Source organism: Hyphobacterium sp., assembly GCF_965229905.1.
Classification (GTDB): Bacteria; Pseudomonadota; Alphaproteobacteria; order Caulobacterales; family Maricaulaceae; genus Hyphobacterium.
On record NZ_OZ245930.1, the window covers coordinates 340019 to 396560 of the forward strand.

Annotated in this window: 52 protein-coding genes and 2 tRNA genes (1 of these 54 only partly in view); 13 read left to right on the forward strand and 41 right to left on the reverse strand. The window is 62.2% G+C overall.

All coding sequences use genetic code 11. The features are described from left to right. Window positions 1-802 carry the 5' portion of an NADP-dependent isocitrate dehydrogenase gene (locus ACO08C_RS01755; protein ID WP_421788749.1) on the reverse strand. Its footprint begins 572 nt before the window's first position, so the window shows 802 of its 1374 coding nt (coding positions 1-802); it begins with the start codon at window positions 800-802; the stop codon falls past the left edge of the window. Window positions 803-1010: 208 nt separating this feature from the next. Between ACO08C_RS01755 and ACO08C_RS01760 the strand changes: the two genes are divergently transcribed. Next, window positions 1011-1880 (forward strand): LysR substrate-binding domain-containing protein, encoded by an 870-nt coding sequence (locus tag ACO08C_RS01760; protein ID WP_421787000.1) that lies wholly within the window; start codon window positions 1011-1013, stop codon window positions 1878-1880. On the opposite strand, the gene ACO08C_RS01765 is transcribed toward ACO08C_RS01760, so the two are convergent. From ACO08C_RS01765 to ACO08C_RS01775, 3 genes are read right to left on the reverse strand one after another with little or no spacing between them, the layout of a single operon-like run. Beyond that, window positions 1877-2344, reverse strand: coding sequence for an SRPBCC domain-containing protein (locus tag ACO08C_RS01765; protein ID WP_421787002.1), 468 nt, complete (start codon window positions 2342-2344; stop codon window positions 1877-1879). The two genes, ACO08C_RS01760 and ACO08C_RS01765, sit on opposite strands and share 4 nt — an antisense overlap. Before the next feature lie 4 nt (window positions 2345-2348). After that, complete coding sequence (locus tag ACO08C_RS01770) at window positions 2349-2705, reverse strand: DUF1428 domain-containing protein (protein ID WP_421787003.1); 357 nt, start codon at window positions 2703-2705, stop codon at window positions 2349-2351. Window positions 2706-2726: 21 nt separating this feature from the next. After that, the gene (locus ACO08C_RS01775; RefSeq protein ID WP_421787004.1) at window positions 2727-3206 is read right to left on the reverse strand and encodes a VOC family protein; all 480 of its coding nucleotides are present in this window, start codon (window positions 3204-3206) and stop codon (window positions 2727-2729) included. A 185-nt stretch (window positions 3207-3391) separates the two neighbouring features. Between ACO08C_RS01775 and ACO08C_RS01780 the strand changes: the two genes are divergently transcribed. Next, window positions 3392-3685 carry a GIY-YIG nuclease family protein gene (locus ACO08C_RS01780; protein WP_421787005.1) on the forward strand — a complete coding sequence of 98 codons (294 nt, stop codon included), beginning with the start codon at window positions 3392-3394 and terminating at the stop codon, window positions 3683-3685. A gap of 959 nt (window positions 3686-4644) precedes the next feature. Here the strand turns inward: ACO08C_RS01780 and ACO08C_RS01785 are convergent. Next, a complete protein-coding gene (locus tag ACO08C_RS01785) occupies window positions 4645-4845 on the reverse strand; it encodes a SlyX family protein (protein ID WP_421787006.1) in 201 nt (66 codons plus the stop codon). Between the two features lie 4 nt (window positions 4846-4849). After that, complete coding sequence (gene guaA / locus ACO08C_RS01790) at window positions 4850-6430, reverse strand: glutamine-hydrolyzing GMP synthase (protein ID WP_421787008.1); 1581 nt, start codon at window positions 6428-6430, stop codon at window positions 4850-4852. A gap of 512 nt (window positions 6431-6942) precedes the next feature. Between guaA and ACO08C_RS01795 the strand changes: the two genes are divergently transcribed. Next, window positions 6943-7632 carry a hypothetical protein gene (locus ACO08C_RS01795; protein WP_421787010.1) on the forward strand — a complete coding sequence of 230 codons (690 nt, stop codon included), beginning with the start codon at window positions 6943-6945 and terminating at the stop codon, window positions 7630-7632. A gap of 70 nt (window positions 7633-7702) precedes the next feature. On the opposite strand, the gene ACO08C_RS01800 is transcribed toward ACO08C_RS01795, so the two are convergent. The 4 genes from ACO08C_RS01800 to guaB form a co-directional block, all read right to left on the reverse strand. After that, entirely contained in the window at window positions 7703-8347 is a 645-nt protein-coding gene (locus tag ACO08C_RS01800) for a hypothetical protein (RefSeq protein WP_421787012.1), read from the reverse strand. 20 nt (window positions 8348-8367) lie between these two features. Continuing rightward, window positions 8368-9450, reverse strand: coding sequence for an acyltransferase family protein (locus tag ACO08C_RS01805; RefSeq protein WP_421787014.1), 1083 nt, complete (start codon window positions 9448-9450; stop codon window positions 8368-8370). A 63-nt stretch (window positions 9451-9513) separates the two neighbouring features. Then, window positions 9514-10821, reverse strand: coding sequence for an RsmB/NOP family class I SAM-dependent RNA methyltransferase (locus ACO08C_RS01810; protein WP_421787016.1), 1308 nt, complete (start codon window positions 10819-10821; stop codon window positions 9514-9516). A gap of 116 nt (window positions 10822-10937) precedes the next feature. Continuing rightward, complete coding sequence (gene guaB / locus ACO08C_RS01815) at window positions 10938-12407, reverse strand: IMP dehydrogenase (RefSeq protein WP_421787018.1); 1470 nt, start codon at window positions 12405-12407, stop codon at window positions 10938-10940. A 148-nt stretch (window positions 12408-12555) separates the two neighbouring features. On the opposite strand from guaB, the gene ACO08C_RS01820 reads away from it, so the two are divergent. Continuing rightward, window positions 12556-14304 (forward strand): caspase family protein, encoded by a 1749-nt coding sequence (locus ACO08C_RS01820; RefSeq protein ID WP_421787019.1) that lies wholly within the window; start codon window positions 12556-12558, stop codon window positions 14302-14304. Window positions 14305-14309: 5 nt separating this feature from the next. Here ACO08C_RS01820 and ACO08C_RS01825 read toward each other — a convergent pair whose 3' ends face one another. The 4 genes from ACO08C_RS01825 to ACO08C_RS01840 are packed head-to-tail and all read right to left on the reverse strand — an operon-like array spanning window position 14310 to window position 17413. Further along, on the reverse strand, window positions 14310-15125 hold the full coding sequence (locus ACO08C_RS01825) for a Coq4 family protein (RefSeq protein WP_421787020.1): 816 nt from the start codon (window positions 15123-15125) through the stop codon (window positions 14310-14312). Between the two features lie 50 nt (window positions 15126-15175). Continuing rightward, entirely contained in the window at window positions 15176-16627 is a 1452-nt protein-coding gene (locus ACO08C_RS01830; protein ID WP_421787022.1) for a pyridoxal phosphate-dependent decarboxylase family protein, read from the reverse strand. Continuing rightward, window positions 16624-17046 carry a MarR family winged helix-turn-helix transcriptional regulator gene (locus ACO08C_RS01835; protein ID WP_421787024.1) on the reverse strand — a complete coding sequence of 141 codons (423 nt, stop codon included), beginning with the start codon at window positions 17044-17046 and terminating at the stop codon, window positions 16624-16626. Before ACO08C_RS01835 ends, ACO08C_RS01830 begins: the two co-directional genes overlap by 4 nt. Window positions 17047-17086: 40 nt before the next feature. Then, window positions 17087-17413, reverse strand: a complete 327-nt coding sequence (locus ACO08C_RS01840) for a hypothetical protein (protein ID WP_421787026.1) — start codon at window positions 17411-17413, stop codon at window positions 17087-17089. A 1209-nt stretch (window positions 17414-18622) separates the two neighbouring features. On the opposite strand from ACO08C_RS01840, the gene ACO08C_RS01845 reads away from it, so the two are divergent. Continuing rightward, the gene (locus tag ACO08C_RS01845; RefSeq protein WP_421787028.1) at window positions 18623-19486 is read left to right on the forward strand and encodes a hypothetical protein; all 864 of its coding nucleotides are present in this window, start codon (window positions 18623-18625) and stop codon (window positions 19484-19486) included. 713 nt (window positions 19487-20199) lie between these two features. On the opposite strand, the gene ACO08C_RS01850 is transcribed toward ACO08C_RS01845, so the two are convergent. Continuing rightward, complete coding sequence (locus ACO08C_RS01850) at window positions 20200-20943, reverse strand: RlmE family RNA methyltransferase (protein ID WP_421787029.1); 744 nt, start codon at window positions 20941-20943, stop codon at window positions 20200-20202. Continuing rightward, complete coding sequence (locus ACO08C_RS01855; protein WP_421787030.1) at window positions 20940-22055, reverse strand: Ppx/GppA phosphatase family protein; 1116 nt, start codon at window positions 22053-22055, stop codon at window positions 20940-20942. The genes ACO08C_RS01850 and ACO08C_RS01855 overlap by 4 nt, the downstream gene beginning before the upstream one ends. Before the next feature lie 154 nt (window positions 22056-22209). On the opposite strand from ACO08C_RS01855, the gene hspQ reads away from it, so the two are divergent. Next, complete coding sequence (hspQ, locus tag ACO08C_RS01860; protein ID WP_421787032.1) at window positions 22210-22548, forward strand: heat shock protein HspQ; 339 nt, start codon at window positions 22210-22212, stop codon at window positions 22546-22548. Here the strand turns inward: hspQ and ACO08C_RS01865 are convergent. The 8 genes from ACO08C_RS01865 to ACO08C_RS01900 all read right to left on the reverse strand — a co-directional run bounded on the left by ACO08C_RS01865 (window position 22535) and on the right by ACO08C_RS01900 (window position 28977). After that, window positions 22535-23557, reverse strand: a complete 1023-nt coding sequence (locus ACO08C_RS01865) for a fumarylacetoacetate hydrolase family protein (RefSeq protein ID WP_421787034.1) — start codon at window positions 23555-23557, stop codon at window positions 22535-22537. The genes hspQ and ACO08C_RS01865 overlap by 14 nt on opposite strands. A 74-nt stretch (window positions 23558-23631) precedes the next feature. Continuing rightward, the gene (locus ACO08C_RS01870) at window positions 23632-23943 is read right to left on the reverse strand and encodes a P-II family nitrogen regulator (protein WP_421787036.1); all 312 of its coding nucleotides are present in this window, start codon (window positions 23941-23943) and stop codon (window positions 23632-23634) included. 4 nt (window positions 23944-23947) lie between these two features. Further along, window positions 23948-24925, reverse strand: a complete 978-nt coding sequence (locus tag ACO08C_RS01875) for a sodium-dependent bicarbonate transport family permease (protein WP_421787038.1) — start codon at window positions 24923-24925, stop codon at window positions 23948-23950. 42 nt (window positions 24926-24967) lie between these two features. After that, window positions 24968-25624 (reverse strand): carbonic anhydrase, encoded by a 657-nt coding sequence (locus ACO08C_RS01880; RefSeq protein ID WP_421787039.1) that lies wholly within the window; start codon window positions 25622-25624, stop codon window positions 24968-24970. A 76-nt stretch (window positions 25625-25700) separates the two neighbouring features. Then, window positions 25701-26849 (reverse strand): homogentisate 1,2-dioxygenase, encoded by a 1149-nt coding sequence (locus ACO08C_RS01885; RefSeq protein ID WP_421787040.1) that lies wholly within the window; start codon window positions 26847-26849, stop codon window positions 25701-25703. 62 nt (window positions 26850-26911) lie between these two features. Beyond that, window positions 26912-27322, reverse strand: a complete 411-nt coding sequence (locus ACO08C_RS01890; RefSeq protein WP_421787042.1) for a hypothetical protein — start codon at window positions 27320-27322, stop codon at window positions 26912-26914. Next, window positions 27306-28397: an isoaspartyl peptidase/L-asparaginase family protein gene (locus tag ACO08C_RS01895; RefSeq protein WP_421787044.1), complete on the reverse strand. Its 1092-nt coding sequence runs from the start codon at window positions 28395-28397 to the stop codon at window positions 27306-27308. Before ACO08C_RS01895 ends, ACO08C_RS01890 begins: the two co-directional genes overlap by 17 nt. A gap of 118 nt (window positions 28398-28515) precedes the next feature. Continuing rightward, window positions 28516-28977 carry a toll/interleukin-1 receptor domain-containing protein gene (locus ACO08C_RS01900; protein WP_421787046.1) on the reverse strand — a complete coding sequence of 154 codons (462 nt, stop codon included), beginning with the start codon at window positions 28975-28977 and terminating at the stop codon, window positions 28516-28518. An 81-nt stretch (window positions 28978-29058) separates the two neighbouring features. Between ACO08C_RS01900 and ACO08C_RS01905 the strand changes: the two genes are divergently transcribed. Next, window positions 29059-31305 (forward strand): ATP-binding protein, encoded by a 2247-nt coding sequence (locus ACO08C_RS01905; RefSeq protein WP_421787047.1) that lies wholly within the window; start codon window positions 29059-29061, stop codon window positions 31303-31305. A 342-nt stretch (window positions 31306-31647) separates the two neighbouring features. Here ACO08C_RS01905 and ACO08C_RS01910 read toward each other — a convergent pair whose 3' ends face one another. From ACO08C_RS01910 to ACO08C_RS01925, 4 genes are read right to left on the reverse strand one after another with little or no spacing between them, the layout of a single operon-like run. Further along, window positions 31648-32622, reverse strand: coding sequence for an NADPH:quinone oxidoreductase family protein (locus ACO08C_RS01910; protein ID WP_421787049.1), 975 nt, complete (start codon window positions 32620-32622; stop codon window positions 31648-31650). Beyond that, a complete protein-coding gene (locus tag ACO08C_RS01915) occupies window positions 32622-33950 on the reverse strand; it encodes a TAXI family TRAP transporter solute-binding subunit (RefSeq protein WP_421787051.1) in 1329 nt (442 codons plus the stop codon). The genes ACO08C_RS01910 and ACO08C_RS01915 overlap by 1 nt, the downstream gene beginning before the upstream one ends. After that, window positions 33947-35284 (reverse strand): hypothetical protein, encoded by a 1338-nt coding sequence (locus ACO08C_RS01920; protein WP_421787053.1) that lies wholly within the window; start codon window positions 35282-35284, stop codon window positions 33947-33949. Before ACO08C_RS01920 ends, ACO08C_RS01915 begins: the two co-directional genes overlap by 4 nt. Then, on the reverse strand, window positions 35244-36689 hold the full coding sequence (locus tag ACO08C_RS01925; RefSeq protein ID WP_421787054.1) for an MBOAT family O-acyltransferase: 1446 nt from the start codon (window positions 36687-36689) through the stop codon (window positions 35244-35246). The genes ACO08C_RS01920 and ACO08C_RS01925 overlap by 41 nt, the downstream gene beginning before the upstream one ends. A 137-nt stretch (window positions 36690-36826) precedes the next feature. On the opposite strand from ACO08C_RS01925, the gene ACO08C_RS01930 reads away from it, so the two are divergent. Next, window positions 36827-37387, forward strand: coding sequence for a DUF5655 domain-containing protein (locus tag ACO08C_RS01930; protein ID WP_421787056.1), 561 nt, complete (start codon window positions 36827-36829; stop codon window positions 37385-37387). Between the two features lie 30 nt (window positions 37388-37417). On the opposite strand, the gene ACO08C_RS01935 is transcribed toward ACO08C_RS01930, so the two are convergent. The 10 genes from ACO08C_RS01935 to murA all read right to left on the reverse strand — a co-directional run bounded on the left by ACO08C_RS01935 (window position 37418) and on the right by murA (window position 47755). After that, the gene (locus ACO08C_RS01935) at window positions 37418-40006 is read right to left on the reverse strand and encodes an EAL domain-containing protein (protein WP_421787058.1); all 2589 of its coding nucleotides are present in this window, start codon (window positions 40004-40006) and stop codon (window positions 37418-37420) included. Between the two features lie 152 nt (window positions 40007-40158). After that, the gene (locus ACO08C_RS01940; protein WP_421787060.1) at window positions 40159-43095 is read right to left on the reverse strand and encodes a S8 family peptidase; all 2937 of its coding nucleotides are present in this window, start codon (window positions 43093-43095) and stop codon (window positions 40159-40161) included. Between the two features lie 140 nt (window positions 43096-43235). Then, window positions 43236-43311, reverse strand: a tRNA-Phe gene (locus ACO08C_RS01945). Between the two features lie 90 nt (window positions 43312-43401). Then, a complete protein-coding gene (locus tag ACO08C_RS01950; RefSeq protein WP_421787061.1) occupies window positions 43402-43575 on the reverse strand; it encodes a DNA gyrase inhibitor YacG in 174 nt (57 codons plus the stop codon). Next, on the reverse strand, window positions 43572-44645 hold the full coding sequence (locus tag ACO08C_RS01955) for a ribonuclease E/G (RefSeq protein WP_421787063.1): 1074 nt from the start codon (window positions 44643-44645) through the stop codon (window positions 43572-43574). Before ACO08C_RS01955 ends, ACO08C_RS01950 begins: the two co-directional genes overlap by 4 nt. Further along, the gene (locus tag ACO08C_RS01960; protein ID WP_421787065.1) at window positions 44642-45226 is read right to left on the reverse strand and encodes a Maf family protein; all 585 of its coding nucleotides are present in this window, start codon (window positions 45224-45226) and stop codon (window positions 44642-44644) included. The genes ACO08C_RS01955 and ACO08C_RS01960 overlap by 4 nt, the downstream gene beginning before the upstream one ends. Window positions 45227-45244: 18 nt before the next feature. Further along, window positions 45245-45463, reverse strand: coding sequence for a translation initiation factor IF-1 (gene infA / locus ACO08C_RS01965; protein WP_019961978.1), 219 nt, complete (start codon window positions 45461-45463; stop codon window positions 45245-45247). Between the two features lie 111 nt (window positions 45464-45574). Then, window positions 45575-46048 (reverse strand): UPF0262 family protein, encoded by a 474-nt coding sequence (locus ACO08C_RS01970; RefSeq protein WP_421787068.1) that lies wholly within the window; start codon window positions 46046-46048, stop codon window positions 45575-45577. Further along, window positions 46045-46485, reverse strand: a complete 441-nt coding sequence (locus ACO08C_RS01975) for a DUF2948 family protein (protein ID WP_421787069.1) — start codon at window positions 46483-46485, stop codon at window positions 46045-46047. Before ACO08C_RS01975 ends, ACO08C_RS01970 begins: the two co-directional genes overlap by 4 nt. Window positions 46486-46495: 10 nt before the next feature. After that, window positions 46496-47755: a UDP-N-acetylglucosamine 1-carboxyvinyltransferase gene (murA, locus tag ACO08C_RS01980; RefSeq protein WP_421787071.1), complete on the reverse strand. Its 1260-nt coding sequence runs from the start codon at window positions 47753-47755 to the stop codon at window positions 46496-46498. A 283-nt stretch (window positions 47756-48038) separates the two neighbouring features. Between murA and ACO08C_RS01985 the strand changes: the two genes are divergently transcribed. Next, window positions 48039-48113: transfer RNA gene (locus tag ACO08C_RS01985), tRNA-Thr, on the forward strand. Window positions 48114-48120: 7 nt separating this feature from the next. Then, window positions 48121-49134 (forward strand): alpha/beta fold hydrolase, encoded by a 1014-nt coding sequence (locus tag ACO08C_RS01990; protein ID WP_421787072.1) that lies wholly within the window; start codon window positions 48121-48123, stop codon window positions 49132-49134. Between the two features lie 63 nt (window positions 49135-49197). On the opposite strand, the gene ACO08C_RS01995 is transcribed toward ACO08C_RS01990, so the two are convergent. Next, window positions 49198-50838 (reverse strand): DUF2793 domain-containing protein, encoded by a 1641-nt coding sequence (locus ACO08C_RS01995; protein WP_421787074.1) that lies wholly within the window; start codon window positions 50836-50838, stop codon window positions 49198-49200. Between the two features lie 141 nt (window positions 50839-50979). Here ACO08C_RS01995 and ACO08C_RS02000 point away from each other — a divergent pair, with 141 nt between their 5' ends. The 3 genes from ACO08C_RS02000 to ACO08C_RS02010 are packed head-to-tail and all read left to right on the forward strand — an operon-like array spanning window position 50980 to window position 54937. After that, window positions 50980-52329 (forward strand): methylmalonyl-CoA mutase family protein, encoded by a 1350-nt coding sequence (locus tag ACO08C_RS02000; RefSeq protein ID WP_421787076.1) that lies wholly within the window; start codon window positions 50980-50982, stop codon window positions 52327-52329. Beyond that, window positions 52326-54467 (forward strand): methylmalonyl-CoA mutase, encoded by a 2142-nt coding sequence (gene scpA / locus ACO08C_RS02005; protein ID WP_421787078.1) that lies wholly within the window; start codon window positions 52326-52328, stop codon window positions 54465-54467. The genes ACO08C_RS02000 and scpA overlap by 4 nt, the downstream gene beginning before the upstream one ends. A 2-nt stretch (window positions 54468-54469) precedes the next feature. Further along, window positions 54470-54937, forward strand: a complete 468-nt coding sequence (locus ACO08C_RS02010; RefSeq protein ID WP_421787079.1) for a CC0125/CC1285 family lipoprotein — start codon at window positions 54470-54472, stop codon at window positions 54935-54937. Here the strand turns inward: ACO08C_RS02010 and ACO08C_RS02015 are convergent. Both ACO08C_RS02015 and ACO08C_RS02020 read right to left on the reverse strand, forming a co-directional pair. Then, window positions 54934-55500, reverse strand: coding sequence for a hypothetical protein (locus ACO08C_RS02015; RefSeq protein WP_421787081.1), 567 nt, complete (start codon window positions 55498-55500; stop codon window positions 54934-54936). The two genes, ACO08C_RS02010 and ACO08C_RS02015, sit on opposite strands and share 4 nt — an antisense overlap. After that, window positions 55501-56538: a hypothetical protein gene (locus tag ACO08C_RS02020; RefSeq protein ID WP_421787082.1), complete on the reverse strand. Its 1038-nt coding sequence runs from the start codon at window positions 56536-56538 to the stop codon at window positions 55501-55503. Window positions 56539-56542: the final 4 nt, after the last annotated feature.

A 56542-nucleotide genomic window follows, 5' to 3' on the forward strand; every position in this document is an offset into this window, starting at 1 on the left:
TGACGCCGGCGAGAATCAGGCCGGACGGGTTGGCGATGTTCTGACCGGCAATGTCCGGTGCCGAACCGTGGATCGCCTCGAACATGGCGCAGCTCTCGCCGACATTGGCCGAGGCACCCATGCCGACAGATCCGGCAATCTCGGCAGCGACGTCGGAAATGATGTCGCCATAGAGATTGGGCGTGACGATGACGTCAAAGCGTTCCGGCTGGTCGGCCAGTCGCGCCGTGCCGATATCGATGATGTAGTGCTCGGCCTCGATGTCCGGATATTCGGCCGCGACCTCGTCGAAAACCTTCCGGAACAGACCGTCGGTCAGCTTCATGATGTTGTCCTTGACCATGCAGGTCACCTTGCTGCGGCCATAGGCACGCGCATATTCGAAGGCGTAGCGGACAATCTTCTCGCAGCCGGGCCGGGTGATCAGCTTCAGGCACTGATAGACTTCATCGGTCTGGCGGTGCTCGATACCGGCATAGAGGTCTTCCTCATTCTCGCGCACGATGACGACATCCATGCCCGGATGGCGCGTCGCGATGAAGGGCGCATAGGCCGTGCACGGACGCACATTGGCGAACAGGCCCAGCGTCTTGCGCACGGTGACATTGAGGCTCTTATAACCGCCGCCCTGCGGCGTGGTGATCGGCGCCTTGAAGAAGACGCGGGTGCGCCGCAGGCTGTCCCAGGCGTCCGGCGTGATGCCGGCGCTGATCCCGGAAGTGTAGACCTTCTCGCCAATGTCGATCGGCTCGATCTCGAATTGCGCGCCACCGGCGACCAGCACGTCGAGCGCGGCGCGCATGATTTCCGGGCCGATGCCGTCGCCAAACGCAACCGTGACGCGCGGGCTCGGCGCGGCTTGCAGCTGACCGGTGAATTCCTGTGTCTTTGTGGGCGCGTTCATCGCCGCCTCCTGTCCTGACGTTTCGGGGATGTGAAGCGCGATATAGGGAGGCTTGATGCATTATGGAAATTGATAGTCGCAAACTTTGTCATTACAAACGTCAATCATGCCTCACGCCGTTCATCCCGACCTCCTGCGCGCCTTCGTGGCGGTCGTTGACCATCAGGGTTTCAGCGCTGCTGCAAAGCGGCTCGGCCGTGGCCAGTCGGCTGTGTCTTTGCAGATCAAGCGGCTGGAAGAGCGGCTCGGCGTCCAATTGCTGGATCGCAGCCCGCATCTCGTCCGGCCGACCAATGAAGGCGAGGCGCTCCTCGAACAGGCGCGGAAAATCCTCGCCCTGCATGACGATCTGGCCAACCGGTTCGACCGGCAGGAGCTGACCGGCGTCGTGCGGCTGGGTGCGCCGGAGGATTTCGCCACCTCGCACCTGCCCGGCGTATTGTCGCGCTTTGCCCAGAGCCATCCGGGCGTCGTGCTCGAAGTGATCTGCGAACTGACGCTCGATCTGATCAAGCGCTTCGATGCCGGCGGGCTCGACCTGGCGCTGGTCAAGCGCGAGCCGGGCAGCGGTGTGGCCGGCCGGCGCGTCTGGCGCGAACCGCTGGTCTGGGTCGGCGCGGGCGAAAGCGTGGCGCAGAGCCAGATGCTGCCGCTCGTCGTGTCGCCTGCCCCCTGCGTCTATCGCGGCCGCGCGACACAGGCGCTTGATCGCGCCGGACGGCGCTGGCGGATCGCCTATACCTGCACCTCGCTGGCCGGCACCCACGCCGCCGTACGGGCGGGCCTCGGCGTCAGCGTCTTGCCCAAGGAAATGGTGCCGTCAGACCTGACCCTGCTGGACAGCGAGGAAAGCGGATTGCCCGACCTTCACGATACGGAGATGGCGCTAATCGAGGCGCCGTCTTTGCCGCGCGCGGCCGAAAGGCTGCGGGAAGTCATCATCCGGGAGTTGGAGCACGGACCGACGGACAGCTAGCGCGCCAGATAAGCCTCCAGCTTGTCCAGTGTCTGCCGCCAGCCCTCGGGCGCGCCCGCAATGGCGGCCTCCGCTTCCGGAGTGTACAGCGTGTATTCCTGCGTCACCGCGATCCGTGTGCCCTCACCGTCCGGATCGAAGCGGGCCGTTGTCAGCGCGGAGAAGAAGCGCTGGCCGGGCGCGATATCGATATGGCTTTCCGTGACAATCAAGGAAGGCGCGACAATCTCCCGGTAGATACCCTCCGAGACGTGATCCGTCCCGTCCGGCCCGCGCATGCAGACGCGTGATTGGCCGCCCTCGCGGAAATCGATCTCGGCCTCGGGAATGGTGAACTGGTCCGGGCAGAACCAGTGGCGGACGTGCTTCGCCTCGCTCCAGGCCTCGAACACGGTGTTGACGGGCGCGTTGACGACCCGCGCGATGTCGAGCGCCTGCTTTGCCCTCACCCCTTGTGCCGTCATGGCGTCAGCCTTCCACCATCATCTCGAATCCGCCGAGGATCATGCGCTTGCCGTCGAACGGCATCTTGTCCGGGCCGAGGTCTTTCAGGCGCTCATCCTCCATGAAGGCCGGATAGGCAGCGTCGCGCGTCGCCTTGTCGGGCCAGACGATCCAGGAAAACACCACGGTCTCGTCCTTCTTGGCCTTCACCGCCATCGGAAAGGAGGTGACCTCGCCGTCCGGGACGTCATCGCCCCAGCACTCGACAATCTGGGTGGCGCCGAAATCCTTGAACACCGGCACCATCATCTCGGCCACCTTGCGGTAGGCCGCCTTGTTCGCAGTCGGCACCGCGATCACGAAACCGTCGACATAGGGCATGTCGTCCTCCCCTTTTTGGGCTTATCCGCCGAACGCCGCCTTTTCGACGTCGGCGATCTCGATTTTTGTCATCGTCATCATCGCCTGCATGGCGCGCGCAGCGACGCCGGCATCTTCATGCGCCAACAGGTCAAGCAGGCGTTTGGGATAAATCTGCCAGCGCAGGCCGAACCGGTCCTTGCACCAGCCGCACTCGATCGGCGCGCCGCCATCGGCGGTCAGCGCGTCCCAGTATCTGTCCGCCTCTTCCTGCGTGTCGGTCGCCAGCGTGAAAGACACCGCCTCGGTGAAGGGGTTGTCCATGCCGCCATTGAGCCCCGAGAACGCCTGACCATTGAGCGTGAACTCGACGACCATCACCGCGCCCTCATCGCTGCCGGGATTTTCGACCGGCGCGCGCACAATGCGGATGATTTCGCTGTCGGGGAATAGCTGTGTGTAATAGTTCGCGGCGTCTTCCGCCTGGCCGTTGAACCACAAACAGGGCGCAATCGGGTTCATCGTCAATTCCTCCCCCGTCCGGCGCGGAGTATCGGCGCGGTGACGGTCGGCGGCAAGGGGGAGATCGATGTGGCCCTTTCCGCGTCATCCCTGCGAAAGCAGAGATGCCGGGATTATTCAGACCTCATGGTGAGGCGCCCGATCACCGGGATGACAAGCCACATACAGCAACCTATAATTGATTCATGAAAATCCCCTGCGTCTACATTCTCGCGAGCCGCCGGAACGGCACGCTCTACATCGGGATCACGACCAATCTGGCAGCGCGCATTCACGCCCATCGCGAGGGCCGTGCGTCGAAATTTACGCGAAAATACAACGTCACACGCCTGGTTCATTTCGAGTTGTTCGAGGAAATCACCGAAGCCATTGCGCGGGAAAAACGCCTGAAGAAATGGAAACGGGCGTGGAAAATCCATTTGATCGAGCAATTCAATCCCGATTGGCGCGATGTGACCGCAGACATTCCCTACAATTGAGAACCCACGTCATCCCTGCGAAAGCAGGGACCCAGAACGTCAGTGACGCTTTAGAGACCGGCGCGCAATCTGCGCAGCGGTGAGGAAGGCGGCTAGCTGGCGCAAGGCGTGCCCATGGAGATGGCGCAACTGGGTCCCTGCTTTCGCAGGGATGACGTGGTTATTCAGACCTCATGGTGAGGTGCTTTCCGCAAGGAATGCCTCAAACCACGCAGGGCCTTCCCCGCCTTACATTCCATGCCGGCCAGTCTTTCGCGCCGCCCGGTTTTCAGCTCGAGGGTAAAACCGCGCAGCGGCGCGTCCGCGCCCTTGACCTGAAAACCGGGCGCCGAAAAAATCCTGGCAAGGATTGCAAGACGAAATGTGTTTGATTTCTCCCCCTGCTTGCGGGGGGAGTGTCGCGCCTGGCCCCCTGACAGTGGGGCAAGCCAGCGTCGAACCCCGCACTGCAGGGCCTTCCCCTCCCCTTGATGGGGAGGGAAGACGGCGAAGCCGTCAGGGTGGGGTGATTGGCAAACCGTAGCGCTGAAACCCCCACCCCTACCCCTCCCCACAAGGGGGAGGGGAAACATCGCGCCAACGACCTACCCGTCTCGCCTCCCTCCGGCTTGACCGGAGGGCCTCATGCCGTTGGAGATCCTCCAATCCTTCGAGGCTCGCTGACGCGAGCACCTCAGGATGAGGTGGTTGGCTGCTCTGCATCGACCAGCAAAGCGATTTCTCCCCCCGTTTACGGGGGGAGTGTCGCGAAGCGACGAGGGGGGCATGGCAAGTGCGATTCGCCCCCTCCACCACTCCGTGGTCCCCCTCCCCCGCAAGCGGGGGAGGAAGCTGTGACATGCGGCGTGACGATCAAAAGAGAACCCGCCTCCCTCCGGCTTGACCGGAGGGCCTCAGCCCATTCGAGATCCTCCGGTCAAGCCGGAGGAAGACGGAAATTTTGGATATGAAAGCCGATTTCAATAATGCGGCGGTTTCTCGTTTCCCGGCGCGGGCAGGCCGGATTCCAGCTCGGCGATGCGGTCGTCCGAAGCTTCGAGCCGCGTCTTCAGCCGCTCGATCTCGCGCTGCTGGTGCATCATCACCTCGGAGAGCTCGTCAATCGTCCGCTGCTGCTCGGCGGCGAGCATTTCCAGGGCGTCGAGGCGGGAGGTGGTCACTCCCCTACTCCCACTCAATCGTGCCCGGCGGCTTGCTCGTCACGTCATAGACGACGCGGTTGACGCCGCGTACCTCGTTGATGATGCGGGTCGCGGTGCGGCCGAGGAAGTCGTGGTCGAAGGGGAAATAGTCCGCCGTCATGCCGTCCACCGAGGTGACGGCGCGTAGCGCCAGGACATGGTCATAGGTGCGGGCATCGCCCATCACGCCGACGGTCTGCACCGGTAAGAGCACGGCGAAAGCCTGCCAGATCGTGTCGTAGAGCCCTGCCTTGCGGATTTCCTCGATATAGATCGCGTCGGCCTTGCGCAGGATATCAGCCTTCTCCTTGGAGACCGCGCCGGGGATGCGGATGCCGAGGCCCGGCCCCGGGAAGGGATGGCGGCCCACGAACGCTTCGGGCAGGCCGAGCTCGCGGCCGAGCGCCCTCACCTCGTCCTTGAAGAGTTCGCGCAGCGGCTCGACGAGCTTCATCTTCATGCGCTCGGGCAGGCCGCCGACATTGTGATGGGATTTGATCGTCACCGACGGCCCGCCATCGAAGGACACGCTCTCGATGACATCGGGATAGAGCGTGCCCTGGGCGAGGAAATCGGCGCCGCCGGCTTCCTTCGCGTGCTTCTCGAACACGTCGATGAAGAGCTTGCCGATGATCTTGCGTTTTTTCTCCGGGTCGGTGACGCCCTCAAGCTCACCCAGGAAGAGGTCTTCCTCGTCGGCATGGACAAGCGGGATGTTGAATGTGTCGCGGAACAGGCCGACGACCTCCTCCGCCTCGCGATGGCGCATCAGGCCGGTATCGACGAAGACGCAGGTCAGCTGGTCGCCGATCGCTTCATGGATCAGCTTGGCCGCTACCGCGCTGTCGACGCCGCCGGAGAGGCCGCAGATCACGCGGCCAGAGCCGACCTGGTCGCGGATTTTGGCCATCGCCTCCTCGCGGAAGGCGGCCATCGTCCAGTCGCCGGTCAGTCCGGCGATGTGGTGGGTAAAGTTGCGCAATAGCAGCGCGCCGCGCGGTGTGTGCACGACTTCCGGGTGGAATTGCACGCCGTAGAATTGCCTTCCCTCGTCGGCGATTGCCGCAAAGGGCGCATTGCGCGTCGCCGCGATGACGTGGAAGCCCTCGGGCAAGGCCGCAACGCGGTCGCCATGGCTCATCCAGACGCGCTCTTCATGGCCGATCCCGCCGAACCCGGCGAACAGCGGGCTCTCGGCGACGAGCTGGATGTCGGCGCGGCCAAACTCGCGCTCATCGCTCTCCTCGACCGAGCCGCCGAGCTGGGCGACCATGGTCTGCTCGCCATAGCAGATGCCGAGCACCGGCACGCCGAGCTCGAACACCGTGTCGTCGGCGCGCGGGGAATTGTCCCAATGCGTGGAGTGCGGCGAGCCGGAGAGGATGACGGCGCGCGGCTCAAACTCGCGGATGAAATCGCCGGTCGCACGGTTGTAGGGATGGACCTCGCAATAGACGCCGCTTTCGCGCAGGCGCCGGGCGATGAGCTGGGTCACCTGGGAGCCGAAATCGACGACCAGGACACGTTCGTGATGCTTTGGAAGATCTTGGGAGAGGTCCGTCATGGCGAGCGGATAGCGCGGTTTAGCGGGAAACGCGAGTCTGGTGATTCAGAAATCCGGCCCCTTTTCATTTCGGGACGCGGGGCGGGCACGTCTTGAGGCCCAACCGCAACTTCATTCGTCATCCCGGGGCGCGCCGAAGGCGTGTCGGGAGCATCATTCGCAACCCATTTCGTCATCCCTGCGAAAGCAGGGACCCAGTTGCGCCCTTGAAATCGGCACGCCCTGAGCCAACCAGCCGCCAGCGTCATTGCCGCGCAGATTGCGCGCCTGAATTTACAGGCGTCGCCGCTGCTCTGGGTCCCCGCTTTCGCGGGGATGACGTTCTTCATTGGTCAGCCATCAAAAACCGCCCTGGCCCTCTCTTCCCTTATCTCCCGTTTGCCGAAAAAAACGCTCCGTCGTGCCGAACACGAAGTTGCCGCGACACGGAATACAGCGTTTGCGAATCGTGAGGCGTCGGCTGCATAAATCGAGTAATTTTTTGAGTAGATTTACAACAGAGGGATTCTCAAATGCGGAAAAAAGAGGCGCGCCATACTAATACAAATTCGGCCAAAAACACCTTATCAGACGGAAGAAGAGGGTTAATTAATAGCGCTATATATGAATGCATCACAATTATTAACTTAATAAGACGTTTTGAATACGTTTCAAAAAGCGAAATAATGTCGAATTATAGCGAAGCCGATTCTCGTCGATTCAAGGATTTTTTGGATAATCATCCACAAAAACAACCTGGAATTTTGAAAACATCCCAAATTTTCGAGTATAAAAAATTGTTTCCAAGTGATGTCTTAGAACCAGCCGAACTGAGTTTATCTCAAAGCTATCTCAAATCTCTTGCGCTGGTAATTTTCTGCCAAATATTTCATTCTGGATACGGAGATGATAAATACACTAGAAAGAACGACAGAAATAAGAACCGTTCAGAAATGAACAAGATCATCCAAGAAGGCCTCTCGCGAGAACACGCTGATAATTTTTCAGCCTTTGTTGATCGCGCTCTACAACTCCGCGATACGATGATAGCTCACGCCGACGGAAAGGCTTTTCAGTATAAGGTTGTGAATCCAGCTGTTGCCAGTCATCGAATGATGATTGCTGCGGTCGACGAAATAGATATTGACGAATTTTCAAGCTACCTAGATGCGATAAGGGTCGGCTATGCCAATACATATCGCAGTTCAACTGATACAGATTGAAATTCACCTTCCCTGTGAACGGGGGAGGAAATTCATTGCATTCCCGCTTTCGCGGGGATGACGTGGAAGTTTACTCCAACACCGCCCCTACCCGCTCCGCCGCGCCATCGAAGAATGGCGCGCCATACGCTGCCGCGTGATCACCATCGAAATTGTCCATGCCGGGCTTGGTGAGGCAGCCCTTGGGCGCGACATAGCTGTCGATGCGGCGTTCGGGCTTCTCCGACCAGCCCAGATTGAAGGCGCCGAGTTGCGGGTAAAACCACAGGCGCGAATAGGGCAGATGATCGTGGATGAACCAGGCCATGCCGCGCCAGTCCGCCCCGGCCTCGATCTCGTCCGCCCAGCGATTGATGACAATGGTCGCCATGGCACCGAGCGCGCCATCCGCGTCGCGATAATCGAAGATGTGGCGGCCGTGATTGGCGGCGTTGGCGGCGCAGTTGAGGCCGTGCTTGTTGCCGTAGGCATTGACCTCGGGCGCGCGGTAGGCCGAGCGGATTGAGATTTTGCCGAAGGCCGCGGTCAGCGGTTCGAGCAGGTGCATGCACAGGCCGCGGGCCGCTTCGATGGCGAGATCGGGATGATGCGGCAGATTGGGAATGCCGTGATAGTTGGCAATCTCGGAATAGAGAAAATCGCGGAAGAAGAAATTCGGCGACAGGCGCACCCGGCCCAGCTTTTCCAGCGCGGCGTAGGAGAGGCGTTTTTCCATGGCCGCAGATTGCGCCGAAATTACGGTTTGGCCAGCCGTGAAGCCGTCGCCTCGGACCCGGTGTTTTTGCCGGGCCATGGCACGGTGGCAGGTGTTTCCCGCCTCGCGCGCGCGTCGAGGCCCAGTGCGATGCGCGCCGGCCAGTGACCCAGCCGGAGCACCACCAGATGAAAGACGATCGGGCATACAATGCCGGCGGTCACGCCCATCGCCAGGCCGACATAGGCGGGAGGACGGCCCGCCGAGGCATACAGCCATTGCAGGGCTTCGACGACGAAGAGGTGATAAAGAAAGATGGTGAAGGAGAAGCGGCCGATCCGGGCCAGTGGATCAAAACGCAGCGTCACAACCAACAGCGAACCGCCAAGCACGGTGCCAAGCGCGAGGGCGATGGCGGTCCGCCGCGGTATGTCGCGATGCGGATCGGCGAACACGTCCAGCGCGTAAAGTGTCATCAGGATCAGCGCGCCGCCCAGCAGGACGGCGATCAGGGTGCGCGGTACCGCCGGGCGCATCCGGTTGAGCGCCAGGCCGAAGGCGAAAAACGGCAGCAGGTAGAGCATGCGATCGAATGAGAGCCATTCGATTCCCCGCCCGAAGGGCGACAGGAAGGCGATGGCGGAAACGATGAAAAGGGCGGCAGCGACCGCAAACGGCGCGCGCGGAAAAAGCGTGTCGGCCATGGCCAGGATCAGAAAGATCAGGAACAAGGCCTGCAGAAACCAGAATTGCGCGTAGGGCAGGAGATAAGCTTCATTGATGCCGGTTAGCGGCAGCGCATGAGGTCCGCCCAGCACGATGTTGACCGCCAGGAAGGCCGTCGCGGCAAACAGGTAGGGCAGGCCGAGCCGGCCCAGCTTGCCGCCGAGAAAGGCCAGGCGCTGACCGGGTTCGACAGGCCGGTAGCCATAGACAAAGCCCGAAAGCATCGCGAAGAGCGGCATACGCAGATGGAAAAACAGGGCGGCGAAGACCGCGAGCGGATGATCGTCCGCGACGCGCAGGCCGTGTTCCGGTGCCTCGCCAATGGTGTGCAGCGCGACCAACAGCAGGCAGGCCAGCCCGCGCAGCGTGTCGACGCCCTGATGGCGATGCTGGGACATGGGTGTGCCGCGCCGGGACGCGCCTCTGTTGAACAGGCGGTCCTCAGCAAAAGACGGGCCAAATCAGGCGCGCTGCATCACCGCAATGAAAAAGCCGTCCGTGGCGCTGCGGCGCGGCGAGAGCTGCAACGCGCCACCGTGTGCTTCACAAGCCTTTAGCGTTTCCACAGCGCCGTCCGCGAGCCCGCCGGAGCGCTTTAATTCCTCGAGTGTTTCGAGCTGATTGAAGCCGCGGTCGCGCGCCAGAAAGGCTTCGACGCGGTCGCTGTTTTCTTCCGGCAAGATCGAGCAGGTCACATAGACGAGCCGCCCGCCCGGCTTGACGTATTTCGCAGCGGTATCAAGCACTTCGTCCTGTTCCTGAAGGCGTTGATTCAGGGCTTTTTCGCTGACGCGCCATTTCGCATCTGGCCGCCGCCGCCAGGTGCCCGTCCCGGTGCACGGCGCATCGACGAAAACGACATCCATCTTGCCTTCCAGCTCGGCGAGCTCCTCCTCCGGCCCGTCATGGACCTGCACGTTCCGGACGCCCGCCCGTTGCAAGCGCGGCCAGATGGCGCGCAGGCGGCGCCAGTCAATGTCCCAGGCATGGATCTGGCCGGTATTGCCCGTCATCGCGGCGAGTTCCAGCGTCTTTCCGCCCGCCCCGGCGCACAGGTCGAGCACCTGGTCGCCCGGCTTTACCCCGGCGGCGAGCCCGGCGATCTGGCTGCCCTCGTCCTGCACCTCGACCCATCCCTTGCCATAGGCAGGGATCGAGTCGGCCGGCGCCGACTTGCCGGTCGGATCGGTCTGCGGGATGCGGATGCAGGAGCGGGCCAGTGCGCCGGCACGGGCGGCCGGTATTTTCGCGATGACGGCCGCGAGAGCCTTGTCCGGATCGGATTTCAGCTCGTTGACCCGCAGATCGACCGGCGCGCGTTGTGCCATGGCCGCGCCCTCCTCGGCCGCCTGTTCGCCGAAGACCCGCAGCATGGATTCCTCCAGCCATTCCGGGAAATCGCCGCGGACATGGACCGGGGCGTCGTGAATGTCGCGCGCAAAGCCGGCGGTCTCGGCTTCGGTCGGCGGCTCCGGCGCGTGTTGATCCTCGGCAAAGGCCGCGGCGAGATTGTCAGCGGACTGGCCCCAGATGCGGCCGACCACGCCCAGTGCCAGCGCGCGCGCGCTGTCGTCCTGCATCGCATGGGCGAGCGAAAGCTTGTGGCGCAGCGCATCCATCACCAGGCCGGAAATGAAGGCGCGGTCGCCCGATCCGGCGAAGCGGTGGGCGGCGCCCCATTCCTTGACCGCCAGCTTTACCGGACGGTGCTGTGTCTCGATCGTCTCGAGGATTTCGATCGCGGCTGCGATGCGTCCGCCCAGTCTCATGGCATTTTCCTTTTCTCCCCCCGTTCACGGGGGGAGTGTCCCGTAGGGACGAGGGGGGCGATGGCCCCCTTCGTCAGCTTCGCTGCCACCTCCCCCGCAAGCGGGGGAGGAAAATTTTATGATGGCGTCGGATAATTCGGCGCCTCGCGGGTGATGGTCACGTCATGCGCGTGGCTCTCCTTGAGGCCCGCATTCGTGATCCGTACGAATTGCGCCTTGTCGCGGAATTCGGCCAGCGTTTTCGCGCCGGTATAGCCCATCGCGGCGCGCAGCCCGCCGACCATCTGGTGCAGGATCGGCCCGGTCGGGCCCTTGTAGGGCACCTGGCCTTCCACGCCTTCGGGCACCAGCTTCATCTGGTCGCCGACATCCTTCTGGAAATAGCGGTCGGCCGAGCCGCGCGCCATCGCGCCGACCGAGCCCATGCCGCGATAGGATTTGTAGGAACGGCCCTTGTAGAGGAAAACCTCACCCGGCGCGTCCTCGGTCCCGGCGAGCGCCGAGCCCATCATCACCGCATCCGCCCCAGCAGCCAGCGCCTTGGCGAAATCGCCGGAATACTTGATGCCGCCATCGGCGATGATTTTTGCGTCGGTGCCTTCGCGTGCCTTGGTGGCGTCGATGATCGCCGTGAGCTGTGGCACGCCGACGCCGGCGACAATCCGCGTGGTGCAGATCGAGCCCGGCCCGATGCCGATCTTGACGCAATCGGCGCCGGCATCGATCAGCGCTTTCGTGCCGTCATAAGTGGCGACATTGCCGGCGATGATGCGGGTGCGATTGCTCTCGCGCTTGATCCGCCGGACCTGTTCGAGCACCGAGGCGGACATGCCGTGCGCGGTATCGATCACGACGACGTCGACGCCGGCCTCGATCAGCGCCAAAGCGCGCTCGAAGCCGCTATCACCGACCGTCGTCGCCGCTGCGCAGCGCAGGCGTCCGTGACGATCCTTTGAGGCGAGCGGGTGGGTTTGTGCCTTCTCCATGTCCTTGACGGTGATCAGGCCGATGCAGTTGTGGCTGTCATCAACCACCAGCAGGCGCTCGATGCGGTGCTTGTGCAGCAGGCGGCGCGCCTCGTCCTCACCGGCGCCCTCGCGCACGGTGACAACGTCGCGGGTCATGAGATTGGCCACCTTCTCATTGGGATCGTCGGCAAAACGCACATCGCGGTTGGTGATGATGCCGATGAGCTTGCCGGGCCTGCCCTCGCCGTTTTCAACCACCGGGATGCCGGACACGCGGTGGTGCGCCATCAGCGCCTGCAGCTCGGCGAGCGTCGCTTCCGGGCCGATGGTCACCGGATTGACGACCATGCCGCTCTCGAAGCGCTTCACGCGGCGCACTTCCTCGGCCTGCTGCTCGACCGTCAGATTGCGGTGCAGAACGCCCAGCCCGCCGGCCTGCGCCATGGCGATCGCCATCGGGGCTTCGGTCACGGTGTCCATGGCGGCGGACAGGATCGGGATGTTCAGATTGACGCCGTCCGCGATAACGGTGCGCGGGTCCGCGTCGCCGGGAAGAACGTCTGATGCGCCGGGTTGCAAGAGCACATCGTCGAAGGTGAGGCCTTCGCGAATCTCCATGGGAGATCCTCCTTGCTGCTTGCGGGGGCGGAATAATGCGGAATCGCGGCGGGGGCAAGGGGGTGAGTGAACGCGGATACCATATCGATTTATGGTTGCGCGTGGCATGTTCACAGGTCATTCTGGGCGAACAGCGCCGGAGGCCATGATGACACAGACCTACCGCGTATTGGGCATTCACGGGCTCGGAAAGCAGCGGGAAGACTGGTTCGAGGAATGGAAAACCGCGATTGAATCGACGGTTCCGCCGGGCTCCGACGTCCAGTTCGTCTTTGATAGCCTGTATTATGACGACATTTATGAGGACGTGGAGCTGGACCTCGGCGAGTATCTGTCTGCCGCCGCGCGCCTGCTCGGCAGCCGCTTCCGCCGGCAACGCTTTATCGGCCGCCTCACCGAGAAAATCCGGTGGTCGGCGGGCTATGTCGTGGCGTGGCTGGAGGACAAGCCCTTCCAGGACCAGATTCGCGCGCGCGCCTTCGAGAAAATCCGCGACTTTCAACCGGACATCATCTTTGCGCACAGTCTCGGCTCGCTGGTGACCTATGAAATGCTGCTGCATCCGGAGGCGGATTCACTGGCCGGCCAGCTCGCGGAAATGCGGCTGGTGACCTTTGGCTCACAGCTCAATAATGACTTCGTCAAGCACACGCTGACGCCGGGGCGGCTGACCACGCTGCCGGTCAAGACCTGGCACAATTTTTATAATCCGAACGACCGGATCTTCACCGAGTCGATCGAGATTTATGATGCCGACAATTTCACCCAGGTCTGGACGGAATTCAGGGATAGCAAGGACGACAACCACCATTCGGCGAGCGGTTATCTCGGCGATGATTCGGCGATCGCCGAATTCTGGACGCCGCTTTACGAGGGCAAGCTGGACGCGCCGCTGCATGCGCCGCTGGCAGTATCGACACGGCGGACCCTGCGCAGCGGCCGGAAACGCCGGGCCCTACTGATCGGGATCAATGACTATCCCAATCCCGACGCCCGGTTGGACGGCTGTGTCAACGACGTCTTCCTGATGAGTTCGGTGCTGCAGGAATGCGGATTCGAAGCCGATGACATCCGCGTCTGCCTCGACCACCGGGCGACCCGCGACGGCATTCTGGATCGTATGGACTGGCTGGTCGAAGATCCGCTGCCCGGGGACGAGCGGATCTTCTATTTCAGCGGGCACGGCGCCCAGATGGCGGAATATGGGCCGCAAGGCGAACCGGATCACATGCTGGAATGCCTGGTGCCGTGGGATTTCGACTGGAGCGAAGACAGCGGCATCACCGATCGCGAGATCTCGCAATTCTATAGCCAGCTCCCCTATGATCTCAGCCTCGCCCTGATTTTCGACTGTTGCCATTCCGGCGGCCTGCACCGCGATGCGAGGGCCAAGAAACGCGGCATCTCGCCGCCCGACGATATCCGTCACCGGGCGCTGAAATGGGATCTGGAAAGCGAAATGTGGGTAGAGCGGGACTTCCAGCCGCTCAATAAGGGCTTCGCCCGCAAGCAGTCCGTGCAACAAGCCTATTTCGGCAAGAACCACGCCACAGCCCGGCTCGGCCGCGCCAGCCTTTTGCGGGGCATGGATCAAAAGGATTATGACGCGCTGCAAAAGCGCCGGGACGGACCGATCGGCCCCTATCTGCCGATGATCATCGAATCCTGCCGCGAGGAGGAATTCGCCTATGAATACCGCCATGGCGTGACCAGCTATGGCGCTTTCACCTACAGCCTCGCCAGCATATTGCGGCGCGAAGCCCGGCAGGCGGATATCTCGTTCCGGGAATTGGTCGACCTGGCGGGCCAACAAATCTCGCGCCTGGGCTATGACCAGCAACCGGCCATTCTTGGGCCGTCAGCGCAGCTGGATGCGCCGATCCCCTGGCGCACCTAACCGCGTCAGGCGCCCTGCACGGCCACGGGCATCTCGCCCTCCCAGCCCGCCAGCGTTTCGAGATAGAGCGCCGGGCGGCCAACATTCAGGCGGCGGCGCGCCGCGTCGAGCGATAGCGGCAGAAGGGCCGTCAAATCGGTGGTCGGGAAGTGCGCGGCGTCTTGCGCCAGGCGCTTGGCTTCCGTCATCATCCGGCCCACCGGCCAGGACGGGATTTCCTGGCGGATGCGCAGGCCGGCCATGCGGCCGAGCCAGACCGGTCCGCGCCCGCCGGTCTGGATGCCGGAAAACAGGAGGAGTAGCGCTTCTCCCAGCGGATCGCGGCCATAACCGGTCAGCACGTGATAAAGGTCGTGCGTCAGATTCATCATGTAGGACATGGCATAAAGATGCGGCCAGTTGTCCTTGAGTGATTGCATGCGCTCGGGCGCGTTCTGCCAATTGGCCTCGTAAACGCCTTCGGGATGAAGGTTCTCGGTGTCGAGATAATGCAGATAGGCCGCGGCAAACGTGCCCGGCCCGTGGCTTTCCAGAGTCTCGCGGTCCATCAGGATGCGGCCGATATGCTTGGGGTCGGCAATAACGCGCTGACCGTATTCGGAGGCGGCAAAGCGGGTGTAGAAACGCTCGTAGGAGCGCCCGTTCACGGCCTCGAAGAAGGCGAAGACATAGCGCGTGTCTTCGCGGTTGCGCACCAGGCCGCGGAAGGCTTTCCAGGCCGCCATTGGCCGGATCGGATAGGCCGGCGGGAAGCCGGACGGCGCCGCACTACGGCTCTGATCCACCGGAGCTGTTTCGTCCACTTTCTGGCCGTCGGGCATGGCGTCAAACCTCTCTGACGCCATAAAAGTGAACAGTGTTTACAAAAGCGTCAAGAGGCGGCGGCGAGCCCGGCTCCGATTTGGCGGATCTGCCAGATCAGCGCGTCGAGCGTGGCATTCGTTGTGCGGTGGTTGGAAATACAGACCCGGATCGCGAATTTTCCGTTGATCCTCGTATGCGACGGGAGCGCTTCGCCGCTCTCCTGCACCCGGAGCAGGATTTCAGTGTTGAGCGCATCGAGATCGGCGGCTGCTACCGTTTCCGGCACGTAGCGCAGGCACACAATGTTCAATGAAACCGGTGCCAGGAGCTCCAGATCGTCCTGTTCCGCGATGCGATCGGCGAGATAGCGGGCCTGCCGGATATTCTGGCCGATAATGCGGCCGATCCGGTTCACCCCCTGCTCTTTCATCGACATCCAGACCTTCAGCGCGCGGAAGCTGCGCGACAATTGCACCCCCTTGTCGGCGAAATAGGTTGTGCCCACGGCGGGGCCGCGCGCGGTCGCGCTCAGATACGAGGCGGATTGGGCGAAAGCGTTGTCCTGTGCGCTGGCCGAACGGGTCAGAACGCAGCCGACATCATAGGGCATATAGCCCCATTTATGCAGGTCGAAGGCGATGGAATCCGAGAGGTTCTGCGCCGCGACCAGCGGCCGCGCCTCGTCATTCCATGCGGCCAGCGAGCCGAAGGCACCATCTATGTGCAGCCACAAACCGAATTCATCGGCCAGCGACCTGAGTCCCGCGAAATCATCGATCGCCCCGGTATTCACCGTGCCGGCCGTGCCGATGAGACAAATGGGCCGGTCGCCCGCCGCGATGTCGCGTTTAATGGCGTCCCGGCAGGCCGCCAGATCGATCTCGAACCGGTCATTGACCGGGATGGCGCGGAAAGCGCTGCGGCCCATGCCCATGAGTTCGCACGCCTTGTAGATCCAGCTGTGGGTCTCGGTGCTGCCGTAAATGCGCAGGCGCGGGATATCCCTGCCCTGCAAGCCCCGTTCGCGGATATCGAAACCGCATGTTTCATGACGCGCGACCGCCAGCCCGTTGAGATTGGCCATGGTCCCGCCGGTCACCAGAAGACCTGAGGCATCGGAGGGATAGCCGACGAGCTCCGCCAGCCAGCCTATCACCTGACGCTCGACAATCGCGGCCGATTGGTCATAGCCGGCGACATGCGCATTCATGCCGGATGCCAGCATGTCGGCGAGCATGCCGGTTGCCGTGCCATTGCCCATCACCCAGCCGAAGAAGCCGGGATGCAGATTGCCGGTCGGATAAGGCAATATGTGGTTGCGGAATTGTTCGAAGACCGCGTCCAGCGCCTCGCCATGACGCGGTACGGACTCGTCGAGCGCAGCGCGGGTCGCCTCCGGCACCGTCCGCCAGGCCGGGCGCGTGTCAACGCTGGCGAGATAATCGATCATCTCGCCGAGCATTCTGTGCCCGCTGGCGCGGACCTCATCCCAGTTCTCGGGGTCCAGCGTCTCGCTCATGGCCGCGTCTCCAGCATTTCGGGAATGTCCAGCAAAAGCGCCGACATCTCCGCCCAGCGCTGCGCGCCGATGGCCGAGACCACTCTGGACTGGGCGGTTTCCCAGGCCGGCAATGCCGCGGCGATCCTCGCTTCGCCTTGTGCCGTCAGCGCCGCGACCTTCTCGCGTCCCCGGCCTCCGGCCTTGATCTCGATCGCGCCGGAGGCCTGAAGCGGCGCGATGGTCCGGTACAAGGACGTTCGCTCCATCACCAGCTCATCGGCGAGCGCGGTCAGCGGCGTGGGTCCGTTCCGCGACAGGGCGCGGAGGATGGAAAACTGAGTGATCGTCAGGCCGCTGCCCTCGAGCGCCGCTTCATAAAAGCGGAACAGGGCGCGATTGGCTTTTCGGACCGTGGTGCAGGCACAAGGTATTTCCACGCGCTGACATTATCATGTAGCTACATGATGTAAATACACATTACTTTGACGGCAGGCTCATCACATAGGCGTGGCCTTGCTGGAGAAGGTCCACGAGACGGTCCTCATCGCCCATCAGCGCTTCGGGGATGCCGACATAGTCGCGCATTGTCGCGCCATAGGAGAGGAACGGCCCGGCGCCGTGTTCCGCCATGAACGTTTGGCCATCGGCCGGCGGCAGGCGGATGCCGAGTTCGCCGTCCTTGTTCACCTGGGAGAACATGTGCCCATTGTCCGAGGTGTAGGGCATCGTCTTGCCCTTGCGCTCAATGCCCTCGCAGCGCGCCACGACACGGTCGAAAATGGCGATGGTCTCGTCGCGGGTCATGGGTGCGGTCTCCTCGATGCGAGGCTGGCATGCGGCGGATGCGGCGTCGAGGGCGTGGCGCCCTTTCCCCTGTGCACGGGGAACAATCAATCCCAACTGATTTACGTCATCCCGGCGAAAGCCGGGACCCAGTTGCGCCATTCCCATCGGCATGCCCTGAGCCAACCAGCCGGCAGCTTCGTCGCTGCGCAGATTGCGCGCCAGGACTTACGGGCGTCACCGTGGCTCTGGGTCCCAACTTTCGTTGGGATGACGGTTTTTTAGAGCATCAGGGTTTTATTCGTCCGCCTCATGATGCGGGAAAGATCACAGAACCGAAAACCATAAGCCCCCGCCTTCCTCCGGTTTAACCGGAGGATCTCGATAATCGAGCCCCGAATAAAGAGGCCCTCCGGTCAAGCCGGAGGGAGACGAAGTTTGAGTTTTCTCGAAGTGCGTTGAACATCGGGGGCGCAACTGGAAGCCGCCTTACAATCCATGCCGGCCAGTCTTTCGCACCGGGTTTTCAGCTCAAGGGTGAAACCGCCAAGCGGCGCTTGCGCGCCCTTGACCTGAAAACCCGGCGCCGAAAACAATCCCGTCAGGGAATGAAAGGACGATTTTTGATGCTCCGGCCCATTCGGGCCGTCGCTCCTCGCTTAGTCCGGGCAAGCCGGACACGCTGCGGACGCGCAGTCGCGCTTTTGGGGCGCTGGTCCTTCAAACGTTTTCTCCCCCCGTTTACGGGGGGAGTGGTCCGAAGGACCGAGGGGGGCAGGCGCTGCGCTCGCCCCCTCCGCCTCGCATTCGCTCGGCACCTCCCCCGCAGGCGGGGGAGGAAAACAACGCCTTGGTCATCCCGGATCGCTTGAGTCACGGCATGGGTCCCGGGTTCGCGCGTAACGCGCCCTGGGATGATGAGAAAAAGCTGCCAATACCCACCTCATGGTGAGGTGCTTTCCAAAAGGAAAGCCTCGAACCACGCAGGGCGGGTGGCCTCCGATCCTTCGAGGCTCGCTTCGCGAGCGCCTCAGGATGAGGTGGAGGAATGCTCCACACAAAAAAAAGCCGATCAGTTCAACCCATTTATTATCGCTGCGATGCAAGGCTGATCAGAATTGCATACATGAAACTGAATAGTGCACAGTCATCACCGCCTCAAATTATTGGCAATTTTGCTGGTGACGATATACAATCAATATTAGAAGATGATCGTCCGGGCAGTTTGAGATGGAACAACATCAAGGCGGGAACCATATACATTTACCTAGTGAGTGGTCAGATTTAAGCGTCGGTCTGAAGGACCGATTAGACCAGAAAGAGTATTTCGATATACTCCATCGATCCCCTCCAGTTGTTCATAGCGAGGGCGGACCAGAATTAGAATACTATGCCGCAGATGATGCTGGATCCAGAAAATGCACACCACTCGAATATATTAAGACCGCCTCATCTAGAAATGACAATATATATAAGTGGTCTTTTTATTTATATACTATCGCATTCGTTTTTCTTATCGCGCTGACCCCATTTTATTCCGAACTAACTCAAATTATTGCAAGCCTCTTAGATCGAATTGATCCTGTGGAAACGGGAGGCGGAAATACCCGAATGATTCGTATAGCTATACCCCTGATCACTATAATCTTTATAGGTGGTGTGGGATTACTCATTGGTCAGAAAATCGGGCTAAATTTCAAAGAAGCGGACCGCGTATGGCAATCATCACTGGCCCATCTTCTTCAGCAACAACCAACAGAAAAATTCAAAGGAATTCGGGCTTGCCTGCTCTCTTTCCGTCAGTTCATAAAGTGGCGTCGCAGCACTGGTTTCTTTTTCGGCTTGGTGATTAGCATTGTTCCAGCAGTTATAATTGGAACGCTGGGATATTCAGTGTGGCTCGGCGCGGTCGATGCGGTTGAGTCCATCTTCTTAATATTTGAAATCGTAAGCTTAATTCTTGTGTTATTTTGGTTTTGGAGAACCGTCGACCGGCAGACGCGATATCGCGATCCAACGGTACAATTGTGCGTAATGGTCGCTGAGCTTCATGCCCGCTTCGTTAATAAGACGATTACCGGAGCACTAAGGTAATAAATATCATTTTCCATTTCGATATGATTAATTAATTTTTTCGTTAAAGTGTGCGGTATTTTTGTTGCTTTATTGATAGTCCTAAATTTTTTTATATACTAGATGGAATTTCGATTTTATCTTGTCGATAATACACTCCGCTCTATATATTTTTTATCTCTATATATGCTTTGATCCGCTCAAAGTTTCGTCGCTGCGAGGAATGTGTGCCGGAACTCACGGCTTCGCCGCGGCTCTGGATCCCCGCTTTCGCGGGGATGACGTGTGAAAGACAGGCGACGGGACTCTGCGAACACATAGCGCCTTTCAAGCCCTGCCGGGATTTTTTTCGGCGCCGGGATTTTAGGTCAAGGGCGCGCACGCGCCGCTTCGCGGTTTCACCCTTGAGCTGAAAATCCGGCGCGACAGACTGGCCGGCATGGAATGTAAGGCGAGGACTGCGTGGTTTCCCCTCGCCAAATATGGCGAAGAGGGAGAATGCACTCCTAACCTCATGGTGAGGTGCCGCCGGAGGCGGCCTCGAACCACGCAGGGCTGTTGGTTTCCAACCTTTCAAGGCTCGCTCCCCCGCTTTCGCGGAGACAAGCCGCGAGCACCTTAGGATGAGGTGGGACAATGGCATCACCCGCGCTGGAAGCGCACCCATTGAATTGCCAGAATGACCAGTCTTGGTGACTTTCGGTCGGCCCGAGGACAGGTTACTGGCCGAGTCCCTACCCTCCGAACCCCTTGGCGATGAGATAGGTCTCGGCGCTTTCCGAGCGGCTGGCCGGCGGTTTCGCGTGGCGGATGGTTTCAAAGCGCGGTTTGAGCTTGGTCAGGAGCTCGTCCTCGGTGCCGCCCTGAAACACCTTGGCGACGAAGACGCCACCGGGTTTCAGCGTTTCCAGCGCAAACTCCGCGGCGAGTTCGACCAGGGCGATGATGCGCAGATGGTCGGTGGATTTGTGCCCCGTCGTCCAGGGCGCGAGATCGGAAATGACCGCATCGGCCGGCCCGCCGAGCGCGGCCTTCACCTTGTCGGGCGCGTCGTCCTCGGAAAAGTCGAGCTGCATCAGTTTCGCACCCGGAATGGGGTCGATTTCGAGGAGATCGACGCCGACCACGTCCGCGGCGCCCTTTTTCAGCGCGACCTGGACCCAGCCGCCCGGCGCGGCGCCGAGATCGACGACGCGGTCGCCTTTTTTCAGGAGGTGAAAGCGCTCATCGAGCTCGATCAGCTTGTAGGCGGCGCGCGAGCGATAGCCGTCCTGCTTGGCGCGCTGAACATAGGGATCGTTCAGCTGGCGCTGCAGCCAGCGGGTCGAGGACAGCTTGCGGCCGCGCGCCGATTTTACCTTTTCGTGCAGGGATTTGGCCGCGCGCGCATCGCCCCCCTTGGTGACCGGTCCGGAGCGGCGCCGGCGGCGGCGGCGCTCCTCACCTTTTTCCTCGCCCGGCTTGTCATCATCACTCATTCAGCTGCCCTCTGCGCTTCGGCAGACGGATTGCGGCGGCCGCCGCGGCGGCGGCGTTTTGGCCGGCGCATCAGATTGAGCAGCAAGCCTTCCCGCAGGCCACGATCGCCGACGCGGATCTTCTCGACCGGCCATTTGTCCATGACGGCTTCGAGGATGGCGCAGCCGGCGAGCACCAAATCGGCCCGGTCGCGGCCGATCACCGGGTTGGCGGCCCGGCCGTCAAGGTCCTTCGAGGCCAGATCGAGACAGGCCGCGCGGGCATCGGCCGCGGTCATCCAGCTGCCATCGACGATGGAGCGTTCATACCGCGGCAATTGCATGTGCACGCCCGCGACCGAGGTGATGGTGCCCGACGTGCCGATCATGTGGGCGCGGCCCGAGGTGAACAGGGTTTTCAGCTTGCGCGCGCCGCGCGGCGTTTTCAGCGCGGTCATCGCATACGCCTTCATCGCCTCGTACCAGTCATCGGGGTGTTCCGCTTCGGGAATGCGCTCGGACAGGGTGACGACGCCGACGGGCGCGCTGGCCCAGGTCCGGACCGGCGGACGGCCGCCGCTTTCGAACCCGCCGCGCTCGCGCCATTGCGCGAGATCGACCCAGGAGAGTTCGGTCGAACCGCCGCCGATATCGACGACCAGAGCGACATCGTATGCCTCATCCATGAGATCGAGGCAGCCGAGCACGGCGAGACGGGCCTCCTCCTCCGGCGAAATGATGTCGAAATCGAGATCGGTGCGCGCCTTGATGCGGTCCATCAGCTCGTCGCCATTTTCAGCAAGGCGGCAGGCCTGGGTAGCCACGGCGCGGTATTTGGCGACACCGCGGCGTTGCATTTTTTCCGCGCAGACCTCCAGCGCCTCGACGACGCGGTCCATGGCTTCGCCGTTCAGCCGGCCGGTCTCGGTCAAACCGCCCCCCAGTCTGACAATGCGGGAGAATGCGTCGATGATCCGGAAGCTGCGCCCGGCCCGGCGGGCGACCAGCATGCGGCAATTATTGGTGCCCAGATCAATCGCGGCGAACGCCGGACCCGGCCCTTTCTTGCCGCGCCCGGAACGATGGGTGCGTGTGACTCGCGATTGCGCGGCAGCAGGCTTGTCCTGCGCCATTTTATCCCTACCTCTCGCCGTCTCGCGCGCTGCTCCAAAAGGGCACGCCGCGTTTCGGCCCGAACTTTGCCTTCATCGGGCAGCATAGGGAGAAGTTGCGGCGCTTCAAGCGAAACCGGCCCGCCGCGATACAGTTGATAAGAAAGCGAAGTCGATGACGATCGAACGGGATGCCAGATTTGCGATTGGGGACGTTGTCCGCCACCGTCTGTTTCCGTTCCGCGGTGTGATTTTCGACGTCGATCCGGAGTTCGCCAATACCGAGGAATGGTGGCAGGCGATCCCGGCCGCGATCCGTCCGCACAAGGCGCAACCCTTCTACCATGTGCTCGCCGAAAACGAGGACAGCTTCTACACCGCCTATGTGTCAGAACAGAATCTGGTGCCGGACGCCGAGGCGGGGCCGGTGCGCCACCCGCAGACCCGCGAAATCTTTGAGCCCTTCGACGGAGAGCGCTACCGGCTGAGAGCGTCCGATCTCAAGCCGAACTAGGCGAATACCGCACCACTTTCTGGTCGATGGCGCCAAAAATGCTGTCGCCCGCCTTGTCGAACATCTCGATGCGGATCGTATCGCCCGGTGTCATGAAAGGCGTATTCGGCTGGCCGTCGTAAATCGTCTCGATCATGCGGATCTCGGCAATGCAGGAATATCCCTTGCCGCCTTCGGAGACCGGCTTTCCCGGACCGTCGTCCAGCTTGTTGGAAATCGTGCCGGAGCCGACAATTGTGCCAGCGGTCAGCGGCCGTGTCTTGGCCAGGTGGGCGACGAGTTGGGCAAAATCGAACGTCATGTCGACGCCGCACTCCGGCTCGCCGAATTTCTCGCCATTCAGATGGCTGACCAGCGGCAGATGCAGCTTGCGCCCGTCCCAGGCCTCGCCGAGCTCGTCAGGTGTCACCGCGACCGGCGCAAAGGCGGTCGGCGGCTTGGACTGGAAGAAGCCGAAGCCTTTGGCGAGTTCGGCCGGGATGAGGCCACGCAGGGACACGTCGTTGACGATCATGACCAGGCGGATCTGCTTGGCCGCTTCGTCTGCGCTCAATCCCATCGGACCGTTGCCGGTGACGACCGCGACCTCACCCTCGAAATCGCAGCCCCAGCTGTCATCGCCGAGCGGAATGTCCTCGGTCGGCGCCAGGAAGGCATCGGAGCCGCCCTGATACATCAGCGGATCGGTCCAGAAGCTCTCCGGCATTTCCGCACCGCGTGCCTTGCGCACGAGCTCGACGTGATTGACGTAAGCCGACCCGTCGGCCCACTGGAAGCTGCGCGGCAGCGGCGACAGCGCTTCAGACGTGTCGAATGCCCGGGTGTCCGCCGAGCCGTCATTCACCTTGTCGGAGAGGGCTTTCAGCGCCGGTTCCGCGCGCGCCCAATCGTCGAGCGCGGCTTGCACCGTCGGGGCGATATCCGTGGCGTCGGCATAGCGCTTCAGATCGCGGGATACGACAACCAGGCGGCCGTCCGGCTGGCCATTGCGAAGCGAGGCGAGTTTCATCGGCAAAATCTCCGGAACTGTTGATTGGCGGCCTGTCTAGCGCAGCGTGCGACCGGCGCAAGCCCTGCCGGCGGCTAGAAATGATCGGCGCGAATGACGTGAACGTCCGACACCGTGACGATACCGATCTGCGCGGAAACCAGCTTGTAAACGGCATCAAGAACGTCGGACAGAAGGCTTTCATCAAGGATGGCGAACAACACGAACATGCGCTGGCTGTCGCTGATCTCGCCCTTGCGGGACCAGCTGCCATTGCGGCCCCGTCCGGAGACGGCCGGCATGACTGTGTATCCGGGCAGTTCGAGCGTATCGAGCTTGCGCATCAGCCGTTCGAGCATCGGGGCTTCGATGACGATTTCCAGCCGTTTCTTGAGCGTGGTTTGCATGGGATCAGCCTAGAACAGTCCGGGCCGCCGCGAAATAGAGCGGGATTCCGAAGATCAGATTGAACGGAAACGTTATGCCCAGCGAAAGGGTCAGGGAGATGGCGGGCTTGGCTTTGGGAAGCGCCAGGCGCATGGCGGCCGGCACGGCGATGTAGGATGCGCTTGCCGAAAGCGTCATCAGAAGCGCCCCGGTACCGGGATCGAGACCCAGCATCCACGCGGCTGCCAAACCGACAACGGCGCCGATCAGCGGCATGTAAAGGCCGTGCAGGATGACCGGCAGACGCAACTCGCCGGTGTGACGCATTAATCCGCGGCCCGCCACCAGTCCCATATCGAGCAGGAACAGGCATAAAACCCCGCGGAAAATATCGTTGAAGAAAGGCGCAACAACTGCTTGCCCCCCCTCCCCGGTCGCCCAGCCGATAAAGAACGCCCCGACCAGGAGAATGATCGACCCGTTGACCGCGACTTCGCGGATGAGGTCGCGATTGGATTGTCCCGGTTGCTTTCCGGCGAGCATCAGGCCCGAGAAGATGGCGGGCGCTTCCATGGCAGCCGCCACGGCGACCATGAATCCGGCTGCGGCGAGGCTCATCGCCTGCCCAGCGTCGGAGGCGGCAATGAAGGTGACGATCGAGATTGAGCCATAGTGCGCCGCGATCGCGGCCGCATCGATACGGCCGGTGCGGCTGGTCGCGCGCAACAGGCCATAACTCACAAAAGGCAGCGCGAACGAAATCAGGACACCGGCGCCAATGGCCATGGCGGCATCGGAAAGGCTCGCGCCAGCCATTTCAACGCCCCCTTTGAACCCGATGGCCATGATCAGATAGATCGACAGCGACTTGGCAACCGCTTCCGGGATTGCGAGGTCCGACCGGATGAGCGAGGCAACAAGCCCCAGCGCAAAAAACAGGATGGGCGGTGAAATCAGATTGCTAAGAGCGAGATCGAACAGACCCAAGGTCACCTCCGCCATAAGATGCGCGGCTGCTAGCAAACCCGTCACGCAGCGGCAAGTCTAGGGGAGTTTGGCGCGCTCAACCCGCTGAAAGTCGCCATCGATGGTTAGCCATTCGAGTTCGCCATCGGCGATCCCGAAACGGGCCCCATGAATCCGCACCTGCCCCGCCGCGACCCGCTCCGCTACAAAGGGATAGGTCATGAGCCGTTCAATCGAGCGTTTGATGGAGCACAACTCGGTCCGTTCCGAGAGCTTCTCGATATCCGTCTCGCCCTTCAACTCGGCTTTGGCATCTTCGACGGCCTGGCCGATCGGCTCGATCCAGTGCTCGATAAAGAGTGCCTCCGGGTCGTGTTCGCCGGCCACGCAGGCATTCACACCGCCACACTGGCGGTGGCCCAGCACGAGGATATTCGGAACTTCGAGCTTCTTGACCGCGAATTCGAGCGCTGCGGACACGCCGTGATGGGTTCCATCGAATTCACAAGGCGGCACGAGGTTCGCGACATTGCGGACCACGAAGAGTTCGCCCGGGCGCGCATCAAAAATCTGCGCAGGATCGACACGGCTGTCGGAGCAAGCGATCACCAGCGTATGCGGTTTCTGCCCGCGATCCGCCAGCTGTTCGTACAGATCATGCTGGCGCGGATAGAGATCGGTCCGGAACCGTCCGAATCCGTCCGACAGATCGGAAGGCATGGAGCGTTTGGGCATGTTGCGCCTTGATCCTGTTAAGCCTGCCGGCACGATTCACCGAAACGCGCCAGGCTTCAACTCGGGCGGACAGGTGCTATTCAGCCGGCTCCGGCACCCGCCATGAATTCACGTAATCGCGATTTTCAACGCTGGTGGCATCATGGCCCACATCCAGCGGGTCCCGCGTGTCGATCATCACCGCATACTCGTCCGTCGCCGCCTTGCTCTGTGTGAGCATATTCTTCAGCGCTTTCGGATGCGGGCCGTGGGTGAACCCCGACGGGTGGAAGGTCATCATGCCGGCATCGATATTGTCGCGGCTGAAAAAGTCACCGGCGTGGTAGAACAGCACTTCGTCGTAATCGTCATTGTTGTGGAAAAACGGCACTTTGAGTGCACCCGGATCGGTTTCGAACGGACGCGGCGCAAAGGTGCAAACCACGAAACGGTCGGACAGGAAGGTGGTGTGGGCGCTTGGCGGCAGGTGATAGCGATGGCTCATCAGTGGCCGGATGTCCTTCACATTGAGGCGTACCGGCGCCAGCTCGCCATGCCAGCCGACCGCGTCCAACGGGTTGAACGGATAAGTGATGCGGCTCACCTCGCCGCGCTTCTTCACCAGAACCGTCCACTCATGGTTCTCGTCAGCCTGCTGCGCCTTGAACGCGTCATTGATCTTCGGCGCATCAAGGATCGCCGGATCGAAGACCGCATGCGGTCCGACCAGCCCCTTGTCCGGCAGGGTGTAGTGCGTGTTCGTCGCCTCAATCATCAGCACGGCCAGCGGTTCGCTCGGCGACAAGCGCCACATCGTCCCGCGCGGCAGATAAACGTAATCGCCCTTCACAACCTCGATATGGCCGAAATCGCAGAACAGGTCGGCGCGGCCTTCATGGATGAACAGGAGTTGATCGCCATCGCCGTTGCGCGCCAGGGCCTGCATGGGCTCGGCCAGCTTCCAGAAGCGGATATCGGTCGACTTGTTGTGCAGGACCGAGCGCGACTCCCAAGGCGAATTCTCGGCCGCATTCAACGCGTTGAGATCGAAGGCGCGCGGTTGCAGCGGCCCCTCGAACTTGACCCATCCGGTCGGCGGGTTCTGGTGATGCAGGAACGCTGCCGGGCCGAAGAAGCCCTCTTTCGACATCTCGCGCTCATAGGTGCCTTCCGGCATGTCGGCATGCGCCTGGCGCGAGGCATTGCCTTCAACCCGGGAAGCGTAAATCCATTTGCGATTGGCCATCATGCAACTCCTGCCGGCGGTTCGCGGGCAATTTAGTTACAAATGAAACTAAATGCCAGCGTTCAATTTCGCGCGGCGGGGTGCCACACGGGAATGAGGGCGAAGGCGATCTGGCCCGCCAGGCCGATTCCGCCCGTCAGTGTGAACCAGCCGGCCATCATTGCGGCCGGCCCGCCCGGGACGATGAAGGCCGCGAGGATCAATTCCAGGACGATCAGCGTCAGGAAGGCGGCAAGACCGGCCAGCCCGCGGCCGGCCACCGGCAGAGGCGCTTGCCTCCGGGCTAGCCCGCCGAACACAAGCCACGAGATGCCGAGGATGATCGGGAGTTCCAGCAGCACGGCGGCGAGGTCGCCCGTTCGCGGGGCGATGACAAGCAATCGCACTGTGCCCAGTACGAAGCCGGCGAGAAAAACGGCTGTTGCGTAAACGGCGCCCAGCCGGATCGCGCGGACGCTATTCCTCGTCGCCATAGATCGCGACGATCCGGTCCTGGCCGGATCCCCAGGACGCCCGGTACATGCCTGGCGTGTTGAAGCTCCACGCCGTTTCGCCGCCACGCGACAGCACGATGACGCCGCCATCGCCGCCCAGATCGGTCAGGGCGCCCTGGATCACGAGATCGGCGGCGTCCTGCACCGCATAGGGACGGTCCTCGGCGCCGCGATCGGCCATTTCAACCTCCAGGCAGATCCGCGCGGCAATGTTGAGACGGATGAAATACTCGCCCGTCCCGGTCGCCGAGACGCCGCACAACGCATTTGCATACGTGCCCGCGCCGATGACCGGGCTGTCGCCGACCCGGCCCCAGCGCTTCGCCGTCGTGCCCCCCGTGGAGGTGCCCGCGACAATGGTGCCGGACCGGTCCAGCGCCACGACACCGACCGTGCCGAAGCGGTGCTCGCGTTCCAGGAGGTCGAGATGACCTTCCTCGATGTCTTCCGGTTCGGGGGCGCCCTCGGGCCGGTCCGGCAGCGGCAGGCCCATCTCGCCGACCGCGCGTTCCATGGACCGCCAGCGGCGTTCGGTGAAATAGAAGGCCGGCGCGACGAATTCGAGGTCCTGCTCCCGGGCAAAGGCTTCGGCGCCCTCCCCGGTCAGCATGACATGGCGGGAGTTTTCCATGACCGCACGCGCCGCCGTGATCGGATGGCGGATGCCGGTGACGCCGGCCACCGCGCCGGCTTCCAGCGTGTCGCCGGTCATGATCGAGGCATCGAGCTCGTTGCGGCCTTCCGCGGTGAACACCGCGCCCCGGCCGGCATTAAAGAGCGGATCGTCTTCCATGGCGCGGATGACCTGCTCCACCGCGTCGATTGCCGCACCGCCACCGGCGAGAATGTCGCCGCCGCGGTCCAGAGCTGCATCAAGCGCGGCGCGATAGGCGGCTTCGGTTTCGGCATCCATCGAGTCGCGCTCGATCACGCCGGCGCCGCCATGGATGACAATGGCCCAGCGGTTCTCGTCCTGTGCCGCGTTTTCGCTGTCTTGCGCAAAGCCTGCCGATGCGGTGAGCCCTGCCAAAATCGCCGCTGTGAAAATCCGCATACTCGCCTCCCCGTTTGGTTGCAGCCATTCCGCCTGATTGTGCCGGGAATGCAAGGGGGGTGCTGTGGGAGGGCGATCAGGGGGCGCCATGGAGCCTGTCTGAGCGCGCGCAATTTGACTATTTTGAACCGGATAGAAAAACGAGCGCTGCAACAAGCCCAATACCGACCAACAACGTTTTTTGTTTTTCGATTTTCACTTCGCTTGCCAATGCATCCAGCTGTTGCTTGACGCTATGCGGATCGAGGTCGTCCAGCTTGATGCCTTGGAACTCCCTTAACCATGTTGGCATGTCGTCTGGCTCTACACCCAGCATAATCGGTACGAGCCGCTTCTGGGTCGCGATCGCGCCGCCGACTTCCTGAAGCACTGCGTCCGATTTCAGTGAGTTTGGCGTCGCGAGAAGAAAGAACCAATTTGAGTGGCGAAGCGTGTCGAAAATCTGGGATGTCCAGCGCTGACCCTTCTCCAAGCTAATCTCGGCGAGGAATACGGTGAGGCTCTGACGTGAGAGCTGGTCATACAGCGCGCGTGCCGGGACCGCGTCTTTGCTGCTGTAGCTAATGAATATGTCGGGCAACGCTGCAACCTATTAAATTGTTGTTCTAGAAGTCATAATACCTATGATTGAGCCTGGCGCACTACAATAATGAGGGAAATGATGGATAATCCCCAGCAAGGGCGAGTCATCGCACTAATCGCCTATTTGATCGCGCTAGCATTATTGCATTTCACGGTAATCGATCCCGGGTTTCATCTCGATGCCAACGAAATCTGGCTGGCGAACGGTATAGCTAGCTTGCTGTTCGGTAGTCGGCTGCTCAATCCCCATTTCACGCCACCTGCGGACGCGGCAACCAATGGCTTTGTGGCTGGCCTTACCATGATCACAGCCATCGCGGCCATTCCTGATGGCGAAAGTAGCCGCGTGGCGGTCATTGCCCTGACCACCAGTTGGGCTATTTGCGCTTTGTCGCTGTTTGTGATTCTTGTCCGACGCTCAAACGGGCTCGAGGACAGGCCTTGGGTTCTTGGCTTCGACAAAACGGTTCGCGCGATTGGTGCGCCCGATATCATTTTCACGTTCGTACTTCTGTCAGCGGTTTGGCAGTTTCACCGGACCGATCCGCTGGAAGTGTTCGCAATTTTAGGAGCGTGGACCGTCATTGTTGCATTGCGACCGATTGAAGGAGTGATCGGATTTTTCGAATGGATGGTTCAAAACGCACTACGTGTTTCGAAAGAGGTCGTTGGCGAAATCGCGGCATACCAGAATCCCGGCTTGGTGTTGATCCGGCAGCATGATGACAAGCATCTGGCAACTGGAACCATGCTGCTGATAGGCGACCCTCAAGGCCCACCTCAACTAGGAGTGGCGATTAATTATGTAGGACGCGATGAAGGCCGCCTCTTACGGACACTGGCATTGAAATTACCGCCGTCACTCAAGAAAGCGGCAAAGCGCGCGGGCGAAGTCGAAGGTGCGGCGCGCCTGTTTAACCCGAATGAGGACGAGCGAGAGGACGTCAAAAGCGTCGTTGCACGGATCGGCGCGTTGCGTGGCATTGTTGACAGCGGATCGGACCTAACTCGTTTGGAATTTGAAGTCGTAAATGAAGCCGGGTTGGAAGAAGGAAAGCTAATCGACGTAAAGATCGGCGAAGCGCCGCCGGTCCTATATCAGATTATTGACGGCGTGACTCAAGAGGAGCTTGTTCAACAAAAAAACAAGTATGGCTACGCCAAGGCAAAAGCCCGCAAGATCGGTCGTTGGGATAAAGAAAAAGAGCAATTTGAGCCGGTATCTTGGTTGCCAGAGATGAATGCCCCGGTTTTCTTGAAGGAGACTGGTGAGTTTGAACCCCGCGCTAGTGCGATTGGCCATTTTCCTGGCACCGATTACTTCGTATCGATCAACCCAAGCGAAGCGGTAACCCACAACACCGCTATTCTTGGCATTCTAGGAATAGGCAAGAGTTTTCTCGCCATCGAGCTTGTCGAGCGCATGATTGCAGATGGGATAAAAGTTATCTGCCTCGATTTGACCAATCAGTACGCGGAAGAGCTGAAGGAATTCGTGAACGCGGATCGCGAGCAGGCTCTCGATGATGTACTGGCTAAAGCCGGGGAAGGCCGTCCTCCGGGCAAAAGCAAGGAGGAAGGCGGAAGCCTTCACGCCTTTGAAAACGCAGTGCTTGCTCAAATTCGCGAATTTCTATCGGCCGATTGCGGTTTTCCCCTTCGTATTATCAATCCAAGCTCTTTTGTTGTCAGCAAACAAACCAGTGGGTGGGGTAAAGACAGCGCGGGATTTGCTGATCTGTCACCTTCTGAGATAACCGCGATAATATCGGATTGCGCACTAAGGGCGTGCCAAGAACTCGGCATGACTAAGAGCGGTCGCGCTTGTCTGGTTTACGAAGAAGCGCATAGCCTTGTGCCAGAGTGGAATTCAGTTGCCAGCGATGGCGATAAGCATGCGACTGCTCGGAGCGCGCGAGCGATCCTGCAAGGTCGAAAATACGGACTAGGTTGTCTGCTAATTACGCAGCGCACAGCCAACGTGACGAAGTCAATACTCAATCAATGCAACTCAATTTTTGCGATGCGGACCTTTGACGACACGGGCCGCGAGTTCCTCGGTAACTATATCGGCAAAGAGTATGCTGGGGTGCTTCCCAGCTTAAAGGAACGGCACGCGGTCTTCTTTGGCAAAGCATCATCGTGTGATGATCCGGTTCTGATTCGCCTCAATGACCGGGACAAATTTGAGGCCGCTTTTAGAGCAGAGCACGCTCCTGGCGAACTCCCGGAATTCCAGACCGTCGAAGAATTGCTCGGCGGCGAACGGGCAGATGGAGATAACAACAAGCCTGAACCAGACGGACCAAAAATACGTACCCCTTGATCACGCGTCGCGCGACCGCCCCGCCGCTTTCCGCCCGCTAATCCCCGCCATCACCTATCCGCTTACACTGTACAGCCGATCCGCGTGCCTGCCCGTCTGTTGCCATCCGCTTCGACCAGCAAGACCGTCGGAGTCACTGGCAAACACCGGAGACAGACCGGGGGTCGAGCCGGAGTGCCGTTCATGCTCACATTTCCCAACCCAGACAGGTCCATCCGGCCGGCGAGCCCGTCCGCAACCGCGCCAACCGTCGTCGTAGTCGTAGTCGTCGTAGTAGTAGGAGTCGAAAGCCGGAAAACTGGAGTCCTATCCACGCTTTCCCAACGGCAAGACGATCCGGCTCTAGGCGGTCAGAACGACCTTGCCCTTCACGCGGCGCTGCATGAGATCGTCGAAGGCCTTGGTGACATCGTCCAGCGGATAGCTGGCCGAGACCATCGGCTTGATCTTGCCGGCGACATAAAGCTCGAACAGCTCGGCCATGTTCTGGCCGTTCTCCTGCGGGAATTGGCCGGCCCAGGCGCCCCAGAAGACGCCGCGGATATCGCGGCTGTTCAAAAGGGCGAGATTGAGCGGCATTTTCGGGATGTCGCCCGCAGCAAAACCGATCACCAGGAAGCGCCCGCCCCAGCCGAGGGCGCGCATGGCCGGTTCGGAATAATTTCCGCCGACCGCGTCATAGACGACGTCGGCGCCCTTGCCTTCGGTCAATTCCTTGAGCCGCGCTTTCAGATCCTCGCCGTCATAATCGACCAGCTCGTCCGCCCCGGCCTCTTTCGCCGCGGCCAGCTTGTCCTCGCCCCGGGCGCAGCCGATAACGCGTGCGCCATAAGCCTTGCCGAGCTGGCAAGCCGCGGTGCCGACACCGCCACCGGCGCCCAGAACGACCAGGGTTTCACCCGATTTCAGTCCGGCGCGCTGCTTCAGCGCGTGAATGGTGGTGGCGTAAGTCGTGATCAGCGCGGCGGCCTCGTCAAACGGCATGCTGTCAGGAATGGGCGCTACCTGATTGGCCGCCGTGACGACTTTCTCGGCAAAACCGTTGAGCAGGGTTGCGGCCACAACGCGGTCGCCTGCCTTGAAGCCCTGAACCCCGTCGCCGACCGAGGCGATCGTGCCCGACACCTCCCCGCCGGGTGTGAAGGGCAGAGGCGGTTTCATCTGGTATTTGCCTTCGACCAGAAGGATGTCCGGGAAATTCACGCCAGCGGCCTTGACGTCGATGACGACCTGACCCGGGCCGGCGACCGGGTCCTCGACCTCCTCCACCGTCAAATTCTGGTACGGCGCGAATTCCTTGCAGATCACGGCACGCATCACCGGTCCTCCCCTTTGGCCTCTTGGCTGTCGATCAGATGCTCGACGAAATCGATATGTGTTTTAAGCACATAGACTTCGTCGAAATAAGTCCATGGCACTTTCAGCTCGCGAACATCTGCGCGGATTGTCTCAAGGCGGTTGCGGCAGGCATCCGGCGAGCCCGGGTTTTCTTTGGACACGACATCGCGTTCGACATCGCGCAGGTCGCGGTAAAATCGCTTGATCCGCCGCTTCAGCTGCCAGGAGTACAGCCGCGGAGCAATACGCATGAAGGGGAACATCAAGGTCAGGACCGGGATCAACAGGATCCAGACACGATCGACCAGATTGGCCGCCCAGAAGGGCAAATAGCGCTGCAAAAACGCCGGCCCGCCGCGGTCATAATAGCGCGCGGCGTGTTGCGACAACGGATAATCGACCAGATGGCGGTCCGGAAAGGCGGCCGGTTCTGCCAGGGCCGATCCGCTGGAGAAATGCTCGTGCATCGCCTGCAAGAGCAGGGATTGAACGGCCGGATGCAGATCCGAGCGGACGACGGCCACCGCCGCCGGGGCGATTAGCTGGACATCTTCCGGCGGAATATCGTGCTGCAGGTCGATCACGCCTTGATAAAGCGTCACCTCGGAAAGAAACGGAAAGAGCCGCGAATAGGCCGGGCTGCGCGGAAGGCTGAGAACGGATATGGCGTCGTCCTGCAGAAGATCGCGTATATAGGTACGGTCGGGCGAGGTGATGAAGGCTGCCGCGTCAACCTCGCCAAGCCGCAGCGAAGCGGCCGCGGCGGTGCCGGCCGCTTCACTCCAGGTCACGGATTGCACGCCGTTCTCTTGCAACAGCACGTCCAAAAGCGCGCGAATACCGGAGTCTTCTCTGCCGGCCGCGATGCGCTGCCCATCAAGGTCGCGCAAATCTGAAATCGGCTCGCCGGCGGTCGTGAATATCCAGAGCGGCTCGTAGAACAAGGCCCCGAGCGAGCGGATCCGATTGGCCGCTGTCAGCGGATCGCCGACGCCGCCCTGGATCAGGGCCGCATCGGCGTCAGCCGCGACCAGGCGTGCGAAGTTCTCACCCGAGCCGGCCGTCGGGATCAGTTCAACCTCGACGCCCTTGGCTTCCAGGAATTGTTCCAGGCGCTCGCCGGCGGACTGGTATGCGCCGCCCGCCGGTCCGGTCAGGATGGAAATCTGCCGCGGCGGTGCGGGATCCAGGGTCAGCGCCAGCCAGACCAAAAGGATTGTGACGACCAGCGACACCGAAACGCCGGCGAGCCAGAACCCGCGTTCACCGGGCGCCATGTCCCTCCAGCGTTTGGCCAGCTGCTTCATTCGCCCCGCTCATTGGCTTCGCGGCGTTCTATACGCGAGACCCGCCGCTCAAGCGAATTGAAATCGTCGCGATTGAGGAAGAAGCGCGGCCGCTCTTCGATCGGCGGCGGGTCGGCTTCCATGCGGTCGTATTCAGCCGCCACCCATTGTGCATCATCGCTGCTGGCGAGCCATTCCGTCCGGCGACCGGCCACGGCCCGCCAATGCGCCTCGACATTCTCCGGCGTCAGGCGGGCGCCGAAGCGGTCGGCCGAAACCGGCGGATCGAGGGCTTCGCCGCGCATCCGCGCGAGCATGGCAAAGCCGAGGCGCGGGCGGTAATGCGAGGGTTCGAAATACCAGGGATTGAGGACATCGCCGGAAGGCGAAGGCGGACCGGTCTGGGCGACGTCCGGAAAGCCGGAAAAATCCCAGACTTCGAGCGCATCGCCCGGAAAACAGGGCGCGCGCGACAGCGCCGGATCGCGCCCGGCGGCGAGCCGGACGAAGTCGCGCCGCATCTGCAGGTCGAGATCCTCGATCCCGGCACGCCAGCGCGCCTCCTCGATGCGGGCATGAATCGGGTGGATGAATACGCGAACCTGGATGCCCCGCGCGAGCAGCGCATCGATGCCGCGGAATACGTACTCCGCGCGTTGCGGGTCGTAGGCATAACCGAGATAGGACCGGTATCGCTTTTCCAGCTCGGTATCGAAGCGCTCGCGGGAGTTTTCCGGCGCATAGGCGGTCTCCCAGCGCACGTCGGACCCGCCGGTCGCGTTGTCGATGACGGTTTGCAGGGCGCGGGCAAAAGCGTCGAGCGACAGCGAGGTCTGTATATGCGCTTGCAGCCGTGAGCCGCCGGCCAGCGGTGTGATCCAATAGGTCGCGTCGGCGCGCGGATAATCCCCAAACTCGCGCAGATCGAGACCGATAACGGCACAATCGATGGTGTCATTCTCGGCGGCGAGCGCTACGGCATTGGCGATTTCAAACGCGTTCGTGCCGCCCATGGCCATGTTTTCAAAACCGCCAGGCCAGTCGGCAATCTCGTCGGGGAAGCCGTCATGCGAGCGCGAGGAGCCAAAGAGGATCGTTGAGGCCTGTGTCTCCAACAAGCCATGACCGACCGCGACGCGGTAACCGTCGGCATGGGCGCGGGTCCGGCGCTCATTGACACCCGGAATCTCGCTCCATTCCGACACGTGATAGGGATCGACGATGAAGGTGAATCCGCCAAACAGGATCAGCCACGCTGCAAGCGTTGCAACGAGGCGGATGGCATAGCCCTTCAGGGTCAGCGGCGGTTTCCGGTCAGAAGTTGTAATAGATGAACTCCGCTGTGTTCCAGGCATTCACGATCGACAGGAAGAGCAGGAAGGCCAGCGTGCCGGAAATCCACGGACGCAGTGTGAAGCGCAGCCCTTTCTGCGGCACAATACCGGCGGTTTTCAGTGTCACCTCGTCGAACCATTTGACGAAAACGGAAGCCGTATCCGGCAGGCCCCACACGATGGCCAGCCCAATGGCGATGGCGATGAACGGCTCGTCGCTGACGCCCGGCCCGATACCGTTCAGACCGGCCATGCCTTCGAGCATTTCGATCGCCGCGCCGAAAGATGTCGCCCGGAAGAAGACCCAGGCGACGACCACGAAGAGGAAGGTACAGGCGACCGATACCCAGGGCGCAGACGGGAAGAGCCCGTTCGGCCGCCACTTGTTCAACCAATTACACCAGGCGAGCGCCAGCCCGTGCAGCGCCCCCCAGAAGACGAAGGTCCAGGCGGCGCCGTGCCATAGCCCGCCCAGGAGCATGACGATGGCGAGATTGACCGCCCGGCGGCCCGGTCCCTTCCGGTTGCCGCCGAGCGGAATGTAGAGATAGTCGCGCAAGAACTGCGACAGGGTGATATGCCAGCGGCGCCAGAAATCGACGATGGAGCGCGCCCGGTACGGCGCATTGAAATTGATCGGCAGGCGGTAGCCGAACATCCGCGCGAGCCCGATCGCCATGTCAGAGTAACCGGAAAAGTCGAAGAATATCTGGAAGGTATAGCAAAGCGCACCGGTCCAGGCTTCGAGCAGGCCGACCTCGTCGCCGCGCGCGGCGGCATTGAAGGCGCTGGCGGCATAAGGTTCGAAATTGTCGGCCAGCAGCACTTTCTTTGAAATACCGATGGCGAAGATCGACAGGCCAACGCCGATATTTTCTGCCCAATCATCCTTGCGATTTTCGTCTGCATATTGCGGCGCGATCTGGTTGTGGCGAACGATCGGCCCGGCGATCAGTTGCGGGAAGAAGGACACGAAAAGGCCGTGGCCGAGCCAGCCGGCGGGCTTGGTCTCACGGCGGGCGACATCGACGAGGAAGCTGATCTGCTGGAATGTGAAGAAGGAGATCGCCAGCGGCAGAGCAAAGCCCGGCAGCGGGATGTCGGTGCCGGCTACCCAATTGATGTTCTGCAGGAAGAAATCGGCATATTTGAACAGGCCGATACTGGCGAGATTCAGTGTGATGCCGATGGCCAGCCAGGGCTGGGCGCCGCGCCGCTCGATGATCAGGCCGAGGACGTGATTGACGCCGATCGAGCCCAATAACAACGGCAGGTAGCGGATGTCCCACCACGCATAGAAAATGAAGGATGCAATGGTCAGCGCCACCAGCGCGGCATTGTGCGCCACCCAGCGGCGCAGCACGTAGTAGACGCCCAACGTGGCCGGCAGGAAGACGAACAGAAATTCAAATGAGTTGAACAGCATGCCCCGCCCCGCGCGCGCGGCCAAATAGACGGTGTTTCACCGGACGGGTCAATTGAGCGGGACAGGCTTGTGCAATGGATTGCCGATTGCATTCACACGCGCGCCGGGACAGCATTCCCGCTGACGGGGAGGCACGCATGAGCACAATCGACAAAGCATTGGAAACGCAGCTCGCGAATATCGAAGCCAAGACCGGCACATCACTCGATGCGCTAACGCGTCAGGTGCTTGGTCAAGGATTCACAAAGCACGGTGAGATGGTCAGTTGGGCGAAGGAAACGCTCGGCCTCGGCCATGGCGACGCCAATACGCTGGTGCATATCGCCCGCCAGCGCGCCGAGGGTGACGCAGCGCCGGCGAGTGATCCGCTGGACGAGATCTATACGGGCGCAAAGGCCCATCAGCGGCCGATCCACGCGGCGTTGATGGCGCAAATCAGCGGGTTCGGGAATTTCGAGATCACGCCGAAGAAGGGCTATGTCTCGCTGCGCCGCAAAAAGCAGTTTGCGATGCTGGGGCCGAAAACAAAGGATCGTTTCGAGCTGGGGATCAACCTCAAGGACGAGGTGTCCCATCCCCTGATGGCACCGATGAAGCCGGGCGGGATGTGTCAGTACGTTGTTTCAATTCATGATGCGGAAGAGATCGACGATGACATGGTCGCGATTGTCCGCCGCGCCTATGACGCCGCCGCGTGAGCACTGGCGGCAACGTCCTGAATTCCTGGATCAATTACGGGCAGACGTGTCGGCATTCCAGCTGACCGAATCTCGGCCAATGTCCTCGGCTTCAAGTGAAGCGAGATAGCGTAGGAATTCCTCACAGTTCGTGGCACGCGAGATCACATAGCCCTGGGCATGGTCGCAGCCCATCGCCTTGAGGGCGGCGAGTACGACCTCGTCTTCCACGCCTTCGGCGGTCAGCGTCATGCCGAGATTGTGCGCCAGGTCGACCGTCGACTTGATCAGGGTGCGGTCCTTGCTCGATGTCTGCGAGCCGCTGATGAAGGTCTTGTCCAGCTTCAGCTCATGGCAGGGCAGACGCTTGAGATAGGCCAGCGAGGAAAAGCCCGTGCCGTAATCGTCGATCGCGATCTTGCAGCCGGCGTCGACCCAGCGGTCGAGATTGTGCATCGCCTGGTCGGGCTTGTGCATCATCGCCGTCTCTGTGATCTCCAGCGTGAGGGCATTGCTGCCATAGCCGATAATGTCGAGCACGCGCGCACCGAAACCGGCATCGGTCACCAGCCGGCCGGAAATGTTCACCGCGATCTCGACATCGAAGCCGTGATTGGCGAGATAGGCTTTCTGCTTGATGGCTTCGCGGATTGACCATTCGGTTAGTTCGCGGATCTTGCCGGTTTCCTCCGCCTGCGGAATGAAGTCGTCGGGCCGAATATAGCCGCGTTCGGGATCGTTCCAGCGGAACAAGGCCTCGGCTGCCGTGATCCGGCCGGACCGCAAGTCGAGCTTGGGCTGCAGGTGCAATTCGATGCCGCCGGACGTCAAGGCCGTCCGCATGCGCGTCATCAGGCTGAGATTTTCCGTGGGATCGCCGAGCTGGCGTTCATTGAAGATCGCCATGCCGGCCTGGTTCTCGTCGGCCTGAGACAGCGCGATGACCGCGTTGCGGACCGCGATCTCGCTTTGCCGGTCGTTGGCGAGCCCCACCGTCAGCCCGATGTCGAGCTCGACGCCGTCGATGGCCATTGGCCGCGACACCAGATCGACCAGGTCCTTGATGTCGTGTTCGAGCAGCAGATGGTCATCGGTATCGAGCAAAACGCCGAACAGGCCCGGTCCGATGAGGCCCACCTCGGTGACGCCTTCGGCCGCCGCCAGCCGCTCGCCTAGCTTGGTTTGGACTTTGATAAAAGTGGAAAAGCCGAGCAGCGTTTCGAAATTCGAAGCCCGGTCGAGGCGAACCGCCGCAAAAAAGGTTTCGGCACCCCCGCGCTCGATGTCGCGGTTCCGGTCCTTGACCAGCGAATGCCGCGTGGGCAGGCCGGTTTCAGCGTCCACGAACAGCATGTCTTTCATCATGCGGTTTCGCTGGCGGAAGCCGCGGATGATCAATACCGAGGCCAGCAGCATCATGACCAGCAGCGCGCCGGCGCCGATGGCAATCAGCCGCTGCCGCTGGGTTTCGCTTTCAGCCAGTGCAAGTTCACGTTCCAGACCGACCGTGCGAAGCTGCTCGATCTCCAGCTCCTGGGCCGCGAAATCGAACTGGGCGCCGACCAGTGCAGCGTTCGCGGAAGCCGCAAAGGACCGGCCCTCATCGTCGAGCCGCTTGAACGCCTCGAAATGCTCGAGCGCCAGCTCATGCTCGCCAAGCTCGGCATAGAGCCGCGCCGCGCTTTCATGGAAATCCGTGTAGTGCTGATTGGTCTCGTTCAGCATCACCCCGTCAAAGACGCGGTTCATGTAATCGCGCGCGTCCTGGTATTCACGGCGGCCGAGCGCCGCCTGCGCCCTCACCCCGTACAGAAAACGTCCCCACTCAGCGCCTTGAGGATCGCCGGCGACGTTGAAAGCGCGCGTGATCGCATTATCAGCCGCCGTCCAGTCTTCCGCCGCGATATGCATGGAGGCGATATTGTTGAGGATGCGGGCCTGCAACAGGCCGCTCTGAATCTCTTCGGCGATTCCGAGGGCGCGCTCATAGCTTTCCAGTGCCGGCTCGAATTGCTCGAGCGCGGTATATGCGTTGCCGAGATTGTTGAATGCGGCCAGATCGAGATTGTTGTCGTGATAGCGATCCGCCGCGTCCTCGAAATACTCGATCGCGCGTTCATACTGACGGGCATCGTTATAGATCGAACCGATCGACTGCAGCACGATGGCCTGGCTGCGCGCCTCGCCGATCACGGCATAGACCTCGTAAGCTGCCTGGAAATGGTCCAGCGCCAGACCGTGCTCGCCGGTGATTTTGAGCGTCCGGCCAAGCGCCAGCAGGATGTCGGCGTAAAGTTTTGTGGGGGCCGGGTTTTCGCCCAGCAATTCCAGCGCCCGCTCGGCCACCGGCCGGGCCTCACCCGGCCGCGCCATGCGAGTCAGCGCTTCAGCCTGTAACCAGCTCGTGGTGGCAAGCGCCGTGGCCTCCGCTGTTCCATCAATTCCGACCGGCACCATGCGCTCGGCGCGCTGGGCCAATTCGAGCGCGGCGGCCGGATCGCGCATCATGTTCGCGCGGGCTTCCGCAACCGCTTCTGCATAGGGCTGGTTCAGCGCCGGCTCGGTTTGCGCGCGCACCGGAGACGCCGTCAGGGCGGCGAGCATAACCATCAGCAATACGGTGTGCTGGCGAAGGTGCATGGTTGACTGTCAGCCGATCAAGAATTTTCCACCTACACTTGAATACGAGCAGCGTTAATATTTTAAGAATTCAGCGCTTCACGGAAGTCGCAAGAAAAAGGCCGCCTTTCCCTCACGGAAAGGCGGCCAGTTTTCACGCCGGGGTTGGTTGTTTAGAACTCGATGGTCAATCGTCCGCCAGCGGAAACCCCGCTGAATTCCTCGTACTGGTCGTCGCCGGCCAGCTCCACGCGGGAGAAGAGGCTGAAGTCGGTTGATCCACCGAATAGTGAGGTGCCGTACATGGCTTCTGCGTAGAGCGGACGCTCGCCACCCAGACGCCAGGTCTCGGTCGTCAGTTCCATTGCGCCGGTGTCGCGGTCCGTGATCCGGGCCGTCGAGTATTCCAGCGCCCCGCTTTCCACATGCAGCGGCTGGATGACGCTGAAGCGGAGGGCATCACGATCCGACAGGACGCGGGTGCGGGTCATGGTGACCTGGAAAGCCGTCGACAACGTGTCCTCGCTCAATTGCAGGGCTTCGTTGTCGATTCCGCCGCTGCGCGTCCGGGCCAGCGTGCCCGAGGCGTCGAAGCGGATCCGGGCCGGCAGCGTCGTGGCGACACCGAAGGTGACCGCGTCGGTCATGGAACCGCCGGAGATGTCGAGCACACCGGCACCTTGAGCACCGAGCAGCCCGCTCTCCTCGCGAAGCAGCGTGTAGCCGACATTCACGTCCAGACCGTCACGCACCGTATGGGTGGCCGTGAGGTTGAAGGCCGCGGCCTGGTACGGGGCAAGTCCCGTCACGCTGCGTTCCTCGCCGGAGTACGGCAGGACGGTGTTGTGCTCCTCGCGATTGGTCGTGAGACCGAAGTTGAGGCGCGTGTTTTCCGAGATCTCGTATCCGGCCATGCCGTAGAGACCGCCCGAGGCGAAGCCGAGCACCGGATTGACGCCGCCCGTCTCCGGACGATGGTCGGAGAAGAGGCCGAAGCCGTTCTGCGTGGTTAGCGCCAAGGCGCCTTCACCGTGACCGAAGCGCAGTTCGCGGCCATCCTGGTCGTCCGCGATGCGGACACCGACCTGGAAGCCCAGCTCGTCATTGCCGGCATAATCACGCGGATCGAGGTTCGAAGCGACGACGCTGACCCGGAGATTACCGCGGGCGGCCATGTCGACCGAATATTCGCGGATATCGCGGAAGTCATTACCGTCATCGTCATCATCATCATCGTCGTCGTCGTTCCGACGGCTGCGCTCGGCGAGATAGGCTTGCGCATCCATGGCGCGCGCCAGTTCCTCGTCAGTGAGTTCGAAGTCCAGCTCGTCGAGCGGCACCACGAAGTCGCGGAAGGTGTTGTTGAGGTCCTCGAACATGACGATCGAGTTCTCTTCCGGTGAATGGAAGGTCAGCCGGCCGGCACTCCAGCCCGGACCCGTGACCCTGCGGCGTTCCGGCGCGTCGCCCGCATCGAAGACGATGTAGAGCGCGTCGCGGTCGAGCGGCGAGAGGGCCGCACCAATGTCCAGCATGCCGCGGCCATAGACCGGGTCGGTGCCAGGGGCGCCGAGATCGCGGGCCGAGCGCAGGAGGACGTCCGCCACATCGCGGCTCTCCAGCCAGCCCCAGCGGGCCTGAACCAGCGCGGCCGCGCCCGACACCAGCGGTGCCGCGAAGGACGTACCGGTCTGGCGCATCACGCCGCCCTCGCCGTCCGAAACCAGGATCAGCTCGCCCGGCGCGACCATGAAGCGGTCCATCAGGCGGTAGCCTTCCTGGCACGTTCCATCGACCGTGAAACAGGCATCGCCCGGACGGTTGGAGAAGAAGGAGATGTTGCTGACCGGATCAACCGAGCCGACCACGATCAACGTGCTGACATCGCCAACCGCCGTCCAGTCGACATCGAAGGTCTGCGTATAGCCATCATTACCGGCGGCAAATACGAACACCGCCTCGCTGCGGTGATCCCGCAGGTCGTGGTGGCTGAACACGCCGGCCCACTCTTGCGAGAAGGTCGTACCCGGCACACCCAGCGACAGGTTCACGACGCGAACATGGTCGTTGAACATGCGATTGATGCCCGTCCGCACTTCCGTGAAGTTGGTCGACAGGGATTCGTCAAACGGGTTGTAGGCCGACACCGTCGAATTCGGCGCGATGCCCATGATGCCCGTACCGTCGAGCGGCGCGTTGATCAGGCTGCCGACCGCCGCACCGTGCGACGTGCCGTAATTGTCCTGCTCGCCGCGCGAGCCGCGGACATTCATGGCTTCGCTGCGGGTGAAGCTGAAGTCCAGAAGACCGATCACGATGTCCTGGCCGCCACCGACCGCTTGCGAGAGCGCCGGCGTCCAGTTGACCTGCGGCATCCAGTGATCGACACGGTCGAGACCGGTGAAGCCCATCAGCCCGTCATAGAAGTCGAGGAAGAAGGCCGAGCGGTCAGCCGCATCCATTTCGGCGAGGCTTTCCGGGTTGTCGAGATCGATGCCGTATTTGGCGAGCAGTTCCGCCAGCACGGCGTCCTGCAGCGACTGGCCGGTTTCGTGCTGGACCGCGGCGCCGAAGACGCCATCGGCTTGTGTGAACATCTGGCGCAGCTGGTCGACCACCGACTGGTAGTCCTGTGCCGCCGACTCAGAGAACGGATCGATATCGCCCCAGGAGGCATTGAGATCGCCCCAGAATGGACCGATGTCACCCCAGAACGGACCGATATCGCCCCAGAACGGGTTGATGTCGCCATAGAAGGGATCGATGTCGCCATAGAAGGGGGAGATGTCGCCCCAGAACGGCGAGATGTCGCCATGGAACGGATTGATATCACCGTGGAAGGGATCGATGTCGCCCCAGAAGGGTGAGATGTCGCCCCAGAAGGGCGAGATATCCCCGTAGAAGGGATCGATATCGCCGCGGAACGGGCTGATATCGCCGTGGAAGGGATCGATATCGCCCCGGAACGGGTCGATGTCGCCGTGATAGGCAAACAGGAAGGTTTCTTCTTCCGTGTTGCCGTTCATGGCCAAGGCCGGTGCCGCCGTAATCGACGTTGCTGCACCGAGAAGAGCCGAAGCCGCCACCGTTGTCCGCAAAAACTTTTTCATATCGGTCCCCCATGAGGATTGCCCGTGATGGGGGATGTTTTCGGGCATTTTATTCAAATTCGAACTAATGAAGATGGTTTCCAAAACCTAAATCGACACAATGGTTTACAGGCCGGTAACGGGATCGTTCGGATTTGAAATGGTGCCCAGGGGCGGATTCGAACCACCGACACGCGGATTTTCAATCCGCTGCTCTACCAACTGAGCTACCTGGGCGCCTGTTTGCTCCGCCGCAGCGGAACCGTTGGAGAGGCGGCGTTATAGGCAAGCCCGCGGGTGCTGTCCACGCCCTGATGCGCCTGCCCGTCAGTCTTGTGCAGAGGGGTCTTCGGGTTCTTCCCGGACCGGCTCGCCGGGAATGGCGTAATCGTCCGCCAGCCAGTGGCCGAGATCGGCATCGGCGCAGCGTTTCGAGCAGAAAGGACGCCATCTGTCCTCCGCCGGTTTCTTGCAGATCGGACAGGCCGGACGCTTTCTCATGCCGTCGTCACCTCGAAATCGTTTCGCTGTTCCGGCGCCTGAACGGCCAAAGTGAAACGCGGGCCGATGCGGTCGGTCAGGGCGGCGCGCCAGCCGATGCGGTCCGGATCCAGCCAATCGTGAATGTCTGGCGCCACTGTCAGATTGAGCTTCGCGGAACGGTTGGCCGCGCCCTCCAGAAGGAGGTGGCGGAGCGCTGCTAGCGCGCGCGTCTCGACGCTTAAGGCGCCTTCGCCGTCTGTCAGGATTTCCGCGACCGAGCGTCCGGTGCGCTGGCGTGCCATCTCGATCAGGCCAAAGCGCGAGATCGGCAGGAGATCGATGCGGGCCGGGTCGGGCTTCAGCGCCTTCTTGAGCGCGCCTTCTACCGCTTTGCGGTCCGGCTGGCTGCGCAGATGCAGGCAATCGATGACGATATTGCCGCCCAGCCCGCGAAGCCGGATCTGGCGCGCGATCTCCGGCATGGCGGCGAGGTTGACGTCCAGCGCCAGCTTGCGCCCGGCATTCGCCGTGCGCCCGACGCTGTCGATGTCGATGGCGGTGAGGGCCGCCGTCGGCTCGATGCGCAACGCACCGCCGCCCTTGAGGCCGACCCTCGTGTCCAGCGCCGCGTCGATGGCGCCTGCAATGTCGATCCCGGCCTCGTCGGCCCATTTGACCTCGGCCTCGGGATAACGGCGCAGCAGGCGTTCGGCGAGATTGGCATCGGTCTCGATCAGGCCCGGCGCGTCCGGCCGCTCATCGCCATCCGCGACCGCCAGCGTCGGCCCTTTCTCCGCGAAGGCCTCGCGCGCGACCCGCACGCCGATCATGGCACCGTCGTGCCAGCCTTTCGGCCGCCCGGCCTTGCCGAAGGGGAGAAATCCCGGATCGCCGCGGCCGAGATCGACAAAGGCCGCGTTCAGCGCGCCGTCGATACGGGTGATGCGCCCGGCATACAGCTCGCCGGTATGAGCGCGGGTGCCCTGCTCGCTCCAGTGGTCGAAATGCAATTCGACGACGCGGCCGTTTTCAACGATGGCCGCGCGCGTTTCACCCACCCACTCCTCGACGGCAATCAGCCGGCTCATGGCTTGAGCACCGGGTAGCCGAAGCCGCGCAGGAGGTTGGCGGTTTCATGGAGCGGCAGGCCCATGACGCCGGAATAGGAGCCGACGAGTTTCGTGACGAAGGCTTCGGCGCGGCCCTGGATGGCATAGCCGCCGGCCTTGCCCTTCCACTCGCCACTGTCGAGATAGGCGCGAATCTCCTCGTCCGTCAGCCGTTTCATCGACACGCGGGTTTCGACCACGCGCGAAGCCAGCCGCCCGTCCGGATGCGCCAGAGCGACGCCGGTCCAGACGCGGTGTCCGCGCCCGGACAGGAGTTCGAGGCAGCGGCGAGCCTCTTCCTCAGTTCCGGTCTTGGGCAGAATGCGGCGTCCGACCGCGACGACCGTGTCGGAGCCCAGGACCAACGCGTCCGTTGCCGCTATCGCCGCAGCCTTCGACCGCGCAAGCCGTTCGGCAAGCTGGCGGGGCGTTTCGCCGGGGATCTCACTTTCGTCGATGTCGCTAGGGCGCACGGCGTCCGGTTCGACACCGATGCGGCGCAGAAGCTCGAGGCGGCGCGGCGACGCGCTGGCCAGCACCAGATGCACGGGCGGGGTCATGCCGGCCGCTCGTCAGATTTACTTGAAGCGATAGGTGATCCGGCCCTTGGTCAGATCGTACGGCGTCATTTCGACGAGCACCTTGTCGCCCGCCAGAACGCGGATGCGGTTCTTGCGCATCTTGCCCGCCGTATGGGCAATAATCTCATGGTCGTTTTCCAGCTTCACGCGAAATGTTGCATTGGGCAGCAATTCGGTGACTTCACCTGGAAATTCCAACAACTCTTCTTTCGCCATGAGCTCCTCTTGATGGCGGTGAATCGACACGCGAGCATAGCACAAATGCCCGTGCGGCGCGGTATATAGTCTTCTGGTGCAGCAAAAGTCGAGCCCGGAATTGCGTGAATATCAGGCGCCGCCGCGATGATGAAGCGCTCCGATGAGCGTGAACAGACGCCGCGCCGTCTCGAAATCGACGTCGATCTTGCCGGAAAAGCGCTCGCGCAGCAGCTCTGCGCCCTCATTGTGAACCCCGCGCCGGCCCATATCGATCGCCTCGATCTGGGCGAGCGACGAATCGCGCACGGCTTCATGATAGCTCTCACAGATCATGAAATAGTCCTTGAAGATGCCGCGGAAGGGCCCGAGCGAGAACAGGAAGGCATGTACCGGATCGCCGCCTTCGGTGCGGATGTCGATGGTCAGGCGGCCATCATCGATCGACAATTGGACGTGATAGGGACCCGCAGCATTACCGTCCGGCGAAAAACGGTTCGCCTCGAGCAGGTCGGAAATGGCCACCCGCCTTTCCCGATCCGCCGTTGCATCGCCGGTCTTGAGCCCGACCAGATCGATGGCGGCGATATATTCGGCATCGCTCATTCCGGAGTCTCATGCGACGGACGCCCTTTTGCGGGCCAGGGTACGGATATATCGGCCAGCAGAGCATCGATGCATTCCACTTCGAGCTGCATCTCGCCACCGCCGGAGAAGGACAGCCGCACCCGGCCGCCGGGCGTCTCGCCCGGCTCGAATGTTACTGCGAGCAGCGAAACGATTGCACCCGGCGAATCCTGTTTCAAACGTTTCGAGCTGGCGCTCAGCACACTGGAAAAATCAAGCGCGGATCGCGTCCGCCAAGCCTGACCCGGACCCTTATCTTCCCAGCGGAAACGGTTGAGTACCGCCGTGAAACGGCGGCGGCGCCGGTCGAACCGGAGATCGCCCAGCTGGGCGACGGCATCCTGCAGCGCCGCGGATATCACGGCGAGATCGTCGGCGTCCTGCGCGGCGAGCTTCAGCGGTTTACGTCGTACCACAATCCCGGTCCTAGTCTTTGACGCGCTCGATATCCGCTCCGCATGCCGCCAGCTTCGCTTCGAGCCCTTCGAATCCCCTGTCGAGATGATAGACGCGACCGATCGTGGTTTCACCTGCGGCCACCAGTCCCGCGATCACCAGCGACACCGAGGCGCGCAGATCGGTCGCCATCACTTGTGCGCCGCGTAATGTCTCGACGCCTGTGACGATGGCTTCATTACCACGCAGATCGATCTTTGCGCCCATGCGCATCAGCTCCGGCGCGTGCATGAACCGGTTCTCGAAAATGGTCTCGCGGATCACCGAGCGGCCGTCCGCGACGGTCATCGCGGCCATGAACTGGGCCTGTTCATCGGTCGGAAACCCAGGATAGGGGCGCGTTTCGATATCGGTGGCGGCCAACCGGCCTCGCTTCGCGCGAACCCGCACGCCGCCATCTTCCTTGGCAACCGCTGCGCCGGCTTTTTCCAGCCGGTCCCAAAGCGCTTCATTGTGTTTCCAGACCGCGTCTTTCAACAACACGTCGCCGCCGGCCGTTGCCGCGGCCAATGCGTAAGTGCCGGTCTCGATCCGATCGGGGACGACGGCATGCGCCGCACCGCTCAACGAGCCGACACCCTGAATGGTAATCGTCGCACTCCCCGCCCCTGACACTTTCGCGCCCATCGCATTCAGACAGTCTGCCAGATCAACGATTTCCGGCTCGCGCGCCGCGTTCTCCAGCGTCGTCTCGCCCCTTGCCAGCACCGCTGCCAGCATGGCGTGTTCGGTGGCGCCAACTGAGACGAAGGGGAAGGTCACCTGTCCGCCCTGCAATCCCTTCGGCGCCTTCGCTTCGACATAGCCTTCGGTGAGCTCGATTTCGGCCCCCAGCGCTTCGAGCGCCTTCAGATGCAGGTCGACGGGGCGCGCGCCGATGGCGCAGCCGCCCGGCAAGGAAACCCGGGCTTCGCCATTGCGGGCCAGCAGCGGGCCCAGAACATTGAAGCTGGCCCGCATTTTCCGGACGAGATCATAGGGCGCCTCGGCATTTTCAATCCGCTGCGTGTGAAGGCGCATTGTATCGCCGTCACGGCTCACCTCGGCGCCGAAATGTTGCAGCAATGTTGTCAGAAAGCGCGTATCGGCGAGATCCGGCATCCGACCAAGAATCAGGGGCTCGTCCGACAAGATGGTCGCGACCATCAGCTTGAGCGCCGAGTTCTTGGCACCGGAAATCGGTACCGATCCTTTCAGCTCCTGTCCGCCGCGTATCTTGATCGAATCCATAGCGCTCCGCCTTCACCTTCGCCTGACCGATACTCATGTCGGCCGCATGGCCATTTCAAGGCGCCTTGTCAGCTTTTCCGGGCGCTTTCCGCCGCCGCAGATTTCGCCGCAGTGCCGCGGCCAGGCGGGCTTCACGCTCGGTCTGTTTCGGTGTCTTATCGCGCGATGACTTCGGGAGATCTTTATCCGGCATGTCTTCCGTGTGCCCACGCTGCGCCTTTGCGTCAAGGCAGGCTTGGCGAGCGCAGCGGCTTGGGTTATACGCCGCGCTTCGTGGCTTCGGGCCGCAGTAGCTCAGTGGTAGAGCGCATCATTGGTAATGATGAGGTCGGGAGTTCAACTCTCCCCTGCGGCACCAGCCCTTCATGACGATATTTCCGGACATTGCACCCTATGACAGCGGCCGCCTGGCAACCAGCGACGGGCATGCGCTCTATTGGGAACGGTGCGGCAAGCCGGGCGGGATTCCACTGGTCTGGCTGCATGGCGGACCGGGATCGGGTTGCACGGCGGCGCACCGGCGCTTTTTCGACCCTGACCGGTTTGACGTCCTGCTGTTCGACCAGCGCGGGTGCGGTCGGTCGACGCCTAAATTCTCGCTGGAAAACAACACCACCGCCGATTTGATCGCGGATATCGAGCGCCTGCGCGAGATGTGCGGTATCGAGCGCTGGATCGTCAGCGGCGCGTCCTGGGGCTCGACGCTCGCCCTCGCCTATGCACAAACCCATCCTGAGTCGGTGACCGGCGTTCTGGTGACGGCGGTCTTTCTGTCGACGGATAACGAGCTGGCCTGGTGGCATTTCCGGCCGGGGGCGCCGAACCTGTTCCCGGACGCGTTCGACGCCTTCCTGAACGGCGCGGCCGCACCCCAACGTTCGGATTTAACCGGCTTTTTCTCGGACCATCTTGCCGCAATGCAGGCTGAACTCGATCGGGGGCTGGGCGATCTGAGGCGATTGATCGAACCGGACGCCTCGCTGGAGGGCTTGCGCCGCTCAACCCTTTACCGGTGGACCGAGTATGAGGAGCGCATCTCCTGGCTCGACACATCACCCGACAGCGCGCGCGAAGCCCTGGCCGGGCGCGGTTTTGAGTATGTCGCCTGCCATTCCCTGATCGAAGCGCATTATTTTGCCCAGCGCTGTTTTCTCGGTCCGGATCAGCTCGTAGACAATGCCGGGCAATTGGCGCGGTTTCCGGTCGAAATCGTGCAGAGCCGATTTGATGTCGTCTGCCCGCCGCTAGCGGCCATGCGCCTGCACGCGGCATGTCCGCACTCGCGATTGTCGCTCGTGACGCATAACGGCCATGCCATGACGCCTGCCGTCCATCCGGCCTTCCGGGCCGCAGCCGGTCGTCTGGCGAAGAGCGTTTAACGACCGGCGCCAGGCGGAAAGCCGGTCTCGAGCTGCTGGGTACAAAATCTCCGGTACGCAGCCTTACAATTCTGCGGTGGCGAAGAGGTGCACCGCGGCGAGATCGACGCCTGAATGCGAGGCGCTTTGAACCGCAATCGCATTCGTCGAGGTCGACAGGATAGAGGCCGCGAGATCGGTTCCGGACGCGTCGATCTTTCCGCTCGCGCCGGTCTGCGGCGAGTAGGCCGTGACCGAGGGAGCCGCACGCATTGGAACGGCCAGCCGCCAGTTAAAAATGGCCGTGTTCGCCGGCCCGCTGGTGGCCGATCGTAGCGCGCCGTCCATGACCGCACTGCCGGGCGCGATCGCCGGCGCGTAGGTGGACGCAACATAGCGCTGGCATCGTTGCAGGTTTTCGGAGAAAGACAGCCGCTCGAATGGCGTGGCCGTATCGCCCGGTTCGAACTGAATATCCGCGAGCGAGATAACGACGCTGGTCTCGCCATCCTGCAGATTGAGCTCCAGCGCGAGGCTGTGCCCGTCGCCCAACGTCTTGCCATCGAGGCTTGCAACGGGGACCGCCACCGTGAAACGCGCCCAGCTGGCCGACAGGGACAGCGTCTGCTGGACCAGCACATCGCTGGCCGATCCGCCCGACCCGAAATGCCGCCGGAAGGTCGCCGTCAATGAAACCGACCTGTCGGCCATGGCGTGAAACGACAGGACGGTATCGCCTTGCGGCAAGCAATCGACGTTTTCGATCCGCTGCTCGATTGCGGGATAGCCGGCGGCCGTGCCGGTGAGCGTCCATTCGAGATAATGGCGGGGGCCGCCGGGTACATCGCCCTGCCCCGGTGCGAAGGACAATTGCGCGATATCGCAGGTCATGCCACCCGCGCTGGCCAGCTTCCAGCCATCGAGCAGGCGATCACCCGAAGCGGCGGACGCAAAGCTGGTGCCGCGCTGAGCGATACCGAAGTCACCGTTGAGGATGCGGTTGCGCCGCACCGCAGGCGCCGTGCCATTGACTGCATTCACCCAGACGCCGTCCGGCGCGGCTATATCGAGGCGCTCGGGGCGGGCGCGGATCACATCCTGCCATGCCGCTCCGTCGGGGCTGAGTTTCAGTCGAAACTCATCATCGCCAAGCAAGCCCATTTCCGCGCGGCTGGAGTAGGCCGACTGGAACAGGAGCGATAAGACATGGCCTCCAGACTCCTTGTTCAGGCTGCAGCGTAAATCGCCGGTGCCGCCCTCGCCGGCGGTCAACGCGGTCCAAAGCGCCGCATTGAGCTTTGCCGTAAAAGGGTTCGATGCGTCCGCTGTGGTCCCCAGGCCGAAACGATGAAGGTTCCCCAGTGCTGTGATGCTGTCGGAAAGCGGACCCCAGACACCGCCGACATGGACGATCAGCTCTTGGTCGTCCTCAACCCAGATACGCCACCCTTCTTTGGATGGAATTTCCGCCCATTCCGCGTCGCGATAGATCGCCAAGGCGCCGTCCGCCATCAAATCCCAGTCAGCACCTGCCGCCTGGGCGGTCAGAATGTAGGCATCGCCCTCGGCTGGCGAAGCCGGCTGCGTGTCGGTCGACCGGCTGACCACCGATGCCTGCACCAGCGCATCCAACCGGCGCAGGCTTTCATTCACCGTGACGTGCTTCTGGGCTTGTGCGGCCAGCACATAGTCGAGACCAAGACGGGGCGAGCTTTCCGTGGACATGCGTGTCTCCTTGCACGGCAAAGCCTATGCGGAGACGGGTGTGCGTGGAGACGGGAACGGCTTATCCTCGCCGCGGACACTTGACCTGCGGCGGCAGGATGATTTTTCCCGCGCGCCGTCGAGACAATGGGAATCGCGATGATGCATGACGATCTCCACGCGCTGATCAAGGATATGACATTTGGTGACACCGCCGCATGGCGGCCGCTCGCCGAAAAGGCGCTGCGCGGGGCGGATTTCGATGAGGCGCTTGTGCGCCACACAGCCGACGGCATTGCGCGAGGCCCGGTCTTCTTTTCGGCAGCGGCCGACGCATCGCTGGATGCTCCGGCACGCGACAGGTATTTGCCGTGGCAAATCCGGCAGACCTTCACCGAGGCGGATACCGGCGCGGCGAACGCTGCCATCCTGCGCGATCTCATGGGCGGAGTATCGGAAATCGGCCTGCTCATCGATCCGAATGGCGAATGGGGCGTGCCGGTCGTGTCGGCCGATGATCTCGACGCTGCGCTCGACGGCGTCGATATATCGATTGCCCCGGTCTTTCTGGAACCGTCCAGCCTCGCCGATCACGGGATGCTGGCAAAACGGTTGGGCGAGCGCCGCGCCAAAACGGGCGGGCTCGGACTGCCGCCCGACCATCCGGACATTGTGCCATTGGCCGGCGATTATCCCGATTGGCGGATTGCCAGCGTCGATGCGCGTTGCGTTCACGACTCCGGCGGCACGGAAGCGCAAGAGATTGCCTATGCCGCAGCAGGACTCGCCGAGATCATTGCGCAGTTTATAGATCAGGGCGGAAGCGCAGAGGCCGCGCTGGCGCATTGCGAGATCGCAATCGCCGTAGATGCCGATATCCATCTTTCAATATGTAAGTTGCGCGCCGCTCGCCTGGTGCTCGGCCAGATCGCCAAAGCCTACGAAACCGACGCGCCAGTTCGACTGCGTGCGGTGACCAGCGGGCGGATGATGACGCGGCAGGATCCGTGGACGAACCTGATCCGCCTGTCGGCGGCCGGATTCGCCGGCGCCGTGGGTGGTGCCGATATCATGACCGTATTGCCGGCCACCCATGCCCTCGGCCGGCCCGACCGGCGGGCGCGCCGGGTGGCGCGAAATCTCCACATTTTGATGCAGGAAGAATCGCATCTGGGCCTGGTACGCGATGCGGCATCGGGGGCTTATCTGCACGAAACACTGACGGCAGAGCTGGCGACCAAAGCGTGGGCGATATTCCAGCAGATCGAGGCCGATGGCGGATTTTCGGCATTGTCGAGTGATGCCGGCTTCGTAGCCGATGTCGGCAAGGCACGCGAACAGCTGGCCGAGCGCTACAGCCAGCAGGACCCGGCCATCATCGGTGTCAGCCGCCATGCGGCGCCAGATCTGCGGGAGATGCGGTATGAGCCTGGCGAGGTCGCACCCGCCAGCGATATGCGGTTTCCCGCCATGCGCCTTGAAAATGTTGCAGGTGCGGGAGGTGGCGCATGAGCCGGCGGATCGATTTTTCGCAGATTGAGCTCGAACGGAGCACGGCGCAGCCGGACAGTGGCGAGATTGCCTGGCATTCGCCGGAAGGCATTCCGATCCGCGACCGGTATGGGCCGGATAGCCGCGCGGAGCGTCTGGCGCAGAGCCTGCCCGGCGCGGCGCCTTTCATTCGCGGCCCCTACCCGACCATGTTCCTGCAGCGGCCGTGGACGATCCGGCAGTATGCCGGCTTCTCGACGGCACGCGATTCCAACGCTTTTTACCGGCGCAATCTCGCGGCGGGCCAGAAGGGTTTGTCGGTGGCCTTCGATCTGGCCACGCACCGCGGCTATGACAGCGATCATCCGCGGGTGGCCGGCGATGTCGGCATGGCCGGCGTGGCGATCGATTCCATCTACGACATGCGCGAATTGTTCGACGGTATCCCGCTCGACGAGATGAGTGTGTCGATGACCATGAATGGCGCGGTGCTGCCGGTCATGGCGCTCTACATCGTCGCCGCCGAGGAACAGGGCGTTGCGCCGGACCGGCTCACGGGGACCATCCAGAACGACATCCTCAAGGAGTTCATGGTCCGCAACACCTACATCTATCCGCCCAAGCCCTCGATGCGGATCGTTTCCGACATTTTCGCCTACACGGCGGAACATATACCGCGCTTCAACTCGATCTCGATCTCCGGCTACCACATGCAGGAGGCCGGCGCGCCGGCGGATCTGGAGCTCGCCTACACGATCGCCGACGGGCTGGAATATATTCGCACCGGCGTCGATGCCGGGCTGGATGTGGACCGTTTCGCGCCGCGCCTCTCCTTCTTCTTCGGCATCGGCATGAATGTGTTCATGGAGATCGCCAAGCTGCGCGCGGCACGGCTGTTGTGGGCCGGGCTCGTCAAGGACCGGTTCGCGCCGAAGTCCGACAAGTCGATCTGCCTGCGCACGCATTGCCAGACCTCGGGCTGGTCGCTGACAGCGCAGGACGTGTTCAACAATGTCGGCCGCACGATACTTGAGGCAATCGCCGCCATTGACGGTCACACCCAGTCGCTGCACACGAACTCGCTGGATGAAGCGCTCGCCCTGCCGACCGATTTCTCCGCCCGGATCGCGCGCAACACGCAGCTCGTGCTGGCTGAGGAGAGCCGTCTGATCGATGCGATCGACCCGTGGGGCGGCTCGCATTTCGTCGAGAGCCTCACACAGGACCTGGCTGCCCGTGCCCTCGGCCACATCCGCGAAGTCGACGAACTCGGCGGTATGGCCAAGGCGATTTCCGAAGGCACGCCGAAACTGCGGATCGAAGAAGCCGCGGCCCGCACCCAGGCGCGGATCGATTCCGGCCAGCAGACGATTACCGGCGTCAACAAATTCACGCTCGACGAGGACGAGGATGTACCGGTCCTGAAGGTGGACAATTACCAGGTCCGTAAGGAGCAGGAAGACAAGCTGGAGCGGCTGCGCCGAGAGCGCGATGCGGCGGCGCTCGAGGCGTCCCTGAATGCGCTGACGCGAGGTGCGGAACAGGGTGGCAATCTCCTCGCCCTGGCCGTCGAGGCGGCCCGCGCCAAGGCGACCGTTGGCGAGATTTCGTCGGCGCTGGAAAAGGTCTTCAACCGGCATGAGGCGGACATCCGGGTCATCAAGGGCGTTTATGCCGAGGCTGCGGGTGATAACGACAAGATTGCCCGCGCCAAGAAAGCCGCCAATGCCTTCAAAGCCCGAACCGGCGAGAAGCCGAAAATCCTGATCGCCAAGCTCGGCCAGGACGGGCATGACCGGGGCCAGAAAGTCGTCGCGTCGGCGTTTGCCGACATGGGTTGGGAGGTGATCATCGGCCCGCTCTTCCAGACGCCCGAGGAAGCCGCCGAGCTGGCGGATACAGAGAATGTGCATGCCGCAGCCATGTCCTCGCTGGCCGCCGGTCACCTCACCCTCCTGCCCGAATTGCGCAATGCCTTGCGGGATCGCGGCCGCGAGGACATGCTGGTGATTGTTGGCGGCGTGGTGCCGCCGGACGACATCGCCGTGTTGCGCCAGATGGGCGCGGCTGCCGTCTTCCCGCCGGGAACCGTCATCGCCGACAGTGCGTTGGATCTATTGGACCGTCTCGATCTCGCCGTCGCCAGCCAGGAGGCCTGAACATGCGAATTTTGATCCTTAGCTTGGCCCTGATGGCAGGTGCCTGCGCCAGTGGCCCGACTGTCTATGCGCCCGCAAATGGCAGCAATCGCGGCTATTCCGAACAGCAAATCGAGAATGACCGCATCCGCATCCGCTTCGATGGCGGGGCTGACGTCTCGTTCCAGGAGCTGGAAGATCTCGCGCTGCGCCGCGCAGCCGATTTGACGCTGGAACGCGGCGGCGACTGGTTCCGCGTAGTGTCACGCAGCCGCGACGGCGATTCCGAACGTCCCGTCTCGGTCGGCGGCAGTGTCGGCCAGACCTTCGGCAACAGCCGGTATTCGGGCTCCAGCGTCGGCCTTGGACTGCGGCTCAATCCGGGTGCGGGCGACAAGACGATTTTCCTGGAAATCGTGATCGGTAGCGGTACGCCCGCGAGCGCGCCGGACGTCTATGACGCCCGAGAGGTCATGCGCTGGCAGTCCTAGCCGGTTTTGGCTTTCGCCTGACCGACCCAGTCGTCCCGCGTGATCCGGCCGCGCGCGGTCAGCTTGTCGTCCCAGCGCTCAACGTCTTTCTTCGTCCAGGCAGCGATCTGCGCAAACGTGGTGACGCCTTCGGCCTTGAGCGCGTCCGAGGCCTTGGGACCCAGCCCTTTCAATTCGGTCAGATCGTCGGGCTTCGCCGGCGCCGCCTTGGCGGCGGGCTTCGGCGATGCCGTTTTTGGCTTGCCGGCCCTGGTTTTGGGCGCTGACGCGGACTTCGTAGCGGCCCCCGTCTTGACCGGCTCCGAAGCAGGCTTTGCCGCGGCGGATTTCGGCGTTCCAACGGCAGGCTTTGCCTGACTCGCCGTCTCCCGGTCGGCCTGGTTTTGCGCCACCAGCCGGGTCAGGCTGTCATTCTCGCGCTGTAATTGGCCGATCTGCTCTTGGGCATCGCGCAACGCCTTACCCGCTTCACCGGATGCCGACCATAGCCGCCAGCCCAGCGCCAGGCCTAGGCCGAAGGCGATGAACAGAAAAATCCAAACCTGCCAGATCAGCCACAGCATCTAGCCGTCTCCCTGCATTTGCGGTGAAAGTACCACGAGTTGATCCTGCTCCGCATTGACGGCGACGGCGACGTTCGCCGGATCAATGGACCGGGCTTCCAGCGCAGCCCGAACGGCGAGCCCCCTTGCCATCGCAAGCGCTTCCGCATCGGGATCGCCACCCACGACCGGCCGCACTGAGACCGAAAGGCTGCGCGCCGGGCATGCGCCAGCAACGGCTGCCAAGTGCTCAAGTGTTTGTTGGGCGCTCGCTGCGAGTTCCGCGCTGCCCGGATTGAAACGCAGCCGTCCCAGCATTCCCGCGGTGTCGAGAAGCTGCCGGCAATCAGCAATTGACCCGATTTCGCCGAATATTTCCGTCTCGGTCCTGACCCATCCGATCGTATGGAATCGTGCGGGGGCGGCGTCGATCGCGGAAAGCGCGTTCTCGGCCTGCTGCGCGTTCGTGGTCAGGCCATACAACACGATCGTGTCGCCATGGAGCCGGCCGGCGCTTTGATCCAGACGCGATAGCGCGGACAGAAGTTGAGACGCCGCTTCCACCCAACCCGCCGTCTCGCCGGCGTTTTCCCGCACCGAAATCCTTACCGAGGCTCGTGCTGGAAACAGGACGCTGGCCAGGCCCGCGATATCGTCGCGCGCGGTTTCCGCCGGGGCGATTCCCGAGAGCTCAAGCTCGCCATTTTCAAGCACCGCGATCAGCTGGCTGGGGGCTTCGCCTTCCTGTTCGACGGATTGGTCGATGACACGCGTAATGCCCCCCGCCAACCAGCCGCCGGCCCATTCGGCACTGTAGATCGCTTCAATCGCGGCCTCGTGAACCCCGTCATCAGGCCAGCGGCCGCGCAATGTTGCAACCTGACCGTCCACCGTGGCCCGCGCCCAGCTGAAGGATCGATCGTGGAGTGCGGCGTCGACCGCAGCCTGCAAGCGGCGCTCAAGCACGGAAGGGGCGGCTGCCGTCCAGTTGGTAACAAAGACCGCGAACAGCAGAAACACGGCCAAGCCGATCAGGAATGTGCGGCGGATGGGGGTCATGTCT

Excerpts from the sequence above, each read along its gene's own strand:
- ACO08C_RS01760 (WP_421787000.1), top strand. The coding sequence starts at position 1,011 with ATGCCTCACGCCGTTCATCCCGACCTCCTGCGCGCCTTCGTGGCGGTC.
- ACO08C_RS01765 (WP_421787002.1), bottom strand. The coding sequence starts at position 2,344 with ATGACGGCACAAGGGGTGAGGGCAAAGCAGGCGCTCGACATCGCGCGG.
- ACO08C_RS01770 (WP_421787003.1), bottom strand. The coding sequence starts at position 2,705 with ATGCCCTATGTCGACGGTTTCGTGATCGCGGTGCCGACTGCGAACAAG.
- ACO08C_RS01775 (WP_421787004.1), bottom strand. The coding sequence starts at position 3,206 with ATGAACCCGATTGCGCCCTGTTTGTGGTTCAACGGCCAGGCGGAAGAC.
- ACO08C_RS01780 (WP_421787005.1), top strand. The coding sequence starts at position 3,392 with ATGAAAATCCCCTGCGTCTACATTCTCGCGAGCCGCCGGAACGGCACG.
- guaA (WP_421787008.1), bottom strand. The coding sequence starts at position 6,430 with ATGACGGACCTCTCCCAAGATCTTCCAAAGCATCACGAACGTGTCCTG.
- ACO08C_RS01795 (WP_421787010.1), top strand. The coding sequence starts at position 6,943 with ATGCGGAAAAAAGAGGCGCGCCATACTAATACAAATTCGGCCAAAAAC.
- ACO08C_RS01800 (WP_421787012.1), bottom strand. The coding sequence starts at position 8,347 with ATGGAAAAACGCCTCTCCTACGCCGCGCTGGAAAAGCTGGGCCGGGTG.
- ACO08C_RS01805 (WP_421787014.1), bottom strand. The coding sequence starts at position 9,450 with ATGTCCCAGCATCGCCATCAGGGCGTCGACACGCTGCGCGGGCTGGCC.
- ACO08C_RS01810 (WP_421787016.1), bottom strand. The coding sequence starts at position 10,821 with ATGAGACTGGGCGGACGCATCGCAGCCGCGATCGAAATCCTCGAGACG.
- guaB (WP_421787018.1), bottom strand. The coding sequence starts at position 12,407 with ATGGAGATTCGCGAAGGCCTCACCTTCGACGATGTGCTCTTGCAACCC.
- ACO08C_RS01820 (WP_421787019.1), top strand. The coding sequence starts at position 12,556 with ATGACACAGACCTACCGCGTATTGGGCATTCACGGGCTCGGAAAGCAG.
- ACO08C_RS01825 (WP_421787020.1), bottom strand. The coding sequence starts at position 15,125 with ATGCCCGACGGCCAGAAAGTGGACGAAACAGCTCCGGTGGATCAGAGC.
- ACO08C_RS01830 (WP_421787022.1), bottom strand. The coding sequence starts at position 16,627 with ATGAGCGAGACGCTGGACCCCGAGAACTGGGATGAGGTCCGCGCCAGC.
- ACO08C_RS01840 (WP_421787026.1), bottom strand. The coding sequence starts at position 17,413 with ATGACCCGCGACGAGACCATCGCCATTTTCGACCGTGTCGTGGCGCGC.
- ACO08C_RS01845 (WP_421787028.1), top strand. The coding sequence starts at position 18,623 with ATGGAACAACATCAAGGCGGGAACCATATACATTTACCTAGTGAGTGG.
- ACO08C_RS01850 (WP_421787029.1), bottom strand. The coding sequence starts at position 20,943 with ATGAGTGATGATGACAAGCCGGGCGAGGAAAAAGGTGAGGAGCGCCGC.
- ACO08C_RS01855 (WP_421787030.1), bottom strand. The coding sequence starts at position 22,055 with ATGGCGCAGGACAAGCCTGCTGCCGCGCAATCGCGAGTCACACGCACC.
- hspQ (WP_421787032.1), top strand. The coding sequence starts at position 22,210 with ATGACGATCGAACGGGATGCCAGATTTGCGATTGGGGACGTTGTCCGC.
- ACO08C_RS01865 (WP_421787034.1), bottom strand. The coding sequence starts at position 23,557 with ATGAAACTCGCCTCGCTTCGCAATGGCCAGCCGGACGGCCGCCTGGTT.
- ACO08C_RS01870 (WP_421787036.1), bottom strand. The coding sequence starts at position 23,943 with ATGCAAACCACGCTCAAGAAACGGCTGGAAATCGTCATCGAAGCCCCG.
- ACO08C_RS01875 (WP_421787038.1), bottom strand. The coding sequence starts at position 24,925 with ATGGCGGAGGTGACCTTGGGTCTGTTCGATCTCGCTCTTAGCAATCTG.
- ACO08C_RS01880 (WP_421787039.1), bottom strand. The coding sequence starts at position 25,624 with ATGCCCAAACGCTCCATGCCTTCCGATCTGTCGGACGGATTCGGACGG.
- ACO08C_RS01885 (WP_421787040.1), bottom strand. The coding sequence starts at position 26,849 with ATGGCCAATCGCAAATGGATTTACGCTTCCCGGGTTGAAGGCAATGCC.
- ACO08C_RS01890 (WP_421787042.1), bottom strand. The coding sequence starts at position 27,322 with ATGGCGACGAGGAATAGCGTCCGCGCGATCCGGCTGGGCGCCGTTTAC.
- ACO08C_RS01895 (WP_421787044.1), bottom strand. The coding sequence starts at position 28,397 with ATGCGGATTTTCACAGCGGCGATTTTGGCAGGGCTCACCGCATCGGCA.
- ACO08C_RS01905 (WP_421787047.1), top strand. The coding sequence starts at position 29,059 with ATGGATAATCCCCAGCAAGGGCGAGTCATCGCACTAATCGCCTATTTG.
- ACO08C_RS01910 (WP_421787049.1), bottom strand. The coding sequence starts at position 32,622 with ATGCGTGCCGTGATCTGCAAGGAATTCGCGCCGTACCAGAATTTGACG.
- ACO08C_RS01915 (WP_421787051.1), bottom strand. The coding sequence starts at position 33,950 with ATGAAGCAGCTGGCCAAACGCTGGAGGGACATGGCGCCCGGTGAACGC.
- ACO08C_RS01920 (WP_421787053.1), bottom strand. The coding sequence starts at position 35,284 with ATGCCTGGAACACAGCGGAGTTCATCTATTACAACTTCTGACCGGAAA.
- ACO08C_RS01925 (WP_421787054.1), bottom strand. The coding sequence starts at position 36,689 with ATGCTGTTCAACTCATTTGAATTTCTGTTCGTCTTCCTGCCGGCCACG.
- ACO08C_RS01930 (WP_421787056.1), top strand. The coding sequence starts at position 36,827 with ATGAGCACAATCGACAAAGCATTGGAAACGCAGCTCGCGAATATCGAA.
- ACO08C_RS01935 (WP_421787058.1), bottom strand. The coding sequence starts at position 40,006 with ATGCACCTTCGCCAGCACACCGTATTGCTGATGGTTATGCTCGCCGCC.
- ACO08C_RS01940 (WP_421787060.1), bottom strand. The coding sequence starts at position 43,095 with ATGAAAAAGTTTTTGCGGACAACGGTGGCGGCTTCGGCTCTTCTCGGT.
- ACO08C_RS01950 (WP_421787061.1), bottom strand. The coding sequence starts at position 43,575 with ATGAGAAAGCGTCCGGCCTGTCCGATCTGCAAGAAACCGGCGGAGGAC.
- ACO08C_RS01955 (WP_421787063.1), bottom strand. The coding sequence starts at position 44,645 with ATGAGCCGGCTGATTGCCGTCGAGGAGTGGGTGGGTGAAACGCGCGCG.
- ACO08C_RS01960 (WP_421787065.1), bottom strand. The coding sequence starts at position 45,226 with ATGACCCCGCCCGTGCATCTGGTGCTGGCCAGCGCGTCGCCGCGCCGC.
- infA (WP_019961978.1), bottom strand. The coding sequence starts at position 45,463 with ATGGCGAAAGAAGAGTTGTTGGAATTTCCAGGTGAAGTCACCGAATTG.
- ACO08C_RS01970 (WP_421787068.1), bottom strand. The coding sequence starts at position 46,048 with ATGAGCGATGCCGAATATATCGCCGCCATCGATCTGGTCGGGCTCAAG.
- murA (WP_421787071.1), bottom strand. The coding sequence starts at position 47,755 with ATGGATTCGATCAAGATACGCGGCGGACAGGAGCTGAAAGGATCGGTA.
- ACO08C_RS01990 (WP_421787072.1), top strand. The coding sequence starts at position 48,121 with ATGACGATATTTCCGGACATTGCACCCTATGACAGCGGCCGCCTGGCA.
- ACO08C_RS01995 (WP_421787074.1), bottom strand. The coding sequence starts at position 50,838 with ATGTCCACGGAAAGCTCGCCCCGTCTTGGTCTCGACTATGTGCTGGCC.
- ACO08C_RS02000 (WP_421787076.1), top strand. The coding sequence starts at position 50,980 with ATGCATGACGATCTCCACGCGCTGATCAAGGATATGACATTTGGTGAC.
- scpA (WP_421787078.1), top strand. The coding sequence starts at position 52,326 with ATGAGCCGGCGGATCGATTTTTCGCAGATTGAGCTCGAACGGAGCACG.
- ACO08C_RS02010 (WP_421787079.1), top strand. The coding sequence starts at position 54,470 with ATGCGAATTTTGATCCTTAGCTTGGCCCTGATGGCAGGTGCCTGCGCC.
- ACO08C_RS02015 (WP_421787081.1), bottom strand. The coding sequence starts at position 55,500 with ATGCTGTGGCTGATCTGGCAGGTTTGGATTTTTCTGTTCATCGCCTTC.
- ACO08C_RS02020 (WP_421787082.1), bottom strand. The coding sequence starts at position 56,538 with ATGACCCCCATCCGCCGCACATTCCTGATCGGCTTGGCCGTGTTTCTG.